This is a genomic window from Rhodovastum atsumiense (assembly GCF_937425535.1).
GTDB lineage: Bacteria > Pseudomonadota > Alphaproteobacteria > Acetobacterales > Acetobacteraceae > Rhodovastum > Rhodovastum atsumiense.
Genome location: NZ_OW485603.1, coordinates 115343 through 173013 on the forward strand (window position 1 = coordinate 115343; position 57671 = coordinate 173013).

49 protein-coding genes and 1 pseudogene (1 of these 50 cut by a window edge) are annotated in these 57671 nt (G+C 66.4%); 22 read left to right on the plus strand and 28 right to left on the minus strand.

What is annotated here, in order from left to right; translation table 11 throughout:
- From NBY65_RS30535 to NBY65_RS30590, 12 genes are all read left to right on the plus strand, one after another.
- Nucleotides 1-1029, plus strand: the 3' portion of a protein-coding gene (locus NBY65_RS30535) for a DUF1173 family protein (protein WP_250265978.1). The gene continues 225 nt to the left of window position 1, outside the view; 1029 of the gene's 1254 nt are visible here — the last part of the coding sequence; the start codon falls outside the window, past its left edge; it ends in the stop codon at nt 1027-1029.
- Between the two features lie 343 nt (nt 1030-1372).
- Nucleotides 1373-1933 (plus strand): hypothetical protein, encoded by a 561-nt coding sequence (locus NBY65_RS30540; RefSeq protein WP_150045848.1) that lies wholly within the window; start codon nt 1373-1375, stop codon nt 1931-1933.
- Nucleotides 1934-1988: 55 nt separating this feature from the next.
- Complete coding sequence (locus tag NBY65_RS30545) at nt 1989-2378, plus strand: hypothetical protein (RefSeq protein ID WP_250265980.1); 390 nt, start codon at nt 1989-1991, stop codon at nt 2376-2378.
- 219 nt (nt 2379-2597) lie between these two features.
- Nucleotides 2598-3170, plus strand: coding sequence for an MbcA/ParS/Xre antitoxin family protein (locus tag NBY65_RS30550; RefSeq protein ID WP_150045863.1), 573 nt, complete (start codon nt 2598-2600; stop codon nt 3168-3170).
- A complete protein-coding gene (locus NBY65_RS30555; protein WP_150045864.1) occupies nt 3167-3847 on the plus strand; it encodes an RES family NAD+ phosphorylase in 681 nt (226 codons plus the stop codon). The genes NBY65_RS30550 and NBY65_RS30555 overlap by 4 nt, the downstream gene beginning before the upstream one ends.
- Nucleotides 3848-4245: 398 nt before the next feature.
- Nucleotides 4246-4467, plus strand: a complete 222-nt coding sequence (gene vapB / locus NBY65_RS30560; RefSeq protein WP_150045828.1) for a type II toxin-antitoxin system VapB family antitoxin — start codon at nt 4246-4248, stop codon at nt 4465-4467.
- A gap of 1 nt (nt 4468) precedes the next feature.
- A complete protein-coding gene (gene vapC / locus NBY65_RS30565) occupies nt 4469-4873 on the plus strand; it encodes a type II toxin-antitoxin system tRNA(fMet)-specific endonuclease VapC (protein ID WP_150045829.1) in 405 nt (134 codons plus the stop codon).
- Between the two features lie 66 nt (nt 4874-4939).
- On the plus strand, nt 4940-5425 hold the full coding sequence (locus NBY65_RS30570) for an antitoxin Xre/MbcA/ParS toxin-binding domain-containing protein (protein ID WP_250265981.1): 486 nt from the start codon (nt 4940-4942) through the stop codon (nt 5423-5425).
- Entirely contained in the window at nt 5422-5907 is a 486-nt protein-coding gene (locus NBY65_RS30575; RefSeq protein WP_250265982.1) for an RES family NAD+ phosphorylase, read from the plus strand. Before NBY65_RS30570 ends, NBY65_RS30575 begins: the two co-directional genes overlap by 4 nt.
- 121 nt (nt 5908-6028) lie before the next feature.
- Nucleotides 6029-7375, plus strand: a complete 1347-nt coding sequence (locus tag NBY65_RS30580; protein ID WP_250265983.1) for a type II toxin-antitoxin system HipA family toxin — start codon at nt 6029-6031, stop codon at nt 7373-7375.
- Complete coding sequence (locus NBY65_RS30585) at nt 7362-7661, plus strand: helix-turn-helix domain-containing protein (RefSeq protein ID WP_250265984.1); 300 nt, start codon at nt 7362-7364, stop codon at nt 7659-7661. Before NBY65_RS30580 ends, NBY65_RS30585 begins: the two co-directional genes overlap by 14 nt.
- A gap of 515 nt (nt 7662-8176) precedes the next feature.
- Nucleotides 8177-8347 (plus strand): hypothetical protein, encoded by a 171-nt coding sequence (locus NBY65_RS30590; protein ID WP_162530950.1) that lies wholly within the window; start codon nt 8177-8179, stop codon nt 8345-8347.
- Nucleotides 8348-9037: 690 nt separating this feature from the next.
- Here the strand turns inward: NBY65_RS30590 and NBY65_RS30595 are convergent.
- Nucleotides 9038-9247: a hypothetical protein gene (locus tag NBY65_RS30595; protein ID WP_250265985.1), complete on the minus strand. Its 210-nt coding sequence runs from the start codon at nt 9245-9247 to the stop codon at nt 9038-9040.
- A gap of 872 nt (nt 9248-10119) precedes the next feature.
- Between NBY65_RS30595 and NBY65_RS30600 the strand changes: the two genes are divergently transcribed.
- Genes NBY65_RS30600 through mobF form a run of 5 tightly spaced genes read left to right on the plus strand, consistent with a single transcriptional unit; the run spans nt 10120 to nt 17307 of the window.
- Nucleotides 10120-11049, plus strand: a complete 930-nt coding sequence (locus NBY65_RS30600) for a hypothetical protein (protein ID WP_250265987.1) — start codon at nt 10120-10122, stop codon at nt 11047-11049.
- On the plus strand, nt 11046-11912 hold the full coding sequence (locus tag NBY65_RS30605) for a hypothetical protein (RefSeq protein WP_250265988.1): 867 nt from the start codon (nt 11046-11048) through the stop codon (nt 11910-11912). The genes NBY65_RS30600 and NBY65_RS30605 overlap by 4 nt, the downstream gene beginning before the upstream one ends.
- Complete coding sequence (locus NBY65_RS30610) at nt 11912-12406, plus strand: hypothetical protein (protein WP_250265989.1); 495 nt, start codon at nt 11912-11914, stop codon at nt 12404-12406. The genes NBY65_RS30605 and NBY65_RS30610 overlap by 1 nt, the downstream gene beginning before the upstream one ends.
- Nucleotides 12403-14343 (plus strand): type IV secretion system DNA-binding domain-containing protein, encoded by a 1941-nt coding sequence (locus NBY65_RS30615; protein WP_250265991.1) that lies wholly within the window; start codon nt 12403-12405, stop codon nt 14341-14343. Before NBY65_RS30610 ends, NBY65_RS30615 begins: the two co-directional genes overlap by 4 nt.
- Nucleotides 14344-14361: 18 nt before the next feature.
- A complete protein-coding gene (gene mobF / locus NBY65_RS30620; protein ID WP_150045634.1) occupies nt 14362-17307 on the plus strand; it encodes a MobF family relaxase in 2946 nt (981 codons plus the stop codon).
- 441 nt (nt 17308-17748) lie between these two features.
- Here the strand turns inward: mobF and NBY65_RS30625 are convergent, their stop codons facing one another.
- Both NBY65_RS30625 and NBY65_RS30630 read right to left on the minus strand, forming a co-directional pair.
- Nucleotides 17749-18708 (minus strand): amidoligase family protein, encoded by a 960-nt coding sequence (locus NBY65_RS30625; protein WP_203330752.1) that lies wholly within the window; start codon nt 18706-18708, stop codon nt 17749-17751.
- 139 nt (nt 18709-18847) lie between these two features.
- A complete protein-coding gene (locus tag NBY65_RS30630) occupies nt 18848-19699 on the minus strand; it encodes a metallophosphoesterase family protein (RefSeq protein WP_150045633.1) in 852 nt (283 codons plus the stop codon).
- A 244-nt stretch (nt 19700-19943) separates the two neighbouring features.
- Between NBY65_RS30630 and NBY65_RS34190 the strand changes: the two are divergent.
- Nucleotides 19944-20114: pseudogene (locus NBY65_RS34190) on the plus strand (transposase); the annotation flags it as partial.
- Nucleotides 20115-20453: 339 nt separating this feature from the next.
- Here the strand turns inward: NBY65_RS34190 and tnpC are convergent.
- The 6 genes from tnpC to traF form a co-directional block, all read right to left on the minus strand.
- Nucleotides 20454-22055, minus strand: a complete 1602-nt coding sequence (gene tnpC, locus NBY65_RS30635; protein ID WP_150045632.1) for an IS66 family transposase — start codon at nt 22053-22055, stop codon at nt 20454-20456.
- Nucleotides 22056-22117: 62 nt separating this feature from the next.
- Complete coding sequence (gene tnpB / locus NBY65_RS30640) at nt 22118-22465, minus strand: IS66 family insertion sequence element accessory protein TnpB (RefSeq protein ID WP_150045631.1); 348 nt, start codon at nt 22463-22465, stop codon at nt 22118-22120.
- Nucleotides 22462-22980: an IS66-like element accessory protein TnpA gene (tnpA, locus tag NBY65_RS30645; RefSeq protein ID WP_150045630.1), complete on the minus strand. Its 519-nt coding sequence runs from the start codon at nt 22978-22980 to the stop codon at nt 22462-22464. The genes tnpB and tnpA overlap by 4 nt, the downstream gene beginning before the upstream one ends.
- 277 nt (nt 22981-23257) lie before the next feature.
- Nucleotides 23258-26416, minus strand: a complete 3159-nt coding sequence (locus tag NBY65_RS30650; RefSeq protein ID WP_250265993.1) for a conjugal transfer protein TraG N-terminal domain-containing protein — start codon at nt 26414-26416, stop codon at nt 23258-23260.
- A 2-nt stretch (nt 26417-26418) separates the two neighbouring features.
- Nucleotides 26419-27825: a conjugal transfer protein TraH gene (locus tag NBY65_RS30655; protein WP_162530863.1), complete on the minus strand. Its 1407-nt coding sequence runs from the start codon at nt 27823-27825 to the stop codon at nt 26419-26421.
- Between the two features lie 26 nt (nt 27826-27851).
- A complete protein-coding gene (gene traF, locus NBY65_RS30660; RefSeq protein ID WP_162530864.1) occupies nt 27852-28811 on the minus strand; it encodes a conjugal transfer protein TraF in 960 nt (319 codons plus the stop codon).
- A gap of 356 nt (nt 28812-29167) precedes the next feature.
- Here traF and NBY65_RS30665 point away from each other — a divergent pair, with 356 nt between their 5' ends.
- Entirely contained in the window at nt 29168-30397 is a 1230-nt protein-coding gene (locus tag NBY65_RS30665) for an acyltransferase family protein (protein ID WP_150045301.1), read from the plus strand.
- Between the two features lie 47 nt (nt 30398-30444).
- Here NBY65_RS30665 and traN read toward each other — a convergent pair whose 3' ends face one another.
- The 16 genes from traN to NBY65_RS30745 form a co-directional block, all read right to left on the minus strand.
- Entirely contained in the window at nt 30445-33231 is a 2787-nt protein-coding gene (gene traN / locus NBY65_RS30670) for a conjugal transfer mating pair stabilization protein TraN (protein ID WP_150045302.1), read from the minus strand.
- A 12-nt stretch (nt 33232-33243) separates the two neighbouring features.
- Complete coding sequence (locus NBY65_RS30675; RefSeq protein ID WP_203330728.1) at nt 33244-34284, minus strand: TraU family protein; 1041 nt, start codon at nt 34282-34284, stop codon at nt 33244-33246.
- A 21-nt stretch (nt 34285-34305) separates the two neighbouring features.
- On the minus strand, nt 34306-35541 hold the full coding sequence (locus NBY65_RS33970; protein ID WP_150045303.1) for a TrbC family F-type conjugative pilus assembly protein: 1236 nt from the start codon (nt 35539-35541) through the stop codon (nt 34306-34308).
- 20 nt (nt 35542-35561) lie between these two features.
- Nucleotides 35562-36098, minus strand: coding sequence for a signal peptidase I (lepB, locus tag NBY65_RS30685; RefSeq protein ID WP_150045304.1), 537 nt, complete (start codon nt 36096-36098; stop codon nt 35562-35564).
- Nucleotides 36099-36100: 2 nt separating this feature from the next.
- Entirely contained in the window at nt 36101-36568 is a 468-nt protein-coding gene (locus NBY65_RS30690; RefSeq protein ID WP_150045305.1) for a hypothetical protein, read from the minus strand.
- Nucleotides 36569-36667: 99 nt separating this feature from the next.
- Nucleotides 36668-39118: a type IV secretion system protein TraC gene (traC, locus tag NBY65_RS30695; RefSeq protein ID WP_150045306.1), complete on the minus strand. Its 2451-nt coding sequence runs from the start codon at nt 39116-39118 to the stop codon at nt 36668-36670.
- Complete coding sequence (locus tag NBY65_RS30700; RefSeq protein WP_162530865.1) at nt 39118-39741, minus strand: DsbC family protein; 624 nt, start codon at nt 39739-39741, stop codon at nt 39118-39120. Before NBY65_RS30700 ends, traC begins: the two co-directional genes overlap by 1 nt.
- A gap of 221 nt (nt 39742-39962) precedes the next feature.
- Nucleotides 39963-40325, minus strand: coding sequence for a TraA family conjugative transfer protein (traA, locus tag NBY65_RS30705; RefSeq protein ID WP_150045308.1), 363 nt, complete (start codon nt 40323-40325; stop codon nt 39963-39965).
- A 167-nt stretch (nt 40326-40492) separates the two neighbouring features.
- Entirely contained in the window at nt 40493-41158 is a 666-nt protein-coding gene (gene traV / locus NBY65_RS30710) for a type IV conjugative transfer system lipoprotein TraV (protein ID WP_162530866.1), read from the minus strand.
- A gap of 8 nt (nt 41159-41166) precedes the next feature.
- On the minus strand, nt 41167-42603 hold the full coding sequence (locus NBY65_RS30715) for a TraB/VirB10 family protein (RefSeq protein ID WP_150045310.1): 1437 nt from the start codon (nt 42601-42603) through the stop codon (nt 41167-41169).
- A gap of 1 nt (nt 42604) precedes the next feature.
- Complete coding sequence (locus tag NBY65_RS30720; RefSeq protein WP_162530867.1) at nt 42605-43435, minus strand: TraK domain-containing protein; 831 nt, start codon at nt 43433-43435, stop codon at nt 42605-42607.
- Between the two features lie 379 nt (nt 43436-43814).
- Nucleotides 43815-44435: a TraE/TraK family type IV conjugative transfer system protein gene (locus NBY65_RS30725; protein WP_150045312.1), complete on the minus strand. Its 621-nt coding sequence runs from the start codon at nt 44433-44435 to the stop codon at nt 43815-43817.
- Nucleotides 44432-44713 (minus strand): type IV conjugative transfer system protein TraL, encoded by a 282-nt coding sequence (traL, locus tag NBY65_RS30730; protein ID WP_150045313.1) that lies wholly within the window; start codon nt 44711-44713, stop codon nt 44432-44434. The genes NBY65_RS30725 and traL overlap by 4 nt, the downstream gene beginning before the upstream one ends.
- Nucleotides 44713-45210 (minus strand): hypothetical protein, encoded by a 498-nt coding sequence (locus tag NBY65_RS30735; RefSeq protein WP_150045314.1) that lies wholly within the window; start codon nt 45208-45210, stop codon nt 44713-44715. The genes traL and NBY65_RS30735 overlap by 1 nt, the downstream gene beginning before the upstream one ends.
- Entirely contained in the window at nt 45207-45878 is a 672-nt protein-coding gene (locus tag NBY65_RS30740) for a hypothetical protein (RefSeq protein ID WP_150045315.1), read from the minus strand. Before NBY65_RS30740 ends, NBY65_RS30735 begins: the two co-directional genes overlap by 4 nt.
- Nucleotides 45875-46453 (minus strand): transglycosylase SLT domain-containing protein, encoded by a 579-nt coding sequence (locus NBY65_RS30745; protein ID WP_150045316.1) that lies wholly within the window; start codon nt 46451-46453, stop codon nt 45875-45877. The genes NBY65_RS30740 and NBY65_RS30745 overlap by 4 nt, the downstream gene beginning before the upstream one ends.
- Before the next feature lie 597 nt (nt 46454-47050).
- Here NBY65_RS30745 and NBY65_RS30750 point away from each other — a divergent pair.
- Entirely contained in the window at nt 47051-47497 is a 447-nt protein-coding gene (locus NBY65_RS30750) for a hypothetical protein (protein ID WP_150045317.1), read from the plus strand.
- A 285-nt stretch (nt 47498-47782) separates the two neighbouring features.
- Here NBY65_RS30750 and NBY65_RS30755 read toward each other — a convergent pair.
- Nucleotides 47783-48852, minus strand: a protein-coding gene (locus tag NBY65_RS30755; RefSeq protein ID WP_150045318.1) for an IS630 family transposase whose coding sequence is annotated in 2 segments (ribosomal slippage) — nt 47783-48366 and nt 48366-48852 — 1071 coding nt in all. Because the reading frame shifts where the segments join, the coding sequence is not laid out codon by codon here.
- Nucleotides 48853-48968: 116 nt separating this feature from the next.
- Between NBY65_RS30755 and repC the strand changes: the two genes are divergently transcribed.
- Entirely contained in the window at nt 48969-50267 is a 1299-nt protein-coding gene (repC, locus tag NBY65_RS30760; protein ID WP_162530912.1) for a plasmid replication protein RepC, read from the plus strand.
- On the opposite strand, the gene NBY65_RS30765 is transcribed toward repC, so the two are convergent.
- Together NBY65_RS30765 and NBY65_RS30770 are read right to left on the minus strand one after the other, a co-directional pair.
- On the minus strand, nt 50221-50475 hold the full coding sequence (locus tag NBY65_RS30765; protein WP_150045651.1) for a hypothetical protein: 255 nt from the start codon (nt 50473-50475) through the stop codon (nt 50221-50223). The genes repC and NBY65_RS30765 overlap by 47 nt on opposite strands.
- A 54-nt stretch (nt 50476-50529) precedes the next feature.
- A complete protein-coding gene (locus tag NBY65_RS30770) occupies nt 50530-53610 on the minus strand; it encodes a PAS domain S-box protein (RefSeq protein WP_150045650.1) in 3081 nt (1026 codons plus the stop codon).
- A 278-nt stretch (nt 53611-53888) separates the two neighbouring features.
- Here NBY65_RS30770 and NBY65_RS30775 point away from each other — a divergent pair, with 278 nt between their 5' ends.
- On the plus strand, nt 53889-57317 hold the full coding sequence (locus tag NBY65_RS30775) for a PAS domain S-box protein (RefSeq protein ID WP_150045649.1): 3429 nt from the start codon (nt 53889-53891) through the stop codon (nt 57315-57317).
- Nucleotides 57318-57671: the final 354 nt, after the last annotated feature.

The following is a 57671-nucleotide window of genomic DNA, read 5'->3' on the forward strand; positions in this document are numbered from 1 at the left end:
GAACTCGGTGGCCTCGCTCCGCTGATCGGTCAGGCGATCGTCGAGAACCCCGAGGAAGGCACCACGCTCCTGCGTCTCGGCTTTCCGCTTTCCCGCCGGTCCAACCGTCCCGTGTCTCTTCCGGAACACGGCGCCGTTTCCGGCGACACCGTCAAATTCCAGCGCAAGAAACTCACCCTCCGCGGCCTGCTGCACTACCTCTGGGACGAAGCCCGCCTGACCCACTGGGCGCCGAAATGGGCCGGGCGCCGATCCTGGCACGTTGTGCAATCCCATCTCCTGGCAGCCGCCGGTTCCAAGGCCACGTCCACCGCTCCCCTTGCCAGCACCCTCTACGTAGCCGAGCCCTTCATCGCCGAGCAAAAGGAGGCTATCGCCGACCGGCGCCGCATCCATCTGGCCAAAGGACTTGTCAGCCACGGCACTGGCAGCAAGCCCCTGATGATCCTGATTGGCGACGTCAAGGAGATCACCGCCGCCCGCAGCGCCTTCAAGATCATCGTCAAGCACAGTCCGGATTTTCACTTCGGGCTGTCGCCCGACCTGCACACCAGCTTCCAGAAGCGCTTCGAGCAGGAAATCGCTCTCTGGAACAAGAAGCCAGGCAACCACCTGGTCGTCGCCGCTACCTTCTCGGTGAATGGCGCCGGCTATGCCATCATTGAGGACATCACCGCGATGGCGACGAACGCCAACTGGATCCCGATCGAAGGCGAGCCGGACGAACGCCTGGTCACAGCGCTCACCGCCGGCAGCCGTGCCTTTTTCAAGGTGCTCCGCTACGGCCTGTCCGCCACCGCGCCAACCGCCACCGCCGTCGTGGTGGACACCCATCCCAGGCCGGTTGGCCTCTACCTGCTGCCGTCGGGTGCCAGCGAGGCGTTCCGCGCAGATCTTGCCGCTCAAACCGCCGACAGTCAGTTCACGCCTTGGTTCTGGGACACCGCGACCATCGCCATGCCGGACTTGCCACCTGTCGACGGCTACACGGCGATGGCTATGCCTGTTCTCGAACCCGCGGCCGAATAGCAAAACTCCATTCATTCATGAAGAAAAACAGGATCGCCTTGCCGCTGCCACCGGCCCGTCCCCTCGGATGCGTGCGGTCTGGCAGGGCGTAGCGGCAGCCAGAACCCCCGCGCGCAAAGCGCGCGCCGACGGCTCGGCACGCTCGCCGCACAGGGCATAGCCGCGTCCTGCGGCAACGATCGCTGATGCGATCATCGCCGCCCGCCGCAGCCAAGCCCCGTGCGCTCACATGCCTCGGGGGCTCCATCTGCCGCCCCTCCCTGCCCAAGGGACCGCACCCGAGGGGAAAACCGCCGGCAGCAGGCCGGCCACCCTTGGGCATGAAAATGAATGGAGCAGTGAGATGGCCGCGAAGTCCCAGAACAAATCCACCGCCCCCCGCACTACCTTCCGCCAGGAGGCGCCGACCTTCGAGAAGGCCCGGATGCTGGCCCCGACCGAAGCCCAGGCCGAGAAGATCTCGGCTGCCTACGCCCTCGATCCAGTGGATTACACCGGAATCCGCGAGGCCACCCGGGACTCCATCACCCGCCTCGCCGAGGTGCTGGTCCTTAACGAAGTGGCGCTGAAGATCCACCTGCAGCGGTTGGTGGGCGCCCACGTGGTCTCCGCTGTCCGCGCGGGAGAATTCTACTCCGAGCGCGTCACCAGGGCCCGCGAGCTGACCACCGGCAACGACGACCGGGACGACCGTGACGGTCCTGCCGGGTTTGAGAGCCGTGCCGCCCGCGCCCGGCAGTTCGCCGCTGAGGCCGCCTTGCAGGCACGTGCCCTGCTCGGTGCCGCCGATGGCGCCCAGGCCGCTTACGAGCACCTCACCGGCGAGCAGTGGAAGCCCTACGAAGGAATCGCCGCGCCGGTTTCCCGCCAGGTCGCCGCCGCCGAGCTCGACGCCTTCACCTGAGTTCCGACGCGGGAGCCGAAAGGCTCCCGCACGTCTTCCGCCAGGGGGCGCCGCGATGTCTGTCACCTTTTCTGTCCTGCGCACCGACCCGCGCAACGGCAGGCTGATCTGGCCGGTCACGGCAACGACCGAGCCCGAGGACTTCCAGGTCAATTTCGGCAACGCCAACGCCGCCGATCTGCTCGCGGCGTTGGGTCTCAGCTGGGACGGCGGCACGGGAGAGATGCCGATCCCCCTGTTCTCCGGCCTCATTACGCAGGCCCTGCGCCGTGGCCTGTGTCACCGCTCTCCCGAGCGCCCGCCGATCATCGACGCGAAATCCGACCGCCTGACCATCATCCATCTCGGCGCGCCGGAGGGACACATCAAACGTCGCCTCGCCGCCCTCGCTGCTCTCGTCCAGCGCGGCCGGGCCGCCGGTGCCACCCACATCGGCTGGGGATAGCGCCGTTCCCCCGGAGGCCAACATGGCTACCATCGCGGCGCTCGAATGTCTCGCTCATCATGCACGTCCCAGCCACCAAAACACTGGCTCGCTGCGGCACAGGCCGGTGGCAGAGGCTCGTCCGGGCCTGCCGACTGCCTGGGAGGCATCTGGCGCTTGTGCCTCGCCGGCCTTCGGCTTTGCCAGTCGGTTGGCCGTCAGCCGTGAGAGCCTTGATGGATGTCCAATTTTGGACTATATCCCATTTTGGACAAAACGGAGGATGAAGTGCCGCACGCTGCGCAAGTTGCTCCGCCTGTCCCGGATGGCAGGCGGATCCTGGACGTCAGCCGCTTTGAGCCGACCATCCGGCGCCGGATGAGCGCGCCTGGAATGAGGACCTTCCTGGCCATTGCTGACTTATGGGGGCTGTCCGAGGAGCAGCGACGCCTCGTCCTGGGGCTGCCAGCGCGTTCAACCTTCCACAACTGGGCCAGGACGGCGCGCGAGCACGGTGAGCTGACGCTTGACCTGGACGTCCTCATTCGGATTTCCGCCGTTCTCGGCATCCACCAAGGATTGATGATCCTGCACGAGACCGAGCGAGAGGGAGTGGAGTGGTTGCGGCGCCCCCATGGAGCGGCCGTGTTCGGCGGAAAGCCACCCCTGGATTTGGTCACGTGCGGCACCCAGGACGGCCTGATGGCCGTCCGGCGATTCCTGGATGCGGCAAGGGGTGGGATCTACATGGAGCCGAACGAAACCGACCGGGACTTCCGCCCCTACACCGACGCAGACATCGTCTTCAGGTGACAACCGACGGTTTTTCGGCAGCCCCGGTCCCGTCTTACCGGCTGGTGCCGTCCAGGTTCCCGCCGATCGGCCTCTTCGACACCGTCGCGACGGCGGCCGACCTGGCGGCCGTGCTGGACCTCGTGGGGTGGACGAACGACCGCCTCGTGGCTGAACGCGTCCGGCGGTTGCCTGAGAGCGACTGGGTCTACAGCCGCCCGAACTCCAGCATCATCATGGCGGCCTTCCTCCACGTGGCTCCCAGCGGGATGCGGTTCAACGGAGCGGACCTGGGCGCCTGGTACGCGGCGGCGTCTCTGCCAACGGCGGTCATCGAGGTGGGGCATCATCTGCGCCGGGAAGCTGCGGCAACCAGCGTTGCCAGCCTCAAACGGGTGTACCGCGAGTACACAGCCAACATCGACGGGTCCTATCTGGACATACGGGGACAACAAGCCGCCCGGCCAGATATTTACACACCGGACACCTACGCCGCCTCGCAGCCGTTCGGCGAAGCGATCCGGGCATCGGGCGGCAACGGCATCATCTACGATAGTATCCGCCACGCAGGCGGCGTGAACGTCGTCGCCTACCGCACCAGGACCATCAATCACGTCACCCAGTGCAGCCATTACGAAATCACGGTGACCGCGGCTTCATCGACCATCAATGTCCATCTCATCAAAGGCACCACCTGACAGATCATCCGGTTCCCGTTTCAGTCTGGGGCCCGCCCCTCCTCTACCGCCGAGACATCCATCCAACGGCAGGGCCTCGGCTCTGCCGTTGGCGTTTCAGGACCATCGCGCCCTGCGCCTCGGCACCGGGGACGCCGTCATCAATCACGCGCACCCGTTCGCCGGCCTCGGCGGCGGTGCCCGCGCCATTGCCCATCGCCCGCCCAGGTCATCCGGTCAACATGCGTGCCGACCTGCGACTGCGGCAGGGCGGGAAGTTCCGCATCAACGTCGAAAGCGGGCGGATCCATGTGTGTGCTGGAGGCGCAGCAACGGGCTTTCACGGGAGCCCGTCTCAGGCATGGTCACCACATGATCAAGGGTGTATATACTGATTGTATATCCCAAGGACCAGCCCCATGGCACGCACCATCCTCTTCCAGAACAACCGCACTCAGGCGGTTCGCCTGCCCAAGGACGTCGCCTTCCCGCCCGGCGTGCGCGAGGTCGCAGTGCTGCGCGATGGCACACGCCGGATCATCGTCCCCGCCGGCGCGCTTTGGGATGACTTCTTCGACGCTCCTGGCATCGACCTTGGCGAGCGCATCCAGCCCCCCGCCCAGGCACGGGAGATATTCTGACGTGCTACGCTACATGCTTGACACCAATCTCTGCATCCGTGTGCTGCGCGACCGGCCGCCGCAGTTGCGCCCGCGCTTCAACGCCGAGGCGGCGGCGCTGTCGATCTCTACCGTGGTGCTGACCGAGTTATTCTACGGCGCCGAGAAGTCGATACGGCCGATCGAAAACCGCCAGGCGGTCCTCGACTTCGCCACCCGCCTGGAGGTGCTCCCTTTCGATGACACCGCTGCTGCCCACGCCGCCGAGATCCGCGCTACCCTCGAGCGGCAGGGGCAGATGATCGGCGCCTATGACGTGCTCATCGCCGGCCATGCCCGCAGCCGTGGCCTGATCGTCGTCACCGGCAATCTCGACGAATTCCGCCGCGTCGAGGGCCTGCGCAGCGAGGACTGGTTGATCGCCTGACCATCGCATGCCTGGCAATGCGATGTCTCCCGGTCCCTTGGGTATCAAGCTCAAAGGAGCATGGCCATGCCACGCGCTGCCTCCTCGGTCGGGACCATCCCCCCTTCCTCGGGCACCGCACCCGCCGAGCTCTCCTACCTCGACGTGTTCCGCCCCCCCCAGGAGCGCATCTCCATGATCCGCCATGGCCTCTGGGCCACCGAGGCGAAGCGCATTCTCGCCGAACGCGCCATCGGCCAGGGCGCCGTCTTGAAGGCCCTGAACATGTCGGCCGCCACCTTCAACAAAAAGGTAAAGCAGGATCTGCCGCTCTCGCGTGATGAAGGCGAACGGGTCCTCGGCATCGCCCGCCTGCGTGGCCAGTTCCAGGCCATGATGGAGGACTCCGGCAACCCCGAGGGCTTCGACGCCGCCGCCTGGTTGTCGCGCTGGCTCACCGAGCCCCTGCCCAGCCTCGGCGGCATCCGCCCGGTCGACCTGATGGACACCATGGAAGGCCAGGCCGTCGTCGCCACCGCCCTTGCTCAGATCCAGGCCGGCGCCTACGCGTGACCCGGACCGTCTGGCGCATCGCCACCGACGCGCCCGGCTATGAGGCCGACGACCTCACCGGTGCCGGTGCCAAGACCACCGGCGGCCGCTGGAATGAGGCGGGCCTGCCCGTCGTGTACGCCTCCGAAAGCCGGGCGCTCGCCTGGCTGGAAACGATTGTTCACCTGAACGCCGACGGCCTGCCGCTCAACCGCTACCTTGTCGCCGTGACGATCCCCGACGACGTCTGGGCTGCCGCGCAACGCGAAAGCCTCACCAGCCTGCCGGTCAGTTGGGATGCCGAGCCGGCGGGACAGGCCAGCATGACCTTCGGCTCCACCTGGCTCCGCGCCAGCAACACCGCGCTCCTGCTTGTGTCGTCGGCGATCGCTCCAGAAGAAACCAACATCCTCATCAATCCGCGCCTCGCTACCAACGCCGGGATCGGCGCGCGCAAGCTGCGCAAGTGGCTCTACGCCCCCCGCCTGGCTGCCCGCACATAGGAGCATCCCCCCTCGCCTGAACCGCGGCGCGGTTGGTCGCAGTGCCATCTCAGAAAACATCCATTGCAGTGGATGCTAACAACCCGCCATAGTCTCGTTGGCATCCATCGGAATGGAGAAAATGCCCGCCAGGGTGACATTGCAGATCCACCTCGACAACCACTGGCAGGACGCCGCCACGGTCGAGTTCGCCGCCGATGCGGCCGGGCACCGGGGCGCCACCACGCTCGACTACGACACCGGCTACTGCTTCACTCACGACCCCGGCATGACCGGCAGGGTGCGCGGCAACGCCGCCTTGAGCGTGCGCCTGCCGCTCAGCATCGAATGGCGGAAACTCGGCCACTGGCCCCCCTTCCTGATGGACCTGCTGCCGCAAGGTCACGCCCGCAAGGTGCTCGCCGACGCCCTGCGCATCAGCCCGGACTCCAACGCCTGTGAGCTGCCCTTGCTGCTGCGCGCCGGCGGCGGCCCGATCGGCAACATTCGCGTCAAGCAGGCCTGGGACGCCGAACAGGCCCGTATCGCCGGCATGCGCCAGCCCGGCCTGACGCTGGAGGACGTATTCGCCCTCGACGAACGTTTCCTCGAACTGGCGAAGGAGTTCGCCGCCATCGCCGCCGGCTCCTCGGGGGTCCAGGGCGCCTGGCCGAAGGTGCTGCTGACGCAGGCGCGGGACGGCCTCTGGTATCCCGATCCCCTGGTGCCGGACGACCAGGCCCGCGACCACGCCATCGTCAAGTGGCCCGGTGACAGGCACGAGGCCACGCGCCTGATCCTCGCCGCCGAGCCCCCCTACCTGGAACTCGCCCGCGCCTTCGGCCTGCGCTGTGCCAGGCCCCTCACCCACCGGGGCAACGTCCTGCTCATCCCCCGTTTTGACCGCCGCGTCGAGGACGGCCGGGTCATCCGCCTCGGCCAGGAGAGCCTCGTCGCCGCCGCCGGGATCGCCGCCTTCGGCCACGAGGCGGCGCACGAGGACTACCTCGCCGTCATCCGGGAGGTCTGCACCGACCCGGCCACCGAGGTGACCGAGTACGTGTTGCGCGATCTGCTCAACCTCGCCCTCGGCAACCCCGACAACCACGGCCGCAACACCGCCCTGCAGAAGGACACCGATGGCACCATCCGGCTGACGCCGCTCTACGATTTCTGCCCGATGCGCCTCGATGCCACCGGCGTGCGGCGCTCCACCACCTGGGCCTGCATGAAGGCGCCAGGAGGCCCGAGCCGCGACCTGACGCCCGACTGGAACACCGTCTGCGAAGTCGCCACCGCAGGCGTCATGGACGCGAGCCAGCTCAGGCGCACCCTCGCCGCGAAGGCCGACATCCTCCGCGCCTTGCCCGATCGCGCCCGCGCGCTTGGCCTCGACCCGCAGGTGATCCAGCGGGCGATGGGGCGCTGCCCCGAGATGGCTGACGCCGTCGCCGGTCTCGCGCATGGAGCCCCCCATGCCGCGCTTTAGGCCACCCTCTCCGGAGGAAATCCGCGAACGCCGCCGCGCGCTCCATGAGGACATCGAAGCCGGCGGCCTGCCGGTCGCCGATGCCGTCCGCCGGATGCGCGAAGCCCTCGGCATGACCCAGGCCGACTTCGCCCGCGCCTTCAGGCTGACCGAGCGCCAGGTCTGGGAGATCGAAGCCGGCAAGGCCAACCCGACCCTGGCAACGTTGAACCGGATCGGCAAGCCCTTCGGCTTCCAGGCCGGTCTCGTCCTGCTCCATCCCCGACGACACGACTCCACCGGCTGACACCCCTCGGCTCAGGCCGCGCCAACACAGCTCTCCACCTCATCCGGCCCGCCGCGTCAGGAGAGTCCAAACCCGGCGTTGCACCTCCGCAAAGAGTGAAAGGCCTGATCGGGCGCCTGTCACCACCACGGCCCCGCATCATCTCGCCACCGGCGCGTCTCGGCCACCGGTAACGACCCCTGCCGCACAAGAGCGCATCCACATCACCTGCGACAGCACCAACTCCCACCACCAAAACGCTTGCTGCTGTCTTGCCAGTGTAATGCCGGGCAAGGTCGCGCCGGTTCAACCCCGCCTGCGGCGCCGCGAAGAGCGCGGCCACTCCGGTCCGGTCCTCGCCATGCTCGCCATGCTCGCGCCCCTGACCACTCTACCGATTCCGCACCATCGTGCGGCGCTGCGCGTGGCTGCGCGTGGCTCCGGTCCTCCCTCCACGGGGGTTGAGCCGTCACGAAGCCCGGCATTCCCGCTGCTCATCAGCAGTTCCGCTGAGCCGAGCACAGGGAGTTCCAACCATGACCGTTGTCCGCTGCGCCGACTGCGTCTTCGACAACACCCGCATGCGCACCGCCGGCTACGAAATCATCGCCATCGAAACCCACGCATGGAATGACGGCGTCACCGAGACCGAGATCCTTTGGGGCCGCGACGACACCGCCATCACCGAAGCGGACCTGCCCTACTGACCGACCAGGGCGGCCGCGCGCCGCCCTTCCCGCTCCCGAAAGATCCGGCCAATGTTCACCTTCTTCGCCGGCTCATTTCACGTCGTCTTCGCTGGCGGCGTCACCGAGAACACCGGCCGCCTGATTGCAGCCCTACCGCGGAACGCCTTCGTCTCACGCAACGCGGTACTGGCTATGGCCAACCGCGAAGTCAAGCGGAGAGCGGGCTCCGCCCGCTCTCCCTTCAAAGCGCCGCGGTAGCCGCGGCGCCCCTGCGTTGCCACCACGAGCCCGTAGGCCGAACCCCTCTGGCATAGCTCCCCTTGCGGCCGCGCCCCCAGCATGAAGGAGGCGCCACGTTGCTCCGGCACGGGGCAGCCAGGCTTGCGTGGATAGCTGTCCTCGCGGCCCGGTCTTCACGAGGCGCGATTGCCATCAGGAGCAACACCGCATTTCGCGGTGACGTACACGCGAAAGAGGAAGCCGCGGCGGGAAACGGACGGCGCTGCGCGCCGAACCTGCACCGGTGGCGCCACTGGCGCCGCATGCCCGATGCGCTTTCGAAGCCCGAACCTCCACGCAGAAAATCAAACCCCGCCCGCCATGCCTGTCCAAACTCGCAAACTCGCACACCATACGCACTGACGTGCCAGGCCGGGCCTGCCAGCGGATATCCAGTTTCGAAAATTTGTTGAAATATCCATAGACTAATCACATTCTGTGATATCGGATTTCTATCCAGAAGCAGTCAAAACCGGAACATATCCGCCCCTGCATCCGCCCCTGCATCCGCCCCTGCATCCGCCCCTGCATCCGCCCCTGCATCCGCCCCTGCATCCGCCCCTGCATCCGCCCCTGCATCCGCCCCTGCATCCGCCCCTGCATCCGCCCCTGCATCCATTCCCGCGTCTGCTCCTCCATCTGTCCCCGCCTCTCACGGCATTGATACTGGTTCGAGTCCAAACAGAATTTTAGACTCTTGAGACTCTCCCAGCAGATTTTCCGAGATCATCGCACCGAGAACGCAGCGTGTACAAACGTCCACGAACCTCTCACGAACTACAGGAAATTGCTGCGCAGCTTCGCGTTGGCTGGGTTCCAGGCGACCAGGTGATGGGGCATATCAGGAAAATTCTGCCCAAAATTAGCAGAATAATGAAAGAAGAGTCTGTGGCGATCTCAGATATCGCCAATGCTCTCAATATCGCTGGAATTAAATATAGAACCCAGAATGATTGGTCAGAAAAGCAGTTGCGAAAGAAATTGTCGGAAGCAAGGTCATATACCCTTCGGAAAAGCCAGAGGCGCGCGGCTGCCCATTCACGGCCATCCGCCAAGAAAATTCCCAATAAGACGAGCGCTTCCGGAGGACGGCCGAGCCGGGCGCCGGCTTCTTCATCGGTGGCAACGCGAGCTTTGCCTGGAGAGAAGCGTTCTCAGGGCTCGCTATCTCATCTTGAAAGCGGGACGCCGCTCAGCGTGCCAGTAGAAACCTTGCCGGCCTTTACGACTCAGTCCAGCGCCCCGTTCCATTTGCCAGCAGTTCCCAGTTCAGTTGCCCGGCCTGTGGCTGCCTGTGCACCGTCTGACCCGCCACATGACGGCGAAGCCGCTGTCACAACGCCGGAAGCTCCGGCTGCGGCCTCTTCTCCGGAGCAGCTGGCCTCGCCCCTGAGCTTACCAGCGAACTGGCGAGACAACCTGCCGCCGCCACCGCCCTTTTTGTCGTACCCAAAGCGGGGAATTTTCCCCAAGAAGGCACCAACAAACACTGGAAGCGGAGGTAACAAGACTTGAACGAGCAGACCGACGTTAAGAAGAAGGGCAGGCCTGCGAGCGGACCAACCTCTTTCTCTCCCATCAATCCGGTCTCGTTGATTCAGCCGCCAGCAAAGCTTCCCGAAATTGCCCTGGGACGGCCGATGCCGGACGCCGATCTTCGTGATACATTCTCGCAAAGTGCCAAGCTTCAAGCACAAAAGACCAACGTTTCAGGAAAAACAAAGATCATATTCTTCATCGGGCGCGGCCGCACGGGGAAAAGCACGAACATCCGCTATCACATTGCGCAGCTGGCACGGAAGCAAAAGAACTTCATCGCTCTCGATGCCGATAAAACCAATCCAGTGCTCGGCCAATATATCGGAGGCGTTGGCATGCCTCCCTCCTACGAAGACGAGGCCATCGCCTCCTGGCTGTCTGAAACCATCCTGAGCGCCATCCCTCATGGCATCCATGTGCTGGTCGATTTCGGTGGCGGCGATACAAGCCTCGCCTATGTCGTCCGCTTCTTGCCCCACATCGTCGGCAGCATCGAGCAGATGGGCGGCGCCGTCGTCACTTGCTGCGCCCTTGGCACGTCGGTCGATGACCTGTCACCCTTCGCCAATCTCTACAACCTTGGCTTCCGCCCAACCGCCACCGCCTTCCTCTTCAACGAAGCGGCTGCGCCCACCCTGCATCCCTCGTCTTTCGCCGACATCCAGGCTCACTCCTTCTATCGCCGGCTGACCGACGAACATGCGGCCGTATCGCTGCTTATCCCCGCCTTGAAGGTCGCGCAGGCTGTCGAGGCCCGTCGGCTGAACTTCTTCGACGCCAAGGAAGGGGCCCAACCCGATACGCAGGCGCCACCTCTCCGGCTGTTCGAGCAGCTGATTCTCGGCGGCTGGCTCGCGAACATGGAACAGGTCTATCAGCCGGTCGGCAGCTGGTTCGAATGACGACCACTCCACCCGCTGTTCCCGCCAATGATGGCGTCCCGACTCCCGAAGAAGTTGCAGCGGCCTTGGCCGCCGCCCAGGCGCAGCTCCACGCCGCGCGGAGCCATCCCGCTTACCAGGGAGATCCAGCCTATCCCATCATCCAGGCGCTGATTGCCACCGTGGGCGGCTTGCAGACCCTCTACGATGGTCTACGCACCTCAACGCGTCAGATCCTTACCACGGCTCAGCGCCAGCAGCTTGAACTTGCCACGGCTGCGCATCAACAGCGTGAGCAGCTCAACAAGGATTTCGCGATACAGCATGAGGCCGCGCTGGCCCGGGTCAAGGCGGAAGAGCTGGCGCAGCAGGCTCATATCCGCGCCGGCCTCGTCGACGCAGCCCAGGACGCATTGAAGGAACTGCTCCGCGCCGACCGCAGGCATACCCGCCTTCGGACCTGGGCAGCTCTCATGGTACCTGCGGTCGGGCTTCTCGTGGTCGGTCTGATCATGGGCTGGTACGCCCGCGGCGCCGACGCCATGACCAGGCTGACCGCCGATGTCCACAACCTCGCCGTCCTGACCCAGGCCACGCAGCAAACCTCTGCCACCCTGCAAGCGATTTCTGGCCTGCTCACGCACGGCATGTCCGCTGCCGAGCTGGCCAGCCTCGCGAGCCTCAACGAGGTCATTGCCCTCAATGCCATTGGTAAGGTTCCGGAGGACACTGTTCCTTCCCCTTGCATCGCCGCGGTGCCGGACGGGGTGATCCGGACCGGCACGCGGTCGATCAAGGCCTGTGTCATCCCCCTCAAGGACAGCGTGGTGGTGCGCGGCGGCCTTTTCCTGACCCAGGCTGTTACCGGCAGAGCACGGAACTGATGAGCAAACCGAAGGCAGAACGGGGGCCGCAGCTATGCGTGCGCGTCTCGGAAGAGGAACTCAAGGTCCTCACGGTCCTGGCGCAATCCGCCGGATACGCCAGTGCCGCTGGATTCCTGCGGTATCTGGGGCAACGCGCCATTCGGGCCGAAGCGATTCCGCCCTCTACCGGACTGGTGTGCCCAGCGCCTCCCCCCGATGGTCGCATCGAGGAACTCCAACAGAGACTGGCCGAGCTGTCGGAGCAGGTTGGCCGAATTGAAAAACTGATCCAGGCGGGATTGGCTCACCTGTCTTTCCTTGAGGGATTGGTGCGCTCCACCGCTCTCCAGGCGACCTCGGCATCCTACATGGCCATCCAGGTCTGGCGGCTCCTTGCCGATGAGGCACTCCGGCCGCCCTCCGGCATCCCGTCGCAGATGCTCAGCGACATCCAGGAACTGCATCGCCGAGCCTTGGCCGCTGCGGAAAGCCACGGAGCCACGACGGGATGAACCAGCAGGCTCAGCACATCGCCGACGACGTCTCCCGCGGCGTCGGCCTCCTGCACCTGCGCCTGCGGATCCAGCTGCAGAGCCTCATCCGGATCGTACTGATCTCCCTGGCCGGCTTCGCGGTGACGCCGTTGCTCACCATCTGGGCCCTGGCCGAAAAGCACGCCATCGCTGGAGCCACCTGGTGGAAGATCGCCGCCATTCTCTGCGAGAGCAATGCCTGCCAGCGCCCCTTGCATCCAATGGGAGATCCACGGATCTGGCCCGCCGGGTCAATCATCTCCAACCATTGGTTTACCGCCCAGGCCACCGCGATCACCGACCTGTTCTGGCGCGGTGTCATGTACGGCGTCCTCGTCACCCCGATCCTGACCCTGTGCCTCTATCTTGGCGTCCGCGCCATCGGCAGCGCGGCCCGTGATCCCTACCTCCTGCGTGGCCGCAGCCTCACCTCCGACAAGCGCCTGGCCGATGACCTGATCCGCCGCCGCGCCGCCAGCGACCTTGCCATCGGCACCATCCCCCTCGTCCTCGGCAAGGAAACCCAGCACATCCTGATGGCCGGCACGGTCGGTGCCGGCAAAACCCAGGCCATGTACCGCTTGCTCGACCAGATCCGTGCCCGCGGCGACATCGCCATCATCTACGACATCGCCGGTGCCTACATCCCGAGCTTCTACCGCCCCGAGCTTGGCGACCGGATCCTCAATCCGCTCGACCGCCGCTCCGCGTCCTGGTCGCCCTGGGCCGAGATCAACAACCCCGCCGCCGCCGATCGCCTTGCCGCGTCCCTCATCCCCTCGCCGTCCGGTCCCAACCAGTTCTTCTCCGACGCGGCCCGCGCCATCTTCTCCACCGGCTTGCGTCTGCTCCAGGAGGCGCAGCCGCGCACCGTCCTTGAGCTGTTCCGTCTGCTGGTGGTCGCCCCCCGCGAGGAAAAGCAGCGGAGCTTCGCCGGCACCGAGATCGCCAGGTTCTACGACCCGGAGGCAGGCCGCACTGCCGCCGCCATCGACGTCACCGCCGCCAATTACATCCGCAGCCTGCGCTTCCTCCGGGCCGATGCCGGCAGCAATGATTTCAGCCTCTCCGACTTCATCCGGTCGGCCGACCAGGCGACCGCTGCCAACACCGCCCAACCGTGGCTGTTCATCAGCTCCCGCCGGCGGGAGCATGATGCCTTGCGGCCGCTCATCACCTGCCTGCTGGACTCCGCGATTGCCGCGGCCCTGTCGTTGCCGGAGAACCTGAACCGCCGGATCTGGATCTTCCTCGACGAGTTGGACAGCCTGCAGCAGCTGCCCAGCCTCGCGGCCGCCCTGCAGGAAGGCCGCAAATACGGCATCTGCATCGTCGCCGGGCTGCAGGACCTGCAGCAGCTGATGGACGTCTGGGGCAAGGAGCGCGGCGAGGCGATCCTCTCGTTGTTCAACACCGCTGCCATCTTCCGGCTCAACTCCAACTTCAGCGCCGAGTACATGTCCAGGCTGCTCGGCGAGGCCGAGCGGGAGCGCACCGAGGAGTCGGCCCGCTACGGTGCGCACATGAGCTACGAATCGCTGAACCTGGGCACCCGGCGAGATGTCGAGCGGGTGGTGCTGCCCACCGACATTATGACGCTGGCGGACCTGCACTGCTATGTGCGCCTGCCGGGTGCCTACCCGGTGGCCCGGACCCGCCTGCCCGACCCCGGCAAGACCGCCCGGCCGAAGCGGCATGCGCCCTTTGAGGAAGCGGATCTGTCCGGGTCGGTCTCGGCCCATTTGCGGGCGGCCGCCTCGCTCCCGGCCGACGCTGCGTCAGCGTCCACCACGCAGGCTGTCCCCGGGCCGCAGGAGCCACCCACGCCGGACCAGCCAGCAAGGGATCGCCCCCCTGAGCAGGCGCTGACCTTTGCGCCCGCGCAGGACGGGCTCGAGTCCTTCCCACAGCTTTGACCGCGGGCCGCGTCCCCCATGCTCTCCGCCGCCGCCATCAAGAGCGCCAACCAGGCTGCCAGCTACTTCGCCAAGGACAACTACTATACCGCCGAGGCCGAGGGCCCGAGCGCCTGGTGGGGCGCCGGCGCCACCGCGGCGGGCTTCTCCGGCGGCGTCGACGCTGCGCGGTTCGAGGCCGCCCTGCGCGGCGAACTGCCGGACAGCACCCGGCTCGGCACCGAGCGGAACGGTGAATGGCAGCACAAGCCCGGTTGGGACCTCACCTGGTCGGCCCCGAAATCGGTCTCCCTCCTCGCCCTGGTCGGGGGCGACACCCGGCTGATCACGGCACACGACAACGCCGTGCGAGCGGCGATGGCGCATATCGAGGCCACTCAGGTCCATACCCGCATCCGCCAGGGCGGGGACGTTGCGCTCACCCAGACCAACAACCTCACCGCCGCCCTGTTCCGCCACGACGTCAACCGCAACCAGGAGCCGCAACTCCACACCCATGCCGTCGTGCTCAACGCTACCCGTACCGAGGACGGGCAGTGGCGCAGCATCGAGAGCAAGCCGATGCTCAAGGCGATCAAGGCCAGCGGGGAATTCTACCGGGTCCATCTCGCCGCCGAAATCCGCCGGCTCGGCTATGACATCGTGCCCGGCAAGGACGGCACCTTCGAGATCGCCGGTATCGGCCAGGAGACCCTCGACCGTTTCTCTTCCCGCTCCGCCCAGGTCGAGGCACGCCTCGAGGACAAGGGGCTGACCCGGGCCACCGCGTCGACCGGGCAGAAGATGGATGCCGCCCTGCGGAGCCGCCGCGCCAAGGAGCCGGTCGACCGCGCCGTGCTGACGGCCGCGTGGCAGGCCCGCCTCGGCGAGGACCTGCGGGCGCTGGCCTCCCTGGTGCGAACCGCCACGCGGCACGAACAGTCCTATACGCGGTTCGCCTGGTCGCAGCAGAGGGCCGCCCGGGAGGCGGTTGAAACAGCCACTTCCGCCCTCTCGGAACGGGAGCAGGCCTTCTCGCATGACCGGCTCATGCAGGCGGCCAGCCGCTTCGCGCTCGGTCGTGCCACGCCGGATGCTGTCGAGCGGGCGGTCGCTCACCTGGTCACGGCCGGCGCCCTGGTCCCGCGTGACGTCACCGAGCCCTCGCCGCAGATCCGGGCCGACACCGTACGTCCCGGCTACACGACCCCCGCCGCCATCCGCACCGAGCTCAAGCTGTTCGACCTGCTTGACCACGCCAAGGGCGCGGCACGGCCATTCCTCTCCGCCAACGCCGCCCAGGCTGCTGTCCGTGCCGCGGAGGAGCGCTCCGCGGCCATGGGGCACAGCTGGAATGAGGCCCAGCGCGCCGCCGCCACCGGCATTCTCAGGTCACGCGACCGGGTCGTCGTGCTGCAAGGCGCGGCCGGCACCGCCAAGACCTCCACCGTGCTTGCCACCGTCGCCGCCGCTGCCAGCGCCGCGGGCCACACCGTGCGGGCCCTCGCGCCGTCCGCCTCCGCCGCCCAGACGCTCGGCAAGGCCCTCCATCTGGAAGGGCAGACCGTGCACCGCTTCCTGTCTGACCTGGCGCGGGACGGCTCCTCTCCGGGCCTGCTCGACCGCCTGGCCGGTGGCCACGAGGTGTGGATCGTCGACGAGATGAGCCTGCTTGGCACCGGAAAAACGGTGGAACTGCTGCAGGCGGCGAAAGAGCAGCGCGCCAGGGTCATCCTCACCGGCGACCGGCTCCAGCTCGGCAGCGTCGAGGCCGGCCAGGCCTTCACGCAGGCGCAGGAGCGGGGCCTGGAGACTTTCCGTCTCGATGAGATCGTCCGCCAGCAAACCGCCGACGGTCGCGCCGCGGTCAAGGCCATCATCGCCCGCGATGCCGCCACCGCCTTCCAGGCGTTGGAACGCGATGGCGGCCGGATCGTCGAAGAGGCCACCGCCAACGACCGGATCATGATGATGGCCCGGCACTATGCCGGCCTCTCTCCGGCGGAGCGGGCCAATACCCTCCTGATCGACCCCAGCCGGGAGGGCAGCGAGGCGATCAAAGGCACGGTCCGCACCTTGCTGCGGATGCAGGGCGAGTTGGCCGGGCCGGCGGCGCAGGGGACCCGCCTGCTCGATGCGGGGCTTGCCAACGCGGAGAAACGGTCCGCCGTTTCCTACACGGTCGGCCAGGTGATCCGCACGGCCAAGGGCCTCGACACCGAGGACGGACGGCTGGACCCGGGCGAATATGCCGTCATCAGCGCGATCGACACCCGCCAGGATCGCCTGGCCCTTCGCACCGGGGATGGCCGGGCTCTCACCTTGGCCACCCGCGGCATCGGCCCGCGCCACCTGGATGTCTTCCAGCCGGCGCAAGGTGACCTGCAGGTCGGCGACCGCATCCGCTGGAACCGCAATGACACCCGGCTCGGGTTGGCGCGCGGTGACTTTGGAACCATCACCGCCATTGATGGCAACCAGGCGACTATTGGCTTCGAGAAGGGACACGAGCTGCGGCTCGACGTCACCGAGCCTCGTCACCAGCACTACGACTATGCCTATGCCGTGACTGCCTACAGCGCGCAGGGCATGACCAAGGATTGGGTGCTGCACGCGGAATCCTGGCGGGTGAACCTGATCAACTGGCGCAGCATGTACGTTGGCATCTCACGCGGCACGACCAGCGGCACCATCATCACGGATGACCGCGCCCTGCTGGAGGAGGCCATCGGTGTTCGTGCCGGCGAGAAGAGTCTAGCCATTGACCCCGACCTGATCACCCGCGTCCGCGACGCCACGCAGGAGGCCGTCAGCAATGCCACGCGCAGCCAGATTGTCGTCGAGGTCGAACGGCCCCACGCGGACGAGGCGCTTCATCAGCGTGCCGCCCGCGCCCTCATGGCCAGGATCAAGGGCCACCAATCCACCGCATCACCTGAAACGTCGAAATCAAACGGCCATGAATTAAATATTAATTCAGAATGAAAGACCATAATATAAGCAATAATCAAGAATATTGTGTCATATCCATATAAATTAATATGAAGCTACGCCATTTATCTGGTATTTTATTGGATATGATCCACGTTGTATTTGATATCGAGAGTTCAATGACTCCAAAAGATCTTCGCCAATGTCCTTCAAATTAAAATTAATCATCAGATATATATTAATGCTCTTCTTAAATCGGAACAGCGAAACGTATATTAATACAAATTTACCTACTGGTCAAAATCCGACGGATGCTACTACATTGCGAGTAGCTAGATCCGACCCGAAGCCGATTTTCGCCGCCTGGGCCTCAGCGCCCGGTTCGGGGCCTGATGCGGCTGATTGCCTCCGGGGGAGGCCCATCCTCCGGCACGCTGCAGGGCGAAGCAAGGCTGTTCATATGCAGACACGGAGTCATTGCACGTCCATGAACGGCTATTCCTCGAACGCCAGCCGCGCCGAGATGTCCGCCCAGTCCGGCGGTCTTTGTGCCGCCGCCAAATAGCCCGCGGCGAGACGCTCGAGCCGCGGGCGGTCCGCCGCTAACCGCTCCACCGCTACCCAGCGGTTCCAATCCGGCGCGATGCTCCAGCCAGGCTGGCTCACCCGTGCAGTCGGAAGGCGATAGTGTAGGACGGGCCGCTTGCTGATCTTCTCATTCGGAAGGCGTGCGCGCACCCCTCGCTCGTCGAAACAGAGGAACAGCGGCAGGAGATCGAGATCGCGGTCCCGTGTGGGGTTCGCCGCCAGGTAGTCGCGCATCAGGTTGTCGAGACCCGGCCAGTAATCCGCCGCCGCTACCCGTCGGACATAATCCGCCGGAAAGCCACGCCCGAAAGGAAGCCGACGTGGCCTGCTCTCGCGGCGCAGCCAGTCGTTGAGCAGCACGAACGCCTTCAGGATCGCCGTGATCGTCTCCGCGTCCAGCCGTGGCGGCTCGGGGTTGAAGTGGAGTCCATATGCGACGGGCCCCACTTCCCGCGCTCCCGCCCGGCGCAGCACCTCCACGGCACGATCGACCAGCGGCAACTGGTCGATCGGCATCGGCCGAGTCACAAGTTCCCGTGGCACGAAGGCGTGCACCGCTGTTCCCAGCCAGGCCGCCCAGGTGACGCCGAGCCGTCCCCAGCGCGTTCCCGGATGGCGCTGCGGATGGACGTACCGCGTATCCATCTCAACCGTCAGCGTCCCCAGCACCGTCCCTTCGACGAGCAGCGCATGCGCGTCCTCTTCGGCGACAATCCCACCAAGCCCTTCCGCGAGCACTGCCGCGGCCTGCCGTGCCGTCAGTGCGCCGAACTCCACTTCGACGCCAACGCTGCGCAACTGCCCGGCCGCGTTCTCCCGCATCGGCGGATCGGCGAAATCGCCCGGTGACGAGAGCATCAGGTGCATCAGGCGCCGCCTGGCCCGGCGGCGGCCTGCGTGTCGCCTCGACGTTCCGCCGGATGCATGACCACGCGTGAAATCCTGCAAGGGTGCGACCGCAGCCCGTCGCCGGCGCAGGGCGGAATGGCGAACACTGCCGTCGACATCAGTGACGGCTCCGATCCGCTGGTCCGTGGAGGCCCAGCTCCCGCGTCTGTACCGTCCCGGCCGGGGCTTCCGCCACGCCGGTTTCGCGTGTCCGGGTCGTCCAGGCGCGGCCGTCCCACACCCGAATGGAAATCACCGGCCTGGCGTCCGCGCCGATCCGGATGCGGTTATAAGCGTTCGGCTCGCCGCGAAGCCGGACCGAAGTGGACGTGGCGCCCTGCACGATCAGCGGCGAGTCCCCGGCCGCCGAGGCGAAGCGCGCGTATCCCCTGTGCAGGTGTCCGGCCAGTACCAGTCGCACGCCAAGTTGCGTGAGTGCCATGACCGCGCGCTCTGCCCCGCCCACCAGCTTCACCTTCGGACCGCCTTCCGGCGGCACCAGCGGATGGTGAGCGACCACAATGCGCACCAGGCCCGCCGGCATGGCGGCGAACCGCTCGGCGAGCCCCGTCAACCGCTTGCGCGTAACCCGACCTCGCGACCAGTCCAGGCTTTGGCCATAGCGCCTGGCCGTGTTGAGTCCGGCGACCGCCACATGTCCGTTGTGCCAGATCGGTTCCGTCTCCGCCGCGACTTCCTGTCGCCACCGTCCATAAGGGTCGAGAAAGCGCTCGATCAGCGCGAAGGGCGTGATGTCGTGGTTACCAGGTACGGCCAGCACCGGCGCGCCGAGCCCATCCAGGAAAGCGCGAGCCGCCCGGAACTCGTGCCGTCGCGCCCGCATCGTCAGGTCGCCGCTGACTGCCACCAGGTCGGGTGGGTCGCCGGTCAGCTCTTCGGCCAACGCCGACACCACGGCGTGGTCCTCAGCGCCAAAATGCAGGTCGGTCAGGTGCGCGATCAGTGTCACGGGCGCTCAGCGCCGGGACGCACCTGCGGTTGCACCGGAGCGCGACATCGCGCAAATCATGCCGCGAACCACGGGGATGTGAGGCGCCCCGACAAACCGCCCTTCGTGCGGCCTCAAGGTAAGCGGGGCGTCGGCGACACCCTGTGCTGCGGGGGCGGTTTGGTGCCAGATGTCGTCCATGGCGGAGGACGACGAAATGGCGAAGCGGTCTTTGCCGACAGAGAGCGCTCTTACGACTGGTCATATGAGCGATTGCAGTGTGGCCGTCGAGGTGACCACCGGCGGCAAGCGCCGACGTTGCTGGACGGTCGAGCAGAAGCGCCAGATCGTGGCCGAGAACCTGGAACCGGGTGTGTCAGTGGCGATGGTAGCGGCCAGGCACGGCATCAGCAGCGGGCAGTTCTATGCCTGGCGGCAGCAACTGTTGCTGCGTGACGCCCCCAGCGCTGCGATCGACGCCACGCCGAGCTCGGAGGGTGCCGCGGTGATGGCGCCCGCCCCACCCCGGGAGACTGCCATTTCTACCCCGCCGACGCCGGAGATTCCGGTTGCGCCGTTGCCGCCCGCCCGGCTGGACGCTGAGATCGTGTTGCCAAGTGGTGTGTCGGCACCGGTGGCCACCGATTCCGGGGCTGACGACGCTGCGACGACCCATCGCCGAAGCGTCCTCGGCAGCCCGATGGCCGCCCGAGCGGAGCACGGGCGGGCCGATAGATCCGGTGATGCCACGCCGCATGGCGCGCTGGCGTATGCGCTACGCTGCCCCTGCCACGGGGACCGCACCGGGCGGTCGCCAATTCCAGGGCAGCAGCTGCTCGAGTTCGTGCTGCCTGGTACGGCCGGAGACGAGGCGTTCCAGCACATCGGTGAGCCAGGCGAGCGGCTCGACACCGTTCAACTTGGCTGTTGCGATCAGCGTCATGGCGATCGCCCAGTGCTCGGCGGCACCGTTGCTTCCGGCGAACAACGCATTCTTTCTTGTGAGAGCCACCGGACGGATCGCGCGTTCCACACTGTTCGTGTCGAGTTCGATGCGGCCGTCCTCGAGGAACAGCACCAGACCGGACCAGTGCCGCAGGGCGTATCGCATGGCCTTGGCCAGATCCGAGCTGCCAGACAGCCGCGGCAGCTGTTCCTGCAGCCAGGCGTGCAGGGCCTCGACGATCGGACGGCTGCGCTCCTGGCGGACGGCGCGGCGGTGTTCGGCCGACTGGCCACGGATCTCCGCCTCGATCTCGTAGAGCTTGCCGATGCGCGCGAGCGCTTCGGCGGCGATCGGCGACTTGGTCGAGACAAAGAACTCGTAGAAGGGCCTCCTTGTGTGGGCCCAACAAAATGCGAGCTGGATCGAGTCGTCGCGGCGGCCGGTGACCAGGCTGGCGAACCCGGCGTAGCCGTCGACCTGCAGTACGCCGCGGAACTTCGCCAGATGTCCCATGGGATGCGTGGCTTTGCGGTCCTCGCCGTAGAGGTAGGCGGCCGCCGGGTGCGTCGCCCCCTTCCACGGCCGATCATCGACCGCGTAGCACCACAGCCGTCCCGTTCTGGTCTTGCCCTGGCCGGGATCGAGCACCGGCAGCGTGGTGTCGTCGGCGAACAGCTTCGGCGCGGACAGCACAGTCGAGACCACCAGGTCGTAGAGCGGACGCAGCCACCAGCACGTCCGTCCCACCCAGTCGCTCAGCGTCGAGCGGTCGATCGTGATGCCTTCGCGCTTCAGCATCTCGGCCTGCCGATACAACGGCAAGAAGTCACAGAACTTGCTGACCAGGATCTGCACCAGCAACGCCTCGGTTGCCATCCCGCCATCGATGGGCCGCTCCGGTGCGGGCGCCTGCACCACCGCCTCGCTGCAGGTGCGGCAACCATAGCGCGGGCGCCTTGTGACCTTCACCCGCAACTGCGCGGGCACGCGGTTCAGCATCTCCGTGCGGGCCTCGCCGATCAGATGCAGCGCACCGCCGCAGCAGGGGCACTCCTTGCTCTCGACGTCAATCACCACCTCGTCGCGCGGTAGATGTCCCGGCAGTGCGCCGAGATTGCGTAGCGGGCGGGCGGCACGACGTTGCCGCCGCTTCTCCTCTGAGGTCTCCGCGGCGTCCTTCGCCGCTTCCTGTGCAGCCGCCTCCTGCTCAAGATCCTCGATGACGAGAGCGAGCTGGTCGGGCGACATCTGCTCAGAACGGCGGCCGAAGCGATGGCGCAGCAGCTTCCGGACCATGGCCTGCAGTTTCTCAACCTCGGCCGTCAGCTCGGTCACCTGGGCATCACGCTGCAGGGTTGCTGTGACCGCATCGCGAACCATGCTTTGCAGCACAGTGGAGTCGTCTGGCAGGGCAGTCAGGTCGATCTGCATGGCGGCATCATGAGCAATGCCGCCACGCCGCTGCCAGCGCTATTTTCATCCACGGCAATTTGTTAGCCTGCCAGTTCAGGTCTGCGACTTGTTACTGGCGCCCGCCACTCGCAACCTTCCAGCAACGTCGCCAGCTGGGCCGCCGTCAGCGAAATCGCGCCCGTGCCCGTCATCGGCCAGATGAAGTGGCCGCGTTCCAAACGTTTCGTGAGCAGACATAATCCGATGCCATCGTGCCAGAGAACCTTGATCAGTCCACCACGTTTGCCGCGGAAGGCGAACACCGCCCCATCGAATGGGTTCTGCTCAAGGATCTGCTGTACCTGCATGGCGAGACCGGCCATGCCACGCCTCATATCGGTCGTGCCGCAGGCGAGATAGACCCGTACTCCGGGTGGTGCCGCAATCATCGCCGCTCCAGGGCGGCCAATACCCGCCGCAAGGCAGCGCCATCCACCTTCGCATCCACACGCACCGACACGCCGTGCGACAGCATGATCTCGATCCGCCCATCCGGCTGACTGGGTGGCGGTGGAGCTGGCGGCGCGACCGACGCGGCTGGCGTGTCCGGTTCCGGCGGGGGTGGAGCAGCCTCCTCCCGGCGGACCTGCATGGGCACGACATCAACGCGCACGAAACCCGGCGAAGGGGTGGCCGCCGCGCCGACCGCGTTGCGGAGCAACTGCTGCCGCCAGGTGTAGAGCTGGCCGGTACTGATCCCATACTTGCGGGCCACGGTAATCGGCGATGCCCCCGGCTCCAGGCTCTCCGCCGCAATCTCGCGCTTCTGATCCACCGTCCAGATGCGACGGCGCTCGCCGCGCGTGATCACCTCAATGCGCTGCTTGCGACCGCTCGGTCGATCAGTTGGTGAAGCGTCCGCAGATTCCAACGCCGCGTCCAGCATCTTGTCGTCCTCCTTCAAGGACGACAGGGAACCCTAAATTCTACGCCCCGCACAAAGTGCCGCCGACACTCCGCTTACGCCTCAAGCGGGCCGGCCGGGACATCACCGCCGCCGCCGCCCGGCCTATGAAATGGCGCCTGCAGAAGACAGAGCGGACGGTCTTGCGCCGTCACGAACCGCCGCTCACCACCCATAGCGGCTCGTGCCACCGGGTACCATACCGTCAGATTTTGACCACGACAAAAAGGTAAATTGATACGCCTGAAATCGCGATTGTCATCTCATTTGCCTCCCTTTACGGCGCAACACCTCTGCCGGTCGCACGCCGTGTGGCACGATCCATCGCTGACCCTGGCATGAATCCACTCGGCATCAGGCCGTGCAGCCTGTTGGTTTCCGCCAGCGTCTGGAAGCGACGTGTCGCACCACCAGCATCTGCAACCTGCGCCGCGGCATCAAGCCGGTCAAGAACCTGCTCAGGATCCATTCGGGCGCCGATGGCTTCGGCTCTGACCCGGTCGGCATATTCGCTGATCATCATCGACCGGCCTGGAAATGCCCCCAGCCCCTTCGCATACCCAAAATATTCAGCCTGAGCGTCAGTCAGGCCGCCAGACCGGCCTTGTTCTCTGTAGTGCCGAATACGTTCACCATATCTGCTTTCCAAGGCGCCAACCGCGCCTGCTCCGGCACCTTCGCCATTGATGGCTCCGCTGACTGCCCCGCCGACCATACTGCTCACGCCGCCGAGCAACTCTCCCGCACGTTCCAGGGCGCCATGGGTCTGCTCACCCGCGCCTGGCGTTCGATCCCGCTGGCCTTGGATCTGATTGCCCTTGACGAAGGCGTCGGCAACTGGCGCGGCAAGTTCTGCGCCTCGTTCGCGCTGCCCGTCCTTATCGGCTTCATGGCGTGCGCGCAGTGTGCTCTCCGTGACGCGACCGACCGTCGCAGCGGCGCTCGTGAGTTCGGCCGTCACCTCGCTGGCGATGTCTCCGCCAAGATACGTGGAGGACGGAACGATCCCGGGCGCAACACCCGCATTCCGTTCAGCGCCGGACGGCAATGGCCGCGCCCCCCCAAGCGCCAGACTCATCACCTCATTGAACGAAGCCCGCCGCAACACGGAATCCTGGCCATTGAGGGAGGTATCGTACGCCCCCAGAGCCACCAGCTGGCCCATGATTTCCGCTCCTCCTGCGCCACCATAGCGGGCACGCCACTGACGGCCATACTGATTGGCCAGCGCGATCGCCCGGGCTCCCACACCGTGCCGCGCGACCGCGGCCGTCAAGGCTTCACGCGCGCGAGGTGCCACCCGGACTGCATTCACGGCCGCCTGCGCGGACTCGGTCAATGTCGCACCGCCACTGACCGTCTTCGTCGCCGCTTGCTGATAAGCCTCGGTGGCGCTCAAGCTGCGTGCCGCCGATTCCTCGAGAGCGCGCTGCTCGCCTTGGCTTCGGCTCGCGAAGACCGAGTGCTCACGATTGTCGCGAAGATCCTTGGCGGCGCTTGCAACCATAGAACTTTGAAGGGAGGGATTTTCAGCAAATGCCTGGCTAATGGCGCGTTCCGCCGCGGCTCTTTGTGACTCGGAGACTCCCTCTCTATTTGTGAGGCTAACGCTTCCGCTGGCGCCCATGCCCATTCCTGGTTTAGCAGAAAGTGCCCCCTCCATGGCCATACCCATGGCCACGTTTTTATCCACCTGAGCTGACGTGCTGATTCGCTCGGCGAGCGATGCAACACCTGAAATCGAGTTTGCCAAGGCTTCTGTTCTCGATGCCGACCATGACTGGCCAGCAGATTCCGAGTGGCCACCCCGCTCATCCACGCTGAAGCTGTTGCCGACCACTCTGGCCAGACGGCTCCGGAAATCGTTGGTCGCGGTCTCCGCCACCGAACGCGCACTCTCCACCCGGTTCGAATCAACGGCCGAATACGTCATCGCCGGGTCCACACGCTCGGACCCGGTTTGGTGCAGACCCAATGTGGGATCAATGGTGCTCAGGGGGGCCAGCGACACCTTGCTGTACTGCTGGCCGATGTCGCGCGGCGCGGCAACATCCGGCCGCAGCGTCTCACTCCCAGCCATGCGCCCGACCATCGCATCGATGCCATGCCAGGTTCCATAGGCCAGTCCCGCCGCCAGCATCGGAACGGAACTCGCCATCATGCCGCCGACGCCGATCCAAGCCAGAAGCGCCTGATCCGCCTGCAGCGTGCCCGCGAGGCTCAGGATGCCATTGCCTGCACCAACCATGGCGCTCATGGAGCCGGTCAGCGCCATATGCTCGAACAGGTTGACGATGGCCAGCAGCGGATACCACAGCTGGATCCAGAGCAGACCTCCCAGGAATTTCCCGAGCATCGGCAGCGCGCCGGTGCCGAACAGCAGCATGATCATGACGAGGGGCATCAGCGCGTACTGGAAACCCTCGATGAAGGTCATCATCGGCTGCACGTACATGCTGAATAGGGACGACTGTCCCATCCACTGCGCGGCCCGGTTCCGGGCCGCGTCGGCGATCATCGTGGCATATGAGGCGCTGTATGTGGACTCAGCGGACTGCGCCAATGCGTCGAGGAAGACTGGCACCAGCGCACTGGTCATGACGAAATCGACCACGCTGGTCGTGCCGAGGCCGATCCCGTTGAGTGCATTTGAGATGATGGTGACCGCTTCCGCCGACGACCCGGCACGCCCTCCCAGGACGGGAGCGATCTGGGTCAGGAACTGTGGGACGAAACTCGTTGCCGTGAAATTCCGAAGCTGAGTAAACGCGTTGGCGCAGTCGGTGTTGGTGGGGCTGCCGCCGATGTAGATCTCCGTGCCGTTCACGTTGGAGTTCAGCTCGAGCGCGGCAACAAAGCTTGGATTCCGCATGATCACCTCGACGCTGGTGAGGCGCAACTCGATGGCCGGGACCGTGCATTCGGAAATATAGTTGACCCAGCTGCTGTAGACATCCGCCCCCGCAACCGGCGCGTTTGCAGCACCGAAGTTGCTGACACTCATGGTGTGGATGCGGACCTTCTTGATGGTTTCCAGCGAGGCCTGGAAGCCGTGCTGAAGCATCGAAGGCGTGGAGAACGCCGTCTCGAACTGCTCGGTCAGCTTCATACCCAGCAGTGAGAGAAAAGAGCCACTTGCCACGAAGCCCACCGGCACACCGGCCTGGGTCACGACCGCCCCGGTGGACACGCTCTCGATTGCCACGGTTACCGGCGTGGCGAACACCAGGCCGTACAGAATGAAGGCGATCAGCAGCTCCTTGAAGTCGATGCTCAGATCGCCGGCGCGCAGGCTGCGGAACATCACCACCAGCGCACCGATGGCCGTGGCAATCCGGGCGGTGACCATGTAGTCGCCGCCGCCCGTGAGCATGACGATGCCCTGCAGGATCTGCTGCAGGAACGCCGTGTCGCCGATGGCGTAGATGGTCCACATTGTCAGCGGGCCATACCGGTATTGGTGATGGCATTGCCGAAGCCGCGCGGCAGCAGCATGGTGGCCCCCATCAGGCTCTGGTAGGTCGACACCACCGTTGTCAGGCTGCCCCACCGCGCCTGGTGCAGCTGCTCCTCGCTGCGCACTGCGGCCCAGCTCTGCTCGATCAGCGCCGCCACGTCCTTGGCGCGGGTATCCTGCGACACCGCGACGGACGCCCGTACCGCGCGGAGCATGTCATGGACGAGGCTCTTGGCCATCAGCCCGGCGATATGCGGCGCCGTGTCCTCGACCAGGCTCTTCGCGGCGTCCTTGCTCTTCGACGACAGACGAATGACCAACCCGCCCAGCCCATTCGGCAACAGGCCGAGGACCGCTTGCTCGTCGTTGGTGAGCGCCACGCCGCCGCCGACCTTGTCGATAATCCCACCCGAGCCGGATGTCCCTTCGAACGCGTTCAGGATCATCGTCTTGAAGCCAGTGATCCTGACCGTGGCAGCGGTCGGATTGAGGCAACCATCCTCATCCGTGGTGTCGCAGGCCAGGATCGACACTGTCCCACCATCGATCAGGGACTCGATCAGGTCAGCACGCCCGGTGATCGTCTTCACATTCAGGTTCTGCGTTCCGCCCCCCTCGGTGTCGTCGGCGAGATCGCCGACGATCACGGTGCCACCGATGTTCATCAGGACCTGCAGGAGCGCATTGTCGCCGTAGCTGAACCAGGAACTGGCGTTCTGCTTCTTCAGGGCGCGCCACGTGACATTGCCCTGGATCCGTTTGGCGGCGTCCGTCGGCGCGCCCGAGAGCACGCGCTCCACGGGGTTGCTCCCCGATGTCGTGGAGAATGCATCGAAGGCGTCACTGGCAACACCGCGCACCATGCCGATCAGCGAGGCCTTGGTGTTGTCCTGATCCGTGAAGGCGCTAGCGGCATCATTGACGATGCCCTGCGCCAACTGGCAGCTGTTGCTGAACTTGGAGACCCATTCCTGGATCTTCCGGGCCAGCGTTTCGATTGTATTCATGCAGGTCGGACACATCGCCTGCATGGCCAGCTGAAACGCGTATCCCGACGCATTGGACGCAATGGCCTTCAGCAGGGCCTCGAACTGCGCGGCATTGATAAACGAGAACGACCCGGCAAAGAAGTCGATACCGCCGCACCCTACCTTGAAGGAAGGCGGCGTGATCGAGACGAGATTAGCGTTGACGATGCGGTTGCTGACTGCGACCCCGCCCCCCGAAATCACGCCACGACGGGCGGTGCTGAACACGGAAGGCGGCGTGGCACTGGCCATGGCGTTGAACATGCTGTCCATCTCATGCGCGAGATCGGCCATCGCCACGCGCGGCACTGACCATGCCAGTACCAGGAGGACGATCACCCGGCGCACTTGCTTCCGCATCTCTGCCCACCCGGGGGATGGCACCGTCATTGCCTGTCTTCCATGTGGGCCGCGATGTAGCCGGAGAACTTTTCCGGGTCTTCCAGCAGGTCCGGTGTGATGCCGTTCGCCAGCGAGAGGAAGGACCGTTCCCGCACCGGGCGTGTTGCCCGGTAGTCATCCTCGCTGATCCAGCCGGCGAGGCGGGCGCGAAGCAACGTCCGTTCCGCGATCGCCGGCAGGCTCAGAACGCTCTCGGACAAGACCAGGAACTCACCGGGGGGCCGCATCAGCACGAGTGCCGGTGCGTCCTTGACCCCCATGCGCTGCGCCTGCCCCGCGTCGGGAGCCCATGCGCGCAGAGCGACCCTCGGCATGGGGCTCCCGTCGAGCGAAACATAGAGCACGGTGAAGCCGTACAGTCGCTGAGCGGCCTCCAGGCTTTCGACCTGCGTGCCGCACAGCGGGCAATCGGACCGAAAGAAGTAGACGAGGCCGACCGTCTGGGCCAGCGATCGCAGAAGCATCTGGGTTGCGGTGCTGGCGACCTCATTGGCGGTGTTGGCGCCCACGCTGTCCAGGGGCCGCTCGGTATTGGCGTCGAGCGCCGGCGTGGTGGCGACCACCTCCTGGAAAGTACGCCGGAACGCCGTCGACTTGTCCATCATGATTCGCTGCAGGATCAGGAAACGCCGCACATTCCCGGGCGTGGGATTGTCGATGGCCGCATCACGGTAGGTGTCGAGGTTCTGGCGAAACCAGGCAACCGACAGCGGCAAGGGCTCGGCGCGCGTGAATGGTGTAACAGACGGCTGGACCGGCGGCACAGGACTCACTGCAACGGGCATGGGTGGGGGCGATGGCGGCAAGGGAGGGTCCACCGGCTCAGCAGCCGGATCCCGATACCAGAACCACCCTTCGCGGCCGCGACTGAGCCATTCACGCCCGGGCAGTTCTTCCTGCGCTCCGGCGACATCCACGCCAACCAGCAGCGCAAGGACCGCCACGGCTGCCAGGCGCCGCCCTTTTCGGTGATTCACCGCCTCCTCCGTGAGGAATGCCCGATGTTTGGTCGTTACGGGAAAATGACTTCCAAGGGAAAGGTCCGATATGCGCTTCTAAATTCACATTGGCGCCAATTTGGTCAGAGCTGTGCGGTGCAAACATTCCAGGAATTTCCTTGCGGACTTTGGCCACGTTTGTGCTCGCAGGTCATGGCCGCCTGCCACGGGCCCACGCAAACCTCCCACGCGCCGCGGCCGACACGACGGAGTGGCCTGGCCTTATCCGGGGGCTCGCATCCGCCGTGCCTCGCGAGAGGCCCCTGGTCTGTCTGCGATAATCTCCCCTGGATATGCCGTTCATGACCCAGCCCCGCCGCCTGGCTTGCCTGGACGCGTTGCGCGGGATCGCGCTCGTCCAGGTCGTACTGTCCACCTATCTGGCGGCCTTCCATCCTGGCATCCTGCCGCAGGCACCGCTCGCCAACGGGACCTTCACCGCCATTGTGCTGGCGATTGCCTCGGACGGTTATGCCGGCATCTGCCTGTTCCTCTGCGTCAGCGGCTACGCCCTGACCTGGGCCTGCGGGAATGGACGGGTCGTGGTGCCACGGTTGCTCGCCGGCCGGACCATCCGGCTCGTGGTCCCGGCGCTGGGCGGGCTGCTGCTCGGCTGGCTGACCGCGGCAACCCTGGCCGACAAAGCCCACGCGGCAGGCATGTGGATCGGTTCCGATCTCCTCCGAGCGCTGTATCCTGTTCCGCCATCCGCCCATGCCATGGCCCGGGATGTGCTGGCCGCCACCGTCACCGGCTACAACGGCTCCAGCATTGTCGCCGACATGGTGACCACCTGGCTGCACATCCCACTGCCCCTGGAGCAGTCGGCCAATCCGGCGCTGTGGGCGCTCCCCTTGCACCTGCTCGGCTCGGCGCTGATCATCTACCTGCTCGCCGCCCGAAAGATCGGGCTGGTGCCATGGCTCGGGCTTGGCATTCTGATCGGTGCGGGGGTGTTGACGACGCCCCTGGCATGCCTGTTTGTCGGCCATCTCCTGGCCAGGGTGGCGCTGACGCGGCCCATCACCTTGCCCGCAACGCTCGCCGTGCCACTGATCGGTGCCGGTGGCTATTTTTGCCTTGTCCCCTTCCTGGAACTGCCACCGGCGTTCCTGGATCTCGTTGCCCAGGTGCCCTATCTCTCGCTTACGGCCGCCCTGGACGTGGCACGAATGTCGAAGATCACGGGAACAGCAATGATCTTCGTAGGGGTCATGCTGTGCCCGGTGCTGCAGGGCCTGCTTGCCGCGGTACCATTGCCCCAGCTGGGGCGGTATGCGTTGCCGGTGTACCTGGCCCACGTGCCGGTGATCACCGGGCTTTGCCCGGCGGTGCTGATTGCCGCACAGCTGCCGGCGGGATCCACGCGCGCACTGCTCCTGGCCGCTACGGCGCTGTGCGGCCTGGCCGCCGTTGGGGCGGTGCTCGCCTGGATCAACAGGCTCACCCGCCGTATTGCCCGGGCACTTGCCCGCATGAGCGACAGAGACGCCGCGCAGCGAGGCCAGGAGAGATTGGTGCGTCGGCGGTAGGCGCCGTCGCCCGTTCGCTCCCCTTTCGCCATGATCCGTCATGGCGTTCACGGTAGCGGGCCGGTCGTGCTCTGCAGCTGCGTCTTCGCACGGTCCATGGTCGAAGGGAGATCCAGGTCATCGAGGCGTTCGACGGAGCGCGTGACCGCATCGATGCGCGTGCCGCCGGTTGCCAGCGCATTCCCCGCTCCGGTCAGCGAGTCCACCGTGACAGAGCCGGTGTCGGCCAGCAGGCCTGACGTCGAGAGCAGCGCGATCCATTCGGACAGATCCACACGATCCCAGTCGACCGCACTGAACTGAGCCAGGGTGAGTCCGTCACAGTGCGGCGCCTTGGCCGTTCCCCAGCTGATCCCAAGCTGTGAGCGCGCCTGCTCCTGCATGATGCGGGCCAGCGGGGTGTTGAAGCAGCAATAGCTTTGCTTTCGCTCAACACAGAGGCCAAGGACATCCGTCGCACAGTAGCTGCCGACGTAATGGCATTCCTTCAGCTGCCGCTTGGTGTCGAGCTCGTACTCGGATGTTTCGCAGGCATAGATGATTTTGATCAGCGTCGTTGCAATCGAGTAGACCGCATAGGCAGCCCCGATCCAGGTGATTGCGGTGCCAACCAGGGCCCCACCACCACCGAACTGCACGCCTCCGGCCGCCATGGTGCCGCCGGTAAACGCCTGGCCTCCTCCGGCCGATGCGGAGAACAACATGTTTGCGGCGGTCTCTCCGAACACGTTGTATGTCCACTCCGCAAGCTGGTTGGTGAGCGATGCGGTGATTGAGCCCAGGACACCGGACGATGTGCTATCCGCGACCTCCCCAGAGACGGTGCTGATCAACTCGCCCGAATTTGGAGAGAGGTTCGTCCAGACCGAATTGGCCGCCGAGGTAAAGGACGCCTGTGCCTCGTCCCAGGCTGAATCGACCAGAGTGCCGAGATAGTCGATCGGCTGTTTCATCATCTCCCAGGAACCGCGGATCGTGCTATCCGCACCCAGCTTCATGATTGCCGAGTTGATCGACCTGACGCTGAACACAAGCTTCATATAATCGGCGAGGTTCACGCTGACGGCCTTGGCGCAGCAGTTCACATAGCCGCCGACGGCGACCTTGCACGTCTTGTCGTCTCCCGGGAAGATCCGGCAGCTTGCGGCGTCAGAGGGATCGGAGCAGCTGCCGTCCTGCTCCATCATCTGCACCGCCTGCAGCCGGGCCGCCACCTCAGCGAACGTGCCGTTGCTCTCGACCGTCGTCGAGGTGCATTCAGTGCCCATGCAGCGCACGGGCCCGGCGCAGACGGTGTTTTCGGCGACCGTGGTCTGGCCGGGGACAGGCACGTTGGTACCGCAGTCATAGGTGTCCACCGCGACCATGCAGGCTCCGGTCGTGGCATCTGTCATGATGCACTCGGTGTTCACATAGCTGCAGGAGGCATCATTGCGCAGGCTGGCACAGTTATCGGTGTTCGTGCCGTCGTTGTGATAGCATTGCGTGTTGCCCTGGTAGTCGGTGTAGCACGCCATGTCGCCACCGGCCGGATTGCACGTCGCCGAGACTTGCACCTGCTTGCAGAGCGGGTTCACGTACGGGGAGAAGGCCAGGGTGGTGGCTGACGTGAACCAGGCCGGGCAGACGCGCCCGATCGCCTGGGGCGTGCAGCCATCGCCGTCGAGCAGCGGCATCGCCGTGCAAGTCACCGTCGTCTTGCAGACCGAGCCACGCGACAAAGTGGCCAGCGCGATGGAGACGTCGGCGGCATTGCTCCAGCTGTCATAGCTCAGCGCCGCGGCGTTGTAGCGCACGCGCATCTGCACATAGCCTTCGCCGGCCCCGGCCACCGAGACCCGTATCTTGAAGGGGATCGTCCCACCCCTCTTGAGGATGCTGGTGACATCGACGTCACCAGGATTGTAGTCCCAACTGGTCTTCAGGTCACAGGTCCGGGTCGAGCCGGTTTCCGGGGGAAGCACGGTATCGCTTTGCCAGACCCTGGTGTCCCCCAGGTAGACCTGCATCCGGTCGTCGAACTTGGCCCTGATCACCTGCGCGGAGATGATCGCGTCCGGAGACAGGATCGAAATCGCACCGCTGTTCTCAAAGATACCACACGGCGACACCCAGTAGTTGTCGCCGATCCGGCCCAGCGTGACATCGAGGCAGCCGTCGCCGCAGGAGACGACCCTGACGTCACCCGACGATCCCGCCAGGATGCCGTTGTTGTACTCGTGCGCGAGCATTAGGTTCTGGGTCTGCACGAGGTGCCGGTCGCACTGGCGATAGTCGGGCACATGCCTGGTCGCGTTGGTCTTCGTGTAGGTCCGGGTCGTGGTGCAATCACCGAACAGGGAGGAATCTCTGGCAAGGGTGTTGAACACGTCACGCGACGTGCCGAACACCGCATCGCTGCGCAGGTTCGGCGTGGTCCGGTTGTAGCTTTGCAGCAGGGTCGAGTACGCCGCCGCGCTCGAATCGTTCCCGCCAGCCAGGGAATGCTGTGCGGTGGCACCGATCGCCGTCCGTCCGTTCAAGCTCGTCCCCGACGCCGACAGCGCGGGCGCGGTCACCGCGCCGGAGCCGGGCACGATCTGGCTCGGCGAGAGTGTCACCTGCTTCGGCGTCCCAGGGTTCAGGACGATATTGCCGCTGGCGTCCTGGCCGAACAGCGAGGTCGCATTCGGCTGGATGGCAGCGGCCGCAGCGTTGCCACGAGCCGCCGCATCGGACAGTGAGTCGGCGTAGGCCGGGACGATCTGCCCCCAGAGCAGGCAGCCGGAGGCCACCAGGCTGACACCCAGGCGGCCGCGGCGGAGCACCCGGGCGAAGAGCGAGGCGCCGGTCACGCGTGGCGTTCCTTACAGCAGCTCAAGACAGCAATCGACCCAACGCCAGATCAGGAAGGTGCCATCCTCACCAATGGCCGGAATCTGGCGCCAGTCGCCCCAGACCAGGGTGGTCTGACCGATGACGTGCTTGCCGTTGGCTTCTGCGCGCGGCCAGAACAGACTCATCCGGTACTGCGACTTCGCCATGAAGGGATCGGACGCTCCACCGCACACCATGTCGTCGCCCATGGTACGGGTCGCCAGGCCCCGCCGGTGCTGCACCGCGAGGCCCCGGGTGGCCAGCAGGCTCATGGTGCTGACCGGGGAGATCTGGCCGATGGCGTTGCCGGACAGCGGATAGATCGCGCCCCACGAGCCGGCGCACCAGAACAGGGTATCGAGATTGGTGCCGGCAAGCGCCGCGGCGGCATCGCCGAGGCAGGCCATCTGCGCGGGTGGCAGTGCGACGGCGGCGGATTCCGGCGCGTTGAAGAAGGAAAGCTCGTCGTAGGTCCAGGTCGGATCCACCTCGCTGAGGAACAGGATGTCGAAATCGGACAGCATGCCGCTGAAACAGCGCGGGCTGTAAAACAGGTCGAGCATCCGGAAGATCGGGAACGAGTACATGTGGAAGTGGAAATACGAACTGTCGCCGTGATCGCCGTCACCGCGTCCCTTGGTGCCGACCGTGAGCGGGTCCACGGCGGGCAGCATGATGCCGCCCATGCTGGGGGAGCACCCGGGTGTCCGCACGATCTCGGCCACCTGGAACGGCATCCACATGCCGACGGTGATGCCGGGATGCGGCACCGCGCCGTCGTTGCACACGCAGACGGTGTTCGTGGCGGCGCCGGATGGCACCGCGTTGCTGGCACCGGCGATCGTCGCCCCGCCAATCCGGATCGGGAAGACGCAATCCCAGCAGATGTCGGTGATGATGCGGGCGCTCAGCACGCTGCCGTCACGGCAGTCGGGGCGGCTTGCCGCCAGCGCGACCGTTCTGCCGAGCCCCATCGCCAGCACGAGGACCAGCAGTCCGGCTGTCGGGGTCCGTCTCCAGGCGCGCCACATCTCTCGCCTCCGCCTTTCGTCTCACTGGAGCCGCAGTTCAGCCGGACCGATTTCCCGCACCCGCAGGAGCGCCCCCGCCTGCTCGATCACGCTGGGCACGACGCGCAGGTCCAGGCGCTGTGCCAGCTGCGCCTGCAGCAGGTAGAGCGGCTGGCCGAGCGCTTTGACGCTGGCCTGCCACCCGTCCCAGCTGGCGGCACGGTCGACCTGGGTGGTCAGGAACAGCGTGGGCCGTCCGTCCTGCGTGCGCCGCAGCGCCCAGGCGAACTGTGCCGGGTCGGTGACGTCGAACACGATCAGCCGGCGCCGCCAGGGGTGCGTTTCCAGCGTGTTGATGCGGGTGCCGGCCGCGGCGATCACCTGTCCCCGCGCATCGTGCACTGGCGCGGATAGCCAGACCGTCGGATCAACCAGCCGCTCGGCGCTGCGCGCGGCCGCCGGCAGGGTCACCAGCGCCGCCCGCTCCCAGAACCGCCGATAGGCCTGCTCCTGCAGCCCGGCGACGTCCAGCCGGGCGGCTTGCGCCCGCATCAGCTCCCCAAGGTCGACCTCCGTCACCTGCACCGCCGGACCCATCGCTTCCGAGACCGGCGCACGCGCTTCCGCCAGGTGCCGCCGGAACGCCGCCAGCGCGACGGAGCCGCGCCACTGCGCGCCGGTGACCGGATCCCAGATCGTCGGCACCTCGGACACCCCGGCCTGACGGAAGGCCGGTGGATCGACGTCGATCGAGGCGCCTTGCACCCGCTGGCGCAGCAGCGGGGCAAGCCGGCGCACCGCGTCGCCAATCCGCTCTCCTGGCAGCACGCCGCGCACGACCACGCGGGTATGACCGTCCGCCATCGCCTCACGCAGGGTGTCGGCTAACGCCGCCTCGCCCATCGACCAGGAGACGAACAGCACCAACTCCCGCTCCTGCGGGGGAGCCGGCGTGCCGGCATCCACCGGCGCTGGAGTCTCGGCAGACCGGGCCTGCGGCGTGGTGCGGGTGGCCGCGCTGGCCCGGTCCAGGACCTCCGGGATGCCAGTAGAGGGAGGGGCTGCTCGCAGCGCCGCCGCGGCCGCCTGGGCGCGATCCAGCATCGCCTGGCCGTCCTCCCGCCCCCTGCCGGTAACCTGTTCGGCCTTGCGGGTGAGGTCCTCGATCAGCGCCTGGGTTGCCGCGTCCACCGGACGCCCCCGCAGGAATGCGAAGCCGTCATCCGCCAGACCGGCCAGCGGCCAGGCAAGCACCAGGGCGATCAGGAGCGCACACACAAGCGAGGCCCGAACCTGCCTCACAGCACGCCCCAGGCCTTCCCCTGCATCTTCCAGAGCGGGACCGGGCCGTAATAGCGGCTGTCATAGCTGTCCACGGTGGCTCCCATGGCCCAGACATGGCCCGCCGGCACCACGACCTCGCGCTCCAGCGCCGCCGGTGGCGTGCCCAGTTGCTCGGCCAGCAGCAGGCCATACCCGACCACGACGCCGTTGACCTCGGTCCGCTCGGCGCTCACCCGCACCCGGTCGCCCGGCAGGCCGAGGACCCGCTTGGCCAGCTTCGCCCCGCGCGGCTCCAGCGGGGTCTGCGCGTCGGCGCGGTAGACGACGATGTCGCCCCGGCGGAGGTCGTCGCCGTGCCGGGCGCGGTCGATCACGAACACCCGGTACCCGGGCAGGCACTGCCGCTCCTGCACATCCACCGCCAGCTGGAAGCGCCCGGTCAGGCCGATCACCATCATCCCCACCACCCAGGCCGCCGGCAGCGCCTTGACCAGGAACAGCGCTGTCGACCAGGCACCGGTGCCTTCACCGGACGCGCTCGCACCCGTCATGCTCACCTCCCTCGCCCAGCCTTCAGTGCGGCCGCCAGTGCCGCGGCCTCGCCGATGCTGATGTCCCCCGAGCGGGTACCGGCGTCCGCCGGCCCGGGCGACGCCGGCGGGCTGGCAGGCTCCGGAGGCAAACCTGCCGGGGAGGCCGAGGTCGTCGGAACGGCGGCCTGGCCGAGCGTCAGCGTCAGGTCCATCAGGCGGCGATCCGGGGGCATGGTCAGCGCCGGAGGCATACCCACCAGCGCGTCGGCCTTGACTACCAGAACGCCCTGCCGCGCCAACCGGCTGGCGCTCGCCGTGTAGGACTCGGCGAGGCCCTTCAGCACGTCCGGTCGGACGCCCTGCTCCAGGGCGGTGAGGAACATGCTGTAATCCGCCACCACGACCGGCGGTCGGTCGGTCAGGGCGTTCTCCAGCCGCCACTCCATGATGCCGATCGCCAACGCCGCCCCGGCCAAGGCCCCGATCACCGCCGGGTACCACCCATCGCCACCGCTGCCGGGTGCCCTGTGTCCTGGCTTGGGCTTCGATGCAGGTTCCACCTCCTCCACCCTGTCGTGCTCCGGCCGCTATTCCGCCGCCAGGCGCGCCTGCGCCGGGCTTTGCCGGTCCCGCAGCACCGCCTTGATGGCGTCCGTGACCGACAACCCGCGCCTTCGGTACTCGGCGATCGCCGCCCGGTCTGAGGGCCGGGTCGAGTAGAGCAACTGGGTGAACGCATCGACGATCAGTCGCCCGACACCCTCGCCGCGGTCGCTCTTCACGTAGATCTCCGAATAGGTGCCGGGGATGGTATGGACGCTGCGCAGGACCTCGACCGCGAACGGATTGAAGGCCAGGCGCCCGGCGGCCCGCAGCTGCTCGATCGTCTCCGGCTTCTGACCCAGCAGGAACATGTTGGCCGAGTTCTGCACGATCGCCTGGCCGACCTGCGAGGTATAGAAATCCGCCATCGACTGGGTGATGGTCACCGCCGCTCCATTGTATTTTCGGAAGCGCCGGTAGCCGGTCTCGATGAAGCGTCCGACCTCGCCATCCGTCAGCAGGTCCCAGGCCTCGTCGATCAGCACCAGCTTCTTGCGGGCGGGATCGCCCATGAACATCTCCTGCTGGATCGCATAGATCAGCATGAGCAGGATGATGCGCTGCAGGTGCTTGCGACTGCGCAGGTTCTCCAGCTCAAGCACGCTGAAGCTGCCGCCGAAGGCAACAGTGTTCGGGCCATTGAAGAACCGGCCGTGCTGACCCTGGGAGGTAAACGGATAGAGGCGAATGCCGACGTCGCGGATCCGCTCATCCTCCGCCGCCTTCAGCTTGTCGGCGATGTCATCGATAGTCATCGCCGTGCCCTTGGCGGCGTAGGTTTCGCGCATGATGCGCGAGAGCTCGGCCCGCTGCAGATCGGACAGCACCTCGGTCGGCGAGGCCATCGCGGCGACCACGGCCTCGAGCACATCGACTTCCTCGTCGTAGTTCTGGATCAGCGGAAACGGGTTGAAGCAGATCCCGTCCTCACCGACATCGACAAAGGCGCCGTCGAGCACCTCGCAGAGATTGGCATAGGAGCGGCCGACGTCGATCACCCAGACGATCGCCCCCTGCGACAGGTAGCTCGAGATCATCTCGTTGGCGAGGAAGCTCTTGCCGCTGCCGGACTCGGCGGCAATCGTGGCGTTGTAGTTGGTGGAGCTGTCGAACAGGCAGACATTCATCAGCGCGCCATTGCGGCTGACCAGGGTCAGCGAGCCGGTGCCGGTGCCCTCCCAGTCGGAAAAGATCGGCGCCAGACGGCCGACATGCTCCGTGGTCATGGTCCGGTAGCGGCCGAGATCCCGGAGCGCCTCGCGGCTGGCACAGAACGGGAGCGCGTTGAGGAAGGCCGCCAGCGCGATGAAGCGGTCCTGCATCAGCACGAACATCGAAGTGGCCCAGAAATTGGTCGCGCCCACCCGATCCTCCTCGGCCTTGCGCTGGGCGTCGGTGCAGCGTTCTGCGAAGGACCCCGCCGTGCCGACCGCGGAGGAGAACAGCGTCACGCTCAGCCAGCCACGCACGACCCGGTGCCCCGCCTCCAGCGACGCCAGCAGCGCCTCCATGTCCCGGGCCCGGCTTGCCACCTGCGGCAGCCACCGTGCCAGCGGCCCGGTCGCCTGGGCCACCACGTAGTTGCGCTTCGAGGTGATCCGCGCCTTCTCGGCGCCGGCCGGCGGGAAGTACACGTTCAATGTGATCATGAACGGGCAGCGCAGGCCCTGCGAGCCGGTCACCGGATCGCCATAGTACCGCGCCGCCAGGCCGAACGGAATGTCGCGCGGAAACGCCTTGGGTGACAGCACCGACACACGCACGTCGTCAAGCCAGAGCCCGTCGCGATCGATGCGGATATCCGTCCCGGAATCGAACACCTGCTCGGACAACAACAGGTCCTCGCGCGCGACATCACCGCCGAGCACCCGCCAGCTACCAGCGGCCGAACGGTTGACGATCGCGCCGAGGTGCTGGACGAACTCGTGCTGATCCATGGGGGACGGCTGCAGGCCGATACCCTTCAGGCCGTGCTCGACGCGCCAGCGCAGCTTCGCCACGTCGTTCAGCTCTTCCCGGGTGACGGGCGCCCCCTGGGCGCGCACCTTGCCGACGACGTAGACATCGAAGCGGCGCAGGATCAGACCGCTCTGGCCGGCAAAGGATGAGTCGACCCGCTGGGACAGGAAATTGATCCGAGCGTCGACCATCTCCCGCAGCACCGCCTGCTGCGGGCCGCCGCTCCGCAACGCCCGGATATCCTCGAACTCACGGAACAGATTGGGGGAGGACACCAGGCTGATCTGCAGCAACGCTTCGTCGGGCCAGCCATCGACGGTCAGGGCCCGCAGCCTTTGCTCGATCCGCTCATCCCCTCCCGGAAGCCCACGGCAGACCCAGCCAAAGGCCAGGCTATGGTCGCCGCAGTAGAAGATCCGGGTCTCCTCATCATAGACAAGGACCGGGATCAGATCAGCCGGGTGTTCGGCCTTCATCAGCCGCGTGCCTCCGCCAACCAGGCCGCCAGGTTCCCGGGCAAACCTTCCTGTCGCACGCCGTCATCGCGGATCAGGAAGGGCACGGCACGGATCTGCAGCAGGCGGGCGAAGATCAGGCGCTTCTGCAGCGCCGCGACCTCGCAGCCGGAATTCTCCGCCAACGGGGTCTGGAAGCTGTGCGTCAGCAGGGCTTTCAGGGCGGCATCGCGATCCTGCGCACAGTGGAGGTTCCGCACCACCCGCATCGACTCAGGCCCGAGTAGGGCAATCGGCATCACCACGAACTGGTGGGTCCCGCCCTGTGCCAATGCCGCCACGTCACGCAGGACGCGCTCGCAGTACGGGCAGAACGGATCGACAAAGACAATCACCTGCCGCTGTCCGGTGCCGATCCTGAACGGCTCGAATTCGGGCACCATCTGGGCCAGTGCCCCGAAATTCACTGTCTCCGCGGCGGCCTTGATCTCTGGCAGGGTCTGCAGTTCGCGCCCCTGCCAGAGGTCGTGGATCGTCCCCCGCAGCACATAGCGGCCATTGCCGGAAACAAAGTAGACGCCTGACCGTCCGGCCAGGGTAATCGCCTGGAAATCTCCGGCATTGAGCGCAACGCGTCCGGTCATCTGTCCGTTCAGGGCACCTGGCGATGCGCCGAATGGGTCCGACACGACGACGGGGGGCTGCCCGGAGGATAGCTCTTGCGCCTGACCGGACGGCACCCCGCCGGAGACCACCAGCATCGTGAGCGCCAGCAAGAGGTGCCGGACACGCCCGGACACCATGACCGCTGCCTTGGAACGCCCAGCCATCAGCAACTCCTCTCGCGGCGCTTTGGGCATGGCGGTCAGTTGATGATCCGTGCGGCGCGCACCAGATCCACGACCGGGGCGCCGGTCGATACGGCCGCCGGCAAGGTCGCCACGAAGATATTGGTGACGATCGCGGGTGTCGCATACAGGCCCAGGCCACCGCCCACGCCCGTGGCGAACGCCATCAGCGACTGCCGCGCGATGCCGATGGCAATGCCGACAATCACCATCGCCACCGTCACTACGCGGCCGAGCGTACCTTCCACCCAGCCCTGCAGCTGCGTCCACATCGCGCTGAACTCGGCGCCGCCGGTGCCGGCATCGCTGTGGGATGTCGAGAGCAGCAGCATCAGCGCAGCCAGCATGCTGACGCCGAACACCATGTTCCGATGGCGCATAAGCTTCTCCATTCTTCGATGATCGAGCCTGCAAGATCGGCTCTTGTGGAGAATAACGGACTGCCGTGGGCAGTGCATCAGGCCGAATTTTCGGCGTACCGTAACTCAGCAGAAAATAGCCGGGTTACGTGCAGGCGATGTTGCTAATTCGAACTTTCGCTTAAACGTTACCGGACCCGGCTGGCGTCGGGCGCGGTCTGCCAGAATCCACCGCTCGGTGCGGCCGGCTGCATGCCTCCGGCCGCGGCGGCAACAGGGCGCACCGGCGGCACATCCGGCCGCCTTTCCGCATCCATTTGCCTTTGCGACGGCGGCGGCATTTGACCAGGCTTCTCCGCCGGCGTGCCGGCACGCGACGGCGCGGTGACGTCGACCGGACGCAATCCCCCGAATGCCACCACCGGCCGCGAGCCAATCTGCCAGCGCCGCTCACGCAGTTCGGTGAAGATGTAGCCGCTCATCATAAGATCGCCCTTGTCGTCTTCCCAGGGCGCCACCCAGATCCGCATGATCTCGGGCGGACTGCGCAGAGGTAGGGTTCCGTCGCCCGCCAACGCTACGGGCAGGACATGCAGCGATGCCGCGGAGGGCGTGGGAGGATGCGGTTGGCCGCCAGCGGTACCAACTGTCGGACCGGAGGAGGCGCTGGGTTCGCCACCGCCCGCATCGGGCGCGATCTCTCCCGCATTGACATGATCGCGGTTGTTCGTGGCCTCGTAGACCTGCCGCACCGAACCACAGACGCCAGTGCCCATTTGCGGGCAGCTTCCGGTGGACTCATACGGGAACACCGTCCCGCATCCGGCCAGCGCCAGCACGCTGGTCGTCAGCATGAGCTGTCTCACCATCCCTTGTCTCCTCCGCCCATTCGCTGCGGCAGCTTGACCTTCACGGCGCGCGTGAGCACGACGTCGACCTGGCGGCCGGCATTGATCTCGATCACCGGGAACATCGCGACCGCCTGCTGCAGGTAGAATTCGGCAACCCGATCCAGGCCCTTCGCCGCGCCGGAGATCATGCCGCCTTGTGTCTGATTCTGGTACTCCTGCAACGACAGCTGGCCAGACCGGCTCACGCCCACCGTGTAGCTCTGATTGGCGTGTGCGAAGGCCTCGGCAACCCCCTGCATGATCCCCACGACGAGCGACCGGGCGATGAAGGCACCCTGCTTGCTGACCACCGGCCCACGCACACCCACGCGGCCAGTTTCATCGGTGACGTAGCCCTCAATCCGCTCGTGAAAAGTCTCGCCATTCTCCAATACGCACGACAGCTCCTCCGTACGCAGGTAGGCGCGCTCGGCGCTCAGATCGCCGAAGCCCGACAGGAGGACGAAGCACTCCCGCTGGTCGGCGTCATGGCGGTTCGGCAGGATGGTGTTGTGCTTGATCCGCAGCAGTGCCGGCATCGGGTCCCGGCGGGCGTTCTGGGCGGTCGGCGCATCCAGGCCTGTCAGCAGGACCCCCGAGAAGGTCCCGCCGGGCCCGAGCTCGAACACCGGGTAGGGATCGGTGGCATCCGGTACGGTGGCTGCGGGGCTGGCCGCCGGCTCGGCGGTATAAACCCGCAGGCGCGGCCCAGCTGCGAGGCCAGGGACCGCGGCCGGCAGGGTGCCGGCGGGACGTGGCTCCGTGACGGGCTGCGGCCGGTGCGTCGGTGCCGACCAGACCGTCTCTGGCTGCAGGGCGGCGGCGATACCAGCCCCACTCGGCAGGGCGACCGGGAGGACCGACGCAGGGAGGTCGGGCCGCACGGCGATGCCGCCCCGCGGCGTCGGCGCAGCGGGCGGGGTTGGTGACGATCCGGCCACCGCGACGGTGCTGGGCTGTGCCGCCGGGGCCGCAGCACGGGGAGCGGTAGGTAGGGAAGGAGTTTCCACCGGACCCGGTGGTGGTGGCATGGGTGGCCCAGCTGCTGGGGGCGCCGGCGGTCCCGCCAGAGGGGCCGGGCTGCGCTGCTGGATATCCCGCATGCTCTGCGTCAGTTGCTCGATCGCGCGCGTCTTTTCCGCGAGGTCGCGCTGCAGCTTCTGGACAGCGACGGTCAGGCTCTCAACCGTATCGTCGCCTTCGCGGCCGTTGATCAGTACCTGGCCGACATAGCCTTTGCCGGTGGTATCCCCCACCCTCGGTGGTTTGGCGGGAACGAACACGACCACGAAGGTCACGAACAGCGTGATCAGCACGCCGACGACGGCGATGCGGCGATATTTGGGAGGAATCCGGTCCAGGATCTCGCCGAGCGTCCTGGCCAGCCCGTTCAGGGGGGTGCTCGCCATCTCACTTCCCTCGCGAAACCAGCACCGGCCGGATCTGCGAGCGGTCCTCCTCCTGTGCCGGGATCCGGCGTGCGATGTAGATCTCGCTCGCGCCGCCCGCCGGAACCAGGGGGGACGGGCTGAGGGCAACCGACATCACCTCCGCGCCGCCGCACCAGCTCTCCACGAAATCCACGGCCTCCGAGCGCGGGTTCGCCACCACGCCGACCCAGACTTCGATCCGCGATCCCCGCAGGTACTGGCCCCGGGAGAAATCCACCCGAACCGGACCGGGGGCACAGACGGGCGCAGTCGCCTTTGCCGGCGGCTGTCCGAGCAGTTCAAAGCCATGCGGCACGCGGCCCAGCGCCAGCCCCCGCATCAGCGTGCGCAGCATGTCGACATAGGCCTGCCCCCGCTCGAACTTGTCGGCCGCCGTCACATCCTGCGGCGCCCGCCGGCCGGGGCTCCGGGCCACCAGATCCGGCGGCAGCTGCAGCTCGAGGTGAACGGGCGGCATGTGGGACGGCACCAGCGTGGCGCTGAGCGCGACGCTCTCATCCCCCTCTTCGGTGATGAACATCGATACCGGGCCGTCACCGGCGGGTGTGACATAGACCACCCCACCGCGCACCTCGATGCCGTCCACGGCTTCGGTGGACACCTTGGCGCGTTGGAACGGGGTGACGATACGGTTCGGCCGGCCGGCCGAAACCGGGAAGATATTGGCTTCGCCCGGCCGGACCACCACGGTCGCCACCCCCGTGCTGATGAGGGATTGCTGCGCCGGGGTCGGCTTGGGGATCGCCGCCGCGGTTTTGCGGAGTTCCGCCGGCACGGAAGGGGTCGGCACCGCGGCGGCGGCTATTGGCCGGGGGGGCCTGGTGTCAGCGCTGCTGGTTTCTGTAGAAACCAGAATACCCGGCTGTCGCTCCGTCCTGGCCGGAGGTGACGCGCTCACCGGCAGGGTGGTTGGCGGCCGGGTCGTCAGGGGGACCCCGGCGATCATGCCTCCGCCTGGTCGCACGATCTCAGGCGTGCCGGCGCCTCTGGGCGTCGCTGAGGTCGCTTCGGATGCTGCCGGCCGTGAAACCGGTGGTGGTGCAGCGCGCGCCGCGGAGGGAACGGCATCCGGGGGTGGCGCGTCGTCGGCCTGCGCTCCTCCGGTCACCATCACGGTTGCCGCCACCAGGAACATCAGCCGGCTTGGCCGCGATCCCATGATCATTGCGTCAGCCCTTCACCGGCGAGGCGCTTTTCTCGCGTTGCTTCATCTGCTCGAGTACCTGCTCGGTGCGCGGCCCGCCCTCGTACGAGCGCAGGCCACAGACCTCGACCCGGTAGTTGCTCACCCGGATGACGAACTCGAAGGTCCTCTGGTAGCGATTCTCGGTCCCCATCACCGCCCGGTTGACCGCCTGGCCGTTCACGAAGACCTTGCCAGTCGCGTCTTCGAACAGCACCGAGCGGGGCTCAAAGCTGATCGCCACCCGCTCCCGGGTGATCGTCGCGGCCTGCTCCGACAGGGCCAGCATCGCGTCGGTATAGATGGCCGGACAGAGGATCGGTCCGATCCGGTCCTTGATGAAGGTCACCGTATCCGGGGTGACGTTGCCGAACGTGGTGGAAAGGTGAAAGGCCCAGGCCTCGAGATAGGGTCGGTTGGCGGCGCTTTGGCTGACGGTGTCCTCGCGCCCTCCGTCCGGCGACATCATGACCACCGTCCGATCCACGCGAATCAGGGCATAGCTCAAGGCCACCACGGCGACGCTTTCCCCGATCAGCGCCGCCATCAGGATCTTCGCCGCGGTCTGGGCTGCCGCCCAGTTGGCCATGGCGCTGGTGAATCTCATGGCAGCAAGGTCCGGATGTACGGATTGATGAAGCCTGGCCCGCGTGCCGGATAGATGCCAAACCAGTACATGGCATGCAGGACGTAGAATTCCGGGCGCCCGTCGCGGTACTTCTGGTAGCCTGCCATCATCGCCAGGCCGGCAATCACAAAGATCACCACGTTGCCGAGCAACATCCCGAAGCACAGGAACAACAGCGGGACCGCCACGTCATCAATCCGCCATAACAGGAAGCGGGGTGGCTCATCCGCGGTCTCGGGAAACAGCACGCGCTCCATCAGGCAGCCTCCCTGATCGAAACATGCTGGCACACCGGGCAGGCGGGCCGCGGTACCCTTTGGCTGTGCCAGTTCGGTAATCCGCAGCGCTCGCACGGTCTCAGGCTGATCTCACCCCGTTGCCACGCCATATAGAGGCTCAGGGCATGCTGCGCGGAGAGCCGGTCCCGGCGTCCGGGGGCAATCACGTCCTGGAACGCGCGGAATAGTCGGTAGGCCGCCAACATGCGCGCGACAGCATCATGCTCCCTGCGCGAGCGCAGGACCCGCCAAAGACAGGCCCCATACAGGCTGCCTTGCAGGACCATGCTCCGACTGGTCCACAGCCGCTCGGGTGCCCGCACACGCACCTGCTTGTCCAGTTCACGCGCCACCCGCCGGGCGAAGTTCTCCGCGATCCCCGTCAGGTCCGCCACGGTACCGGGCGATGCTCCCTGCCGAATGAGGTAGGCGGTCGCCGCCTTGAGCCTGATCTCCTCGAGCGCCTCCAGCTTCATGCGCCGCTTCTCATTTTCAGCAGGTCAGCGATCGCCTCGAAACGGTCCAGTGGGCTCCATCGCGGCGCCAGCAGTCGGCGCTCGCAGAGCGGCGTGGTCGTCGTCCAGGGGCGTGTTGACACCAGCCAAAGCGGCCAGCGCAGCAGCAGGTCATCACGCTGTTGAACCTGCAAAGGCGTCAGGCCCAATATCACCTCGACCAGGAGAGGATCGGAGGCGGTCCGGATCAACATTACCAGCACGGCTTGCAGCTGGAGCTGCAGGTTGCGAGCCTCACGTGCCGGGGCGTCTTCTGCCGGCGGCAGTGGGCTGGCGATGATTGGAGGTGCGCCCGGCCGGAAACTGGCGAAGGCGAATGGTTCACCGGCGACTTGGGCGCACGTATCCGGCTGCTGCGCAATCTCGCAGGCCCGAACGACGGCTTCCGGCGACAGACCGTGCGCTTTTGCCGACCGCTCCACCCCGATCGCGCGTGTTGAAGCCTGGAGCAAGCGGAGGAAGATCTCGTTCAGATCGGCCACGAGGTCGAAGGTGTCGGCATCGGGCTCCGTGGCGTCATCATCCTGGATACGGCAACCAAGCGACCTGGTCCGACTCAGGAGAGTCCGTGGATAATTCAGCTCCTCTTGTGTCTCAATCTGGCGCTTGGGGACTGGGCGGTTTCTCATGTCAGGCGCTCCCGGCGACGCAGCGAGGCCACGCCGACCAAACGCAAGTACAGTTGCCAGACCGCCGTGCCGTACCAGCGTGCCCGCCACGGCGTCCAGGAATGGTAGCGGCCGAGCCCCATCAGGAAATCCTGTGGTGCGGAGCGGAGTGCGTGACCAAGGATCTGCCCGCCCACCAGAACGTTCGTCGTCGGATCAAGGAGGTCGGCCGCCCGGGTGACCCGGTGATGATGCGCCGCCCAATTGACCTGCATCAGGCCGATATCGACGTTCATGCTCGTGGCAATGCCAGCCAGCTGGCGCTCCGCCTCGTCGCGGCTGCGCGCCCGCACATCACGGCCAGCATACCCAAGCGTCCAGGGATACGGCGCCATCCGCCCGCGGCCGTCGCTGAGCCCGGATTCAAACAGGGCAATGGCGTAGACCAGCAGCGGATCCTCGACACCTGCCCGCCTGGCGGCCTCTGCCCAGACCGTATCTCGGAAATCGAGCTGGCTGTGCTCATCCGCGGCATAGGCGCCACCACGGGGCGTCAGGCACGCGGGGAGCAGCAGCAGAAGCGATCGACGTTTCATGCATCCGGTCGCCCGTTGTGGTTTTGCAACGCTACTGTGACAAAGCGTGCGCGCAGGCCAGTACTTTTTTCGTGTGCCGTTGAAAGCGACTGAGCATCTTGTCGGCCACGGGGTAAAAAATGCACACGGCCAGCTAATTCCTGGCACCTGAATCAAACAATACTCATCAAAATGATGCTGCACCGGCAGGTGATGACCAACGATCGGATCCGCGCGGCCAAGAGTCACCGCTATTAACAAACGATAACAAAATGCGGGCGGAGCCCTTTTTAATTCGAGTCTGATCCGACCCAAACTTCGGGAAACACCGTGTCAAGCGTCTCAATTTCTCAACCCAGGCGGTGGCTCGTCTCAAAGCTGCCGCTGCCGAAAACAACCGGGAGTAGATCATCACAAATTTGCTATCGCCCTGAATCGGCTGCCACAGCAAATTTGTCCTGGAAATTCCTTAGGGTACGGCTATAGGGTCGATCTCTCCTCGGAATGAGAGACGCGGCCACAGTTCTGCCTGCAATCGTAGATTGATCATTCGGGCTGCGCGCCACCGACGTGCGGCGCCGCATCGGTGGCAGTGACGACGTAAGGAGCGCAAGCAAGATGACCCCCGCCGCCAAGTCGATTTGGCTCTGTCTGATGGCTGCTGCGTGCGCAGCGCCGCCTCCCACGCCGGCATCGGCGTTGGCCATTGTAACTGAAGGTCCCAAAACATTACTTGGTCCGACGACCGCCAAGGTGCCTGTCACCCGGGCCGGAGCGGCGCTTCTCGTGGCCCATGTCGAGCCGGTTTTGCGTCTGCATCCGGCGCCAGCGACCAGGCACGCGCCGGTGCGCGATTTTCCCGACGCGTCGGCAAACGGCGCGTCTGACCATAACGGATTGTTATTGGCTGTGAGTCCTTTATCGGACGAGGTCGACGAAATCGCCAGTGCGCTGCGCCGCTTTTGCCATCACTGGCCGTTGGCCGATGACCTGACCTTGCTGGTTTCCCGTCGCATCATTGCACCGAATGATGTGACCAGCGCCCTTTGCAAATCCTTCGACTAGAGGCGGCAACCAGCATCACACGAAAACGTGAGCTTAATGTAGCTAATTCGTAAAGAAAGAACCCGCCGCTGAGGAAGCGGCGGGCGCGCACACAAAGAGCACCAGTAGATACGAAATCTTTCCGAGATTCGGGTCGCATGTTTTGTGCGGGATTGCAACGTTAAAGTTGCAGATGCCCTCGCTCGCCCATTCCTCAGCGGTGGTCCCCCTTCACGGAGATCACTTATGGCACATACCGTATCGACTTCGCGACAAACGGGACTTCGCCGTCTCATACCAACCGCCCTAAATTTTGACCGATGCCCAGGCACGCTGAGTGATGGACTTGATGGTGTCTGGGGTAGCCATCAGAAAGTTCCAGGCATCCAGGCAAGCGACCAGGATGGCGTTGTAGCTGTTCCATACGCGCAGACTGAGCTTGTTGGCCCGCAGATATTCCCAGACGTTCTCCATCGGGTTCAATTCCGGCGCGTAGGCTGGCAGGCGCAGCAGGCTGATGTTGTCGGGCACAGGCAGGCGTTGGCTGGGCTGGTGCCATCCGGCCCCGTCACAGACCAACACAGCGTGCGCGCCGGGTGCCACCTGCCGGCTGATCTCGATCAGATGCTCGGCCATGGCTTCGCTGTTGACCGCCGGCATGATGATCGCGGCACCAACAGCCCGTTCGGGGCAGATGGCACCGAACAGGTAGGCAGAATCATGACGATTATCGCGTACCGCCCCCGGACGCGAACCACGCGGCGCCCAAACGTAGGTCAGCGTACCTTGCTGTCCGACCCTGGCTTCATCCTGAAACCAGATCTCGATCGGCTTGTCGGTAGCACCCGGTGGCAGCGCCGCGGTTACCAGGTCGGCAAAGTTTTTTTGAAAGCCTCCTGGGCATCAGCATCCTTCTTGGGATGGCAAGGCCGTGGCTTCAGGGGCACCAGATCCAGCCGATGCAACAACTTGCTGACCGTACGCTCATGGATGTCCACGTCGTAGCGCGTGGCGATCTGCTGGCGGAGGTCAACGCAGCGCCAACGAACTACGCCGTCGCGCTCCGGGTCTGGACCCGCCACCACCAACGCTTTCAGCTCCTGCATCTGTTCGGCCGTCAGCACAGGTGGCCGGCCTTCGCGCGGTTGGTCTGCCAGTCCGGCAATCCCCTCCGCATTATAGCGGTGTACCCAATCCCGCAGCGTCTGCCGGTCCATCCCGCCGGCCGCCGCCGCCTCGGCCCGCGAAGCGCCTTCCAGAACCATCGCAAGGGCCAGCAAGCGACACGACACACGCCCATCCCGCGTGCGCGATGCCTCGCGCCGCAGGTCAGCCGCATCAAACTCCCGCCGCGTGATCGTCACCGCCCGGCCCATGTCCCCTCCCGTCATTTGACCCGACAACCAGAGTGAACCGAACCAGCGCCAGTCCGAAACTCACATAAGAGTCAACACTTTGGGCGGCTGGTATCACCGTGCCAATGCTGGCGGCTATGTCCCCTGCCGGCCAGAAGCAACGTCTTTCACCAGAGACATCGCCGCAGACGATCACGCCCGGCAAGGCGCTGGCAGCCTTCAAGGCGGCAGCACCGTTCCTCGGTTTTCCTTCGCGCATTGTCCATGGCATCGACTGGCTGTTCCGATTCACGCAGTCGCAGGACTGGACCGGGGATTACGACCCAATCGTCTGGCCATCCGCCGCATTGCAGCAGCACGATCTGGATTTGGGGCGGACCCAGGTCAAGACACTCAATCGCCGGATGGCGGAGCTTGGCCTGATTGAAATGCGGGACTCCCCGAATGGCCGCCGGTATGGCCATCGGGACAAAGAGACCGGGGCAATTGTCGAAGCCTATGGATTCTGCCTCGCTCCCCTCCGCCGTAGATACGCGGAGTTCCTCGAAGTTGCTGCAGCCGGCAAGGCCGCCAGAGCCCAACTGAAGGCCTTGCGGCGCCGCGTCAGCATCGCTCGTCGAGATTTCCGGCAAGTTCTTGGTGCCTGCGGAGAGATGAAGCTTCACTCAGATGAATGGCAGCACTTTGAAGAGACGCATAGGGCGTGTCTGACGGCATGCGCTGGAATCGAGATCCCAGAGTCGCTGCTTCCACGCGTCCTCAAGCTGGAGGAAAATCTGCAATGTGCCCGCGATCGTCTCCAGGCAGGCCGGGCGGCTTTGGCCCGTGCGGCTCACCCTGTGAATCCCATGGAAACAGGCCCCGAGGGGCCAGAATACCGGCCCCACCAATATACCTACAAATCAGATCTTGATCGTGAAAACGATACAGTAGCAGCTGCGGGGCGCGAGGACTCGGCATCATCGGCGCTGGCGTTGCCGACGGCGACACCAGCGCCGATGACAACGCCTCGAGTGCCGACGGCGCTCATGATGGGCGCCAGGGACAAAACCGCCGTTCACGACGGCGCAGGCTCAGGACCGACCGCGATGGATCAACCAGAGCCGACATTGCGGATCCACCCGGACGAGTTGCTCAGCCTCGCCCCTCGCCTGCGGACCTATGTTCTTTCCAATGATCCGGGTTGGCCGGAGATTGTCGACGCTGCCGGCCACATGCGGCGTGATCTCGGCATCGATCACCACCTTTGGGGCAAGGCCTGCCTTACCATGGGACGTCACGGAGCCGCAGTTGCACTGGCCATCGTCTCCACCAAGCCGCGTGGCTACTTCCGCTCTTCCGCCGCGGGATACTTCTTCGGGATGGTCGCCAAGGCAAAGGCAGGAAAACTCAACCTCCCCAGTTCCATCTGGGGCTTGCGGAAGACCCGCCAATGAACAAGCGGATTGCGATGATGGTGCTGAGTTGACGAGTGATAGCCAGCTTGGCAACGGACTCCAGCATCAAGGTGGCGATTACGGCGAATGCGAGGCGGGCCAGCCGCTTCAGTCGGCTCGACAGCAGATGGTCGAAGTCAAGCTCACGCACCACGGCGGTCCCGACGGCGATCTGGTTATACGGCGGAGAGCGCTCGATGCAGATCATCCCAAAAGTTGAAGGCGCCGAAATACCCCGGCGCGGTTCACTTGAGCGATGACCTTACCCCGTGGACGCCGCTTCCCCCAGGAGAACGGCAACGCGCTCGGCGAGCGCTTCGCCCTGGACGGGCTTGCGCAGGAGAAAGAAGGTTTCGCTGACGGCTCCAGCGACAGCGATTTCGGCAGCATCCGTGGCGAAGCCGGTGAGCAGGATCGCGGGCACGCCCGGCCTGCGCCGTTGCGCCTCCCGGATCACCTCGATGCCGTCCATGCCGGGCATCGAAAGGTCGGAGATCACGAGGTCGACGGGCTCATCGGCATCCAGCAAGGCAAGCGCGGCAGGCCCGTCCGCGACGGGCACAACGCTGTGGCCCACCGCCTCCATCTCCGCGGCGAGCACTTCGCGGACAAGGCTTTCGTCATCCACCAGGAGAAGCCGCGCCCGCTTCGCGTCCTTGCCCGATGCGGAAAGGCCGGCGGGAGGGGAGACGTCCGTCGGCAGCTCCGGTGCGGCCGGGAACCAGAGCGTGACCACTGTCCCCAGCCCGGGCGCGCTCTCGATGCGGAGGCCGCCGCCGCTTTGCTCTGCGAAGCCACGCGCCATGGCCAGGCCCAGGCCGGTTCCCTTGCCCACGGGCTTGGTCGTGAAGAACGGCTCCGAGGCCCGCGCCAGCGTCGCGGGCTCCATCCCGGCGCCGGTATCGGCAACCGACAGCCGCACGTAGGTGCCCGCCCTCAGCATGACGGGATCGGCGGGACCATGGTCGCGCGCCAGCGTCTCGGCCGCCGCCGCCAGGGTGATCGTTCCTATTCCCGACATGGCGTCGCGCGCATTGGTGGCGAGATTGACCAGCGCGGTCTCCAGCTGGCTTCGGTCGGCCAGCAAAGGCGGCAGCCCGGCATCCGCCTCCACCCGGACCTTGATGCCGGTGCCCAGCGTATGCGCCAGGATTTCCCGCATGTCGGCGAGCAGGGCGGCGGATTCCAGGGGCTCGGCCTGCAGGTCGCTGCGGCGGGAGAAGGCCAGCATCCGCCGGGTCACGGCGGCGCCGCGCGCGGCCGCGCCGAGGACCATGCGGGCGAAATGGCGCACCCTCTCCGTGTCCTCGGGCCTGGTGGCGATGAGGGACGTGCCGCCCTGGACGGTCTGCAGCACATTGTTGAAGTCGTGCGCAATGCCGCCCGCAAGCGTGCCGAGCGCCTCCATGTGCTGGGCGTGGGCGAGCCGGACCTGCGCCGCTTCCCGCGCCGCCACCTCCTCGTGCACCCGGGCCTCCAGCGTCTCCGCCAGGCTGCGCAGGCGCGCTTCGTTGTCCCGCAGTGCCTGCGCCGCCCGGCGCGCTTCGGTGATGTCGCGGATCGTGCCGATGAGGCGCACCGCGCGTCGTCCCCCCGGAGCCGCAGGGTCGGGTGCGAAGAACGCCCGGCCGGTCGCCTCCAGCCAGAGCACGGTCCCGTCCGGATGCAGGGTGCGGTAGTCGGAGACATACGTGTCATCCGGGTCGGCAGGGTCGAGGGCGCGGGCCAACCTCGCCTCAGCTTCGGCCCAGTCCTCGGGCAGCACGGTGCGGGTCCAGGTCCCGTGATCGACCGTTGCCTCGGGAGAGAGTCCCGACAACGCCTTGCAGCGCGCATCCCACTCCAGGACAGCATCCCCCCGCGCCAGGTCCCAGCGCCATGTGCCGAGGCTGGACGCGTCAAGCGCCAGCCGCAGGAGGCTCTCCCGCTCGGTGAGGACCCGGGCGGCCAGGACGCGCTCGGTGATGTCGGTAATCACCACGAGGACGACCGGTTCGCCGGACGCGGTCCGTCCGGGTTCGTATGTGACGGCGTAGTAAGCCTCGGTCTCGCCCGGCGGCGCGGGCTTCGTCAGTTCGTACTCGACGCGCTCGCCCCGGAACGCCCGCACAAGGCGCGGCCGGATCTGCGTCTCGTACATGGGCGCCAGCACATCGGCGACCCGCTGCCCGACGATGTCCGCCGTGGGAAGGCCGAGGATGTCGGCATAGGCCCGGTTCGCGAAGCGGTATCGGTGTTCCTCGCTAACCACCACCAGGCCGACATGGGCGCAGTCCGTCGCGGCGCGCAGCCGTTCCTCGCTTTCCCGCAGCGCCGTCTCCGCCCGGCGGCGCTCAGCCTCGGCCGCGGCGAGGGCGCGCGCCGCCGCGTCCACTTCCCGCACGCCGCTTGCGGTGGCCGCGTCCGGCGCCAGGGCCAAGGCACCGATGGCGGCGGTGATCCGGTGGGACTGGTGCCAGGCGGCAAGTAGTCCGAGAAGCAGCAGGGCGCCACCGGCCGCGGCGACGGCGGCCAGCGATCGCCACAGTCCCGCCTTGAAGGCGGCTTCCCGGGTGCCCATGGCCACCACCCAGCGTGACCCTGGCAAGTGGCTGAACGCGGCGATGACCGGATGGCCATCCAGGGCGGGAGACCGGAACACGCCGCTCTCCGCCATCGCGAAGGCGTGCTTGCCTTCCTCTCGTGCCTTTCTTCCGACGAACGCATCCATCTCGGGCGCGCGGGCCACGACCGACAACTCGCCGTCGAAAAGCGTCGCCACCCAGCCGTTCCCCGGGGGCTTCTGCTGTTCCAGCACGCGACCGAGAGCGGCGGTGCGGAAGACCATCTCGAGGTCGTAGACCACGCGGCCGTCCCGCATGACGGGGACGTCCACTGCGATGATCGGCTCGGAGGCGATGCCGCTCGTGTACAGGTTCGAGACATGCGGCTGCCCGCTCTCGAAGACACGGCGGCTGATGTCGGCGTCGCCTCGCAGCGGAAGCTGGGTGCCGAACGGCACGTGGGAATTCACCAGCATCCGGCCGGATCGGTCGGAAAGCACGAGGCGGGTGCCTTCGGGCCGGGGGACCTGGGCCAGTTGGGCGTGGAACGCCGCCAAGTCCCCCGTGGTCAGATACGGGGAGGTCGCCAGCGTCCGCAGCGTCGCCTGGACCGTGTCCAGTTCCCGCGCCACGACGGCTGCCAACGCCTTGGCGCGATACTGAAGGTCCTGCTCCAGGGCAGCCTCGCCGGACCGCCACAGGAGGACAGCGCCCCCGGCCGCGACGGCCGCGAGGGGCACCACCAAGGCCAGCACGAGGGCGACAAGTCGGATCCTTATGGTTGGGACGGCCTTCGGCATGGCCAACTTGTAAGAGCTATGGGCGCATTGCCGCAATCTCGATATCACTTTCGTAAAAGGCAGAATCCGCAGATATCACTCTTGGTTGCTTACATTTTTGACTTCTTGCTGCTTGCATGGCGGCGCCTTGCGAAGGGTCACTGCTTTATGAATATTGGTTTCAACCCAATTCTCGTAATTGGATTGTATGATACTGCTTGATGTCGGGCTATAAATCACAAAATTGTGAATTCATTGACCGGCGCGCATGATGTCCGCCGAGTGGGGGAACACCAGCCTTGAGAAGCCTCGTCGGCCGCTGGCTGCTCATCACCTGCCTGGCCCTCCTCCCGGCGCTCGCCCTTCAGACATGGACCGGGTTGAGCGAGCACCAGGCACGGCAGCAGGCGGTGCAGGACGAGGCGCTTCGCCTCGTGCACCTCGTCTCCTCCGAGCAGCAACAGGTGGCGGAGGGGGCGCGGCAGCTCATGACCGCGCTGGTCAACCTGAGCGCTCTCCGCGCGAACTGGAAGAACGACTGCGCTCCCTTCTTCCCGAACCTGCTGCATCAGTTCCCGCGCTATGCCGCCGTGGCCGCGACCGACCTCGACGGCCGCGTCGTCTGCTCGTCCCGACTGGCGGACATCGGCAACGAAACCGGGGACCGGGCCTACTTCCGCCGTGCCATGGCCCAGGACGACATGGTGGCGGGCGACTACGTGGTCGGCCGCGACTCCGGGCGGCCGAGCGTCCACTTCGCGCAGCGCTATCGCAATCCGGACGGACAGGTCGAGGGCGTCATCAGCATCGCCCTGGACCTCGGATGGCTGCAGAAGCGCCTGGACGCCCTGCCGCTGCCGCAAGGCGCCGCGGCCTTCATCACCGACACCAGCGGCACCGCCCTTGCCCGGCGCCCCGACCCCGGCCGCCACATCGGACAGCGCGTGGCGGCGGGAATGCGCGAGATCCTGGAGGGCAGCGAACTCAAGGTCCGGGAAGCGACCGGTCTCGACGGCGTCAAGCGGGTCTACGGCTTCGGTCCCTTCGACGTCGAGCCGAAGGGCTTCGGCATCGCCGTCGGGCTGGACAGCGCGGCGACCTTCTCCGCCATTGCCGCGGAGAGCCGCCGGGCCCTGGCGTTGCTCGCGCTTAGCGCCGTCCTCGCCCTGGCCGTGACCGTCGCGGCCGCGGGGCCGATCGTGCGCCGCCCGATGGCGCGGTTGCTCTCCGCAGCCGCACGCTGGCGCGAGGGCGATTTCTCGGCGCGCATTGGCCTTGGGAACGACAGGTCGGAGTTCGGGCGCCTGGGCGCCGCCTTCGACGCCATGGCCGAGGCGACGCAGGAACGGGAGCGCGCGGTGCTCGAGACGCAGGCTGCGCTGCGCGGGAGCCAGGCGGAACTCAGTTCGATCCTGGGCACCGCCGCGGAAGGCATCGTCGTCGCCCGCGCCGACGGCCGGATCGTGTCGGCGAACCGGGCCGCGCTGCGCATGTTCGGTTACGACCGGGCCGAGGAGCTGGTCGGCCGCGCCCTCGGCGTGCTGATGCCCGCGGCCGAGGCGGCGCGGCACGGCGCCTCTATCGCCGCCCACCGGGCCGGCGCCCCGCCGCGCGTCATCGGCGTGCCCGGGCGGGAGCTTATGGCCGTCCGTCGCGACGGCTCGGAATTCCCGATCGACCTCTCGGTCAGCTCCTTCGGCGGCGACGGTCGGCGTTGCCTGACCGGCATCATCCGCGACGCCACCGCCCGCAAGCAGGCCGAGGCGGCGCTGCGCGACAGCGAGGCCCGGTTGCGGCTGGTGCAGCAGGTCGGCGGGGTCGCCTTCACCGACCGCAGGCTCGCAGAGAACACGGCGCTCGTCTCCCCGGAGTTTGTCCGCCTCTACGGCCTGCCGCCAGGCCAGACCCACATCTCGGCGGCCGCGTACTCCGCCCTGGTCCATCCGGAGGACCGCGACCGGATGATCACCGAGGCGGGCGACGTCTACGAAAAGGGCGGCGGCTTCGCGTCGGAGTTCCGCATCCGCCGTCCCGACGGGACGGTGCGCTGGGTGGCCATGCGCGCCGAGGTCTTCCCCGGGCCGGACGGAAGGCCGGAGCGCGCCATCAGCGCGCAGCAGGACATCACCGAGATCGTCGCCGCCCGCGAGGGCTTGGCCGCGCGCAAGGAGGAGCTGGAGCGGCGCGTCGCCGAGCGTACGGCTGCCTTGGCCGAGGCGGAGACACGGTTCAGGGCGATTTTCGACTCTCAGTTTACATTCATCGGCCTGCTCTCGCCGGACGGCATCCTGTTGGAAGCGAACCGCACCGCGCTGGAGGCGGCCGGGCTGCAGCGGGAGGACACCGTCGGCAAGCCGTTCTGGGAGACCGGCTGGTGGCCCGCGGCCGAGCGCGACCAGCTGCGCCGGGAGGTCGCCGAGGCCGCCGGAGGCGCGGTGATCCGCCGCGAGGTCGAGATCACCGGCGCGGGCGGGCGCGGCATCTGGATCGACTTCTCGCTCAAGCCGGTGCGCGACCCGGCCACCGGCGAGGTCGTCTGGGTCATCCCCGAGGGGCGCGACATCACCGAGCAGCGCACCCTGTCGGGCCAGCTCGCGCAGGCGCAGAAGGTCCAGGCGCTCGGTCAGCTCGCCAGCGGCATCGCCCACGACTTCAACAACGTCCTGCAGGCCGTCTCCGGCGCAGCGCTGCTGATCGAACGGCGCCCTGGCGATGAGGAGAAGACAAGGCGGCTCGCCCGCACGGCGATCAACGCCGCCACCCGAGGCGCCTCGATCACCCAGCGCCTGCTTTCCTTCGCCCGCCGCGGCGAGCTGCGCACCGAGGCCATTGCCACCGCCGAACTGCTGGACGGCGTGCGCGAGGTGCTGGCCCACACCCTGGGTACGTTGATCACCGTGCGCACCGAGGCGGCCGACGGCGTGCCACCGGTGCTGGCCGACCGCGGGCAACTGGAGACGGCGCTGGTGAACCTCGGCACCAACGCCCGCGATGCCATGCCCAACGGCGGCACCTTGACCTTCCGGGCGGAAGCGGTGCGCATCGCGGCGGGCGAGGCGTCTTCTGCCGACCTTGCGCCGAGCGACTACGTGCGGATCGACGTCAGCGACACCGGCTCCGGCATGGATGCCGCCACGCTTGCGAAGGTGACCGAACCGTTCTTCACCACCAAGCCGCCGGGGCAGGGCACCGGCCTGGGGCTGCCGATGGTCAAGGAATTCGCCGACCGGTGCGGCGGGAAGCTGGCGATCGCCAGCGCCCCCGGTGCGGGCACCACGGTCAGCCTGTGGCTGCGTCAGGCCGGGGCGGAGGCCGTGCCCGGCCGGGACGACGAGAACGGGGACGCGCGGGCGGGCGTGCCCCCGGCCCGAATCCTTTTGGTGGATGACGACGACCTCGTGCGCGAGACCCTGGCCGCGCAGCTCGAGGACACAGGCTTCGCCGTCCTCGCGGCGGCAAGCGGGGCCGAGGCGTTGGCGCTGCTCCAGGCGGGGGAGGCGGTGAGCGCACTGGTCAGCGACCTGTCCATGCCTGGCATGAGCGGCGTCGAGACCATCCAGAAGGCGCGCCGCCTCCGGCCTGGCCTGCCCTGCTTCCTGCTGACCGGCTACGTCGGCGAACGCGCGGCGCTGGCGGCGGAGGACGCCTTTACCCTTGTCCGCAAGCCCGTCGCCGGCCGCGCTCTGGCCACCCGCATCGAAGCGAGCCTCGAGGTCATCGGGGGATGACCGGCTCAGCGCCCAGCGGGAACGACAAAGGTCGCCAGGAGAACGGGAACGGTCGTGAGGGAGATCGGCGCGGGACTTGGCCGCGCCCGAATGACATTCCGCGGATTCTTCGCGTTCACGGTAACGCAAAGTGCCCGCTCTCCACCCGGCAGCGAACTGGCCGAGCCACCCTTGCCATGCGAGCGTGAATGAAGGCCGAAAAAATACCTGAATAGTTAAAGTGCCTGGCGACATGTAAAAAGCCGAAATGGCTGACAGTTTTCATCTGTGGTCCATGCATGCATTAAAAACCGGCATGCAGAAGTCCGATTTCTCTTGCTTCACGGCAAACGGCACAATTACAAAGTAACTCAA

Coding starts and splice junctions, on each gene's coding strand:
- NBY65_RS30540 (WP_150045848.1), top strand. CDS start 1,373: ATGGCCGCGAAGTCCCAGAACAAATCCACCGCCCCCCGCACTACCTTC.
- NBY65_RS30545 (WP_250265980.1), top strand. CDS start 1,989: ATGTCTGTCACCTTTTCTGTCCTGCGCACCGACCCGCGCAACGGCAGG.
- NBY65_RS30550 (WP_150045863.1), top strand. CDS start 2,598: ATGTCCAATTTTGGACTATATCCCATTTTGGACAAAACGGAGGATGAA.
- vapB (WP_150045828.1), top strand. CDS start 4,246: ATGGCACGCACCATCCTCTTCCAGAACAACCGCACTCAGGCGGTTCGC.
- NBY65_RS30570 (WP_250265981.1), top strand. CDS start 4,940: ATGCCACGCGCTGCCTCCTCGGTCGGGACCATCCCCCCTTCCTCGGGC.
- NBY65_RS30580 (WP_250265983.1), top strand. CDS start 6,029: ATGCCCGCCAGGGTGACATTGCAGATCCACCTCGACAACCACTGGCAG.
- NBY65_RS30585 (WP_250265984.1), top strand. CDS start 7,362: ATGCCGCGCTTTAGGCCACCCTCTCCGGAGGAAATCCGCGAACGCCGC.
- NBY65_RS30590 (WP_162530950.1), top strand. CDS start 8,177: ATGACCGTTGTCCGCTGCGCCGACTGCGTCTTCGACAACACCCGCATG.
- NBY65_RS30595 (WP_250265985.1), bottom strand. CDS start 9,247: ATGGAGGAGCAGACGCGGGAATGGATGCAGGGGCGGATGCAGGGGCGG.
- NBY65_RS30605 (WP_250265988.1), top strand. CDS start 11,046: ATGACGACCACTCCACCCGCTGTTCCCGCCAATGATGGCGTCCCGACT.
- NBY65_RS30610 (WP_250265989.1), top strand. CDS start 11,912: ATGAGCAAACCGAAGGCAGAACGGGGGCCGCAGCTATGCGTGCGCGTC.
- NBY65_RS30615 (WP_250265991.1), top strand. CDS start 12,403: ATGAACCAGCAGGCTCAGCACATCGCCGACGACGTCTCCCGCGGCGTC.
- mobF (WP_150045634.1), top strand. CDS start 14,362: ATGCTCTCCGCCGCCGCCATCAAGAGCGCCAACCAGGCTGCCAGCTAC.
- NBY65_RS30625 (WP_203330752.1), bottom strand. CDS start 18,708: ATGCACCTGATGCTCTCGTCACCGGGCGATTTCGCCGATCCGCCGATG.
- tnpC (WP_150045632.1), bottom strand. CDS start 22,055: ATGCAGATCGACCTGACTGCCCTGCCAGACGACTCCACTGTGCTGCAA.
- tnpB (WP_150045631.1), bottom strand. CDS start 22,465: ATGATTGCGGCACCACCCGGAGTACGGGTCTATCTCGCCTGCGGCACG.
- NBY65_RS30650 (WP_250265993.1), bottom strand. CDS start 26,416: ATGTGGACCATCTACGCCATCGGCGACACGGCGTTCCTGCAGCAGATC.
- NBY65_RS30655 (WP_162530863.1), bottom strand. CDS start 27,825: ATGCGGAAGCAAGTGCGCCGGGTGATCGTCCTCCTGGTACTGGCATGG.
- NBY65_RS30665 (WP_150045301.1), top strand. CDS start 29,168: ATGACCCAGCCCCGCCGCCTGGCTTGCCTGGACGCGTTGCGCGGGATC.
- NBY65_RS30675 (WP_203330728.1), bottom strand. CDS start 34,284: ATGTGGCGCGCCTGGAGACGGACCCCGACAGCCGGACTGCTGGTCCTC.
- lepB (WP_150045304.1), bottom strand. CDS start 36,098: ATGACGGGTGCGAGCGCGTCCGGTGAAGGCACCGGTGCCTGGTCGACA.
- traC (WP_150045306.1), bottom strand. CDS start 39,118: ATGAAGGCCGAACACCCGGCTGATCTGATCCCGGTCCTTGTCTATGAT.
- NBY65_RS30700 (WP_162530865.1), bottom strand. CDS start 39,741: ATGACCGGACGCGTTGCGCTCAATGCCGGAGATTTCCAGGCGATTACC.
- traA (WP_150045308.1), bottom strand. CDS start 40,325: ATGCGCCATCGGAACATGGTGTTCGGCGTCAGCATGCTGGCTGCGCTG.
- traV (WP_162530866.1), bottom strand. CDS start 41,158: ATGCTGACGACCAGCGTGCTGGCGCTGGCCGGATGCGGGACGGTGTTC.
- NBY65_RS30715 (WP_150045310.1), bottom strand. CDS start 42,603: ATGGCGAGCACCCCCCTGAACGGGCTGGCCAGGACGCTCGGCGAGATC.
- NBY65_RS30725 (WP_150045312.1), bottom strand. CDS start 44,435: ATGAGATTCACCAGCGCCATGGCCAACTGGGCGGCAGCCCAGACCGCG.
- traL (WP_150045313.1), bottom strand. CDS start 44,713: ATGGAGCGCGTGCTGTTTCCCGAGACCGCGGATGAGCCACCCCGCTTC.
- NBY65_RS30735 (WP_150045314.1), bottom strand. CDS start 45,210: ATGAAGCTGGAGGCGCTCGAGGAGATCAGGCTCAAGGCGGCGACCGCC.
- NBY65_RS30740 (WP_150045315.1), bottom strand. CDS start 45,878: ATGAGAAACCGCCCAGTCCCCAAGCGCCAGATTGAGACACAAGAGGAG.
- NBY65_RS30745 (WP_150045316.1), bottom strand. CDS start 46,453: ATGAAACGTCGATCGCTTCTGCTGCTGCTCCCCGCGTGCCTGACGCCC.
- NBY65_RS30750 (WP_150045317.1), top strand. CDS start 47,051: ATGACCCCCGCCGCCAAGTCGATTTGGCTCTGTCTGATGGCTGCTGCG.
- repC (WP_162530912.1), top strand. CDS start 48,969: ATGTCCCCTGCCGGCCAGAAGCAACGTCTTTCACCAGAGACATCGCCG.
- NBY65_RS30765 (WP_150045651.1), bottom strand. CDS start 50,475: ATGATCTGCATCGAGCGCTCTCCGCCGTATAACCAGATCGCCGTCGGG.
- NBY65_RS30770 (WP_150045650.1), bottom strand. CDS start 53,610: ATGCCGAAGGCCGTCCCAACCATAAGGATCCGACTTGTCGCCCTCGTG.